53 protein-coding genes (2 of these 53 running past the window's edge) are annotated in these 57,040 nt (G+C 72.8%); 19 read left to right on the top strand and 34 right to left on the bottom strand.

Features of this window, described 5'->3' with window-relative positions:
• The 6 genes from ACFUJ1_RS25090 to ACFUJ1_RS25065 form a co-directional block, all read left to right on the top strand.
• Nucleotides 1–742 carry the 3' portion of an RNA polymerase sigma factor gene (locus tag ACFUJ1_RS25090; RefSeq protein ID WP_378649349.1) on the top strand. 515 nt of this gene lie to the left of the window's left edge, so the window shows 742 of its 1,257 coding nt (coding positions 516–1,257); the start codon falls outside the window, past its left edge; it ends in the stop codon at nt 740–742.
• A 100-nt stretch (nt 743–842) separates the two neighbouring features.
• Nucleotides 843–2,519 carry a polyprenol phosphomannose-dependent alpha 1,6 mannosyltransferase MptB gene (gene mptB, locus ACFUJ1_RS25085; protein ID WP_378649347.1) on the top strand — a complete coding sequence of 559 codons (1,677 nt, stop codon included), beginning with the start codon at nt 843–845 and terminating at the stop codon, nt 2,517–2,519.
• A complete protein-coding gene (locus ACFUJ1_RS25080) occupies nt 2,516–3,448 on the top strand; it encodes an ABC transporter ATP-binding protein (RefSeq protein WP_378649345.1) in 933 nt (310 codons plus the stop codon). The genes mptB and ACFUJ1_RS25080 overlap by 4 nt, the downstream gene beginning before the upstream one ends.
• Nucleotides 3,445–4,230 (top strand): ABC transporter permease, encoded by a 786-nt coding sequence (locus ACFUJ1_RS25075; RefSeq protein ID WP_378649343.1) that lies wholly within the window; start codon nt 3,445–3,447, stop codon nt 4,228–4,230. Before ACFUJ1_RS25080 ends, ACFUJ1_RS25075 begins: the two co-directional genes overlap by 4 nt.
• 41 nt (nt 4,231–4,271) lie before the next feature.
• Nucleotides 4,272–5,240, top strand: coding sequence for a heme A synthase (locus ACFUJ1_RS25070; RefSeq protein ID WP_378649341.1), 969 nt, complete (start codon nt 4,272–4,274; stop codon nt 5,238–5,240).
• Nucleotides 5,241–5,703: 463 nt separating this feature from the next.
• Complete coding sequence (locus tag ACFUJ1_RS25065) at nt 5,704–6,585, top strand: universal stress protein (protein ID WP_378649339.1); 882 nt, start codon at nt 5,704–5,706, stop codon at nt 6,583–6,585.
• Between the two features lie 17 nt (nt 6,586–6,602).
• On the opposite strand, the gene ACFUJ1_RS25060 is transcribed toward ACFUJ1_RS25065, so the two are convergent.
• Complete coding sequence (locus ACFUJ1_RS25060; protein ID WP_378649337.1) at nt 6,603–6,953, bottom strand: hypothetical protein; 351 nt, start codon at nt 6,951–6,953, stop codon at nt 6,603–6,605.
• 62 nt (nt 6,954–7,015) lie between these two features.
• Between ACFUJ1_RS25060 and ACFUJ1_RS25055 the strand changes: the two genes are divergently transcribed.
• Nucleotides 7,016–7,981 carry a quinone oxidoreductase family protein gene (locus ACFUJ1_RS25055; RefSeq protein WP_378649335.1) on the top strand — a complete coding sequence of 322 codons (966 nt, stop codon included), beginning with the start codon at nt 7,016–7,018 and terminating at the stop codon, nt 7,979–7,981.
• Here the strand turns inward: ACFUJ1_RS25055 and ACFUJ1_RS25050 are convergent.
• Nucleotides 7,978–8,865: a heme o synthase gene (locus tag ACFUJ1_RS25050; protein WP_378649386.1), complete on the bottom strand. Its 888-nt coding sequence runs from the start codon at nt 8,863–8,865 to the stop codon at nt 7,978–7,980. The genes ACFUJ1_RS25055 and ACFUJ1_RS25050 overlap by 4 nt on opposite strands.
• A 260-nt stretch (nt 8,866–9,125) precedes the next feature.
• Between ACFUJ1_RS25050 and tkt the strand changes: the two genes are divergently transcribed.
• From tkt to ACFUJ1_RS25015, 7 genes are all read left to right on the top strand, one after another.
• The gene (gene tkt / locus ACFUJ1_RS25045; protein WP_378649333.1) at nt 9,126–11,267 is read left to right on the top strand and encodes a transketolase; all 2,142 of its coding nucleotides are present in this window, start codon (nt 9,126–9,128) and stop codon (nt 11,265–11,267) included.
• 5 nt (nt 11,268–11,272) lie between these two features.
• Complete coding sequence (gene tal, locus ACFUJ1_RS25040) at nt 11,273–12,409, top strand: transaldolase (protein ID WP_378649331.1); 1,137 nt, start codon at nt 11,273–11,275, stop codon at nt 12,407–12,409.
• 4 nt (nt 12,410–12,413) lie between these two features.
• A complete protein-coding gene (zwf, locus tag ACFUJ1_RS25035) occupies nt 12,414–13,970 on the top strand; it encodes a glucose-6-phosphate dehydrogenase (RefSeq protein ID WP_378649329.1) in 1,557 nt (518 codons plus the stop codon).
• Entirely contained in the window at nt 13,967–14,878 is a 912-nt protein-coding gene (gene opcA / locus ACFUJ1_RS25030; protein WP_378649384.1) for a glucose-6-phosphate dehydrogenase assembly protein OpcA, read from the top strand. Before zwf ends, opcA begins: the two co-directional genes overlap by 4 nt.
• Entirely contained in the window at nt 14,868–15,596 is a 729-nt protein-coding gene (gene pgl / locus ACFUJ1_RS25025; protein WP_378649327.1) for a 6-phosphogluconolactonase, read from the top strand. The genes opcA and pgl overlap by 11 nt, the downstream gene beginning before the upstream one ends.
• Before the next feature lie 101 nt (nt 15,597–15,697).
• Nucleotides 15,698–17,770 carry a thiamine pyrophosphate-dependent enzyme gene (locus tag ACFUJ1_RS25020; RefSeq protein WP_378649382.1) on the top strand — a complete coding sequence of 691 codons (2,073 nt, stop codon included), beginning with the start codon at nt 15,698–15,700 and terminating at the stop codon, nt 17,768–17,770.
• A 97-nt stretch (nt 17,771–17,867) separates the two neighbouring features.
• Nucleotides 17,868–18,350, top strand: coding sequence for a hypothetical protein (locus ACFUJ1_RS25015; RefSeq protein WP_378649325.1), 483 nt, complete (start codon nt 17,868–17,870; stop codon nt 18,348–18,350).
• On the opposite strand, the gene ACFUJ1_RS25010 is transcribed toward ACFUJ1_RS25015, so the two are convergent.
• Nucleotides 18,347–19,303: an alpha/beta fold hydrolase gene (locus ACFUJ1_RS25010; RefSeq protein WP_378649323.1), complete on the bottom strand. Its 957-nt coding sequence runs from the start codon at nt 19,301–19,303 to the stop codon at nt 18,347–18,349. The genes ACFUJ1_RS25015 and ACFUJ1_RS25010 overlap by 4 nt on opposite strands.
• Nucleotides 19,304–19,358: 55 nt before the next feature.
• Here ACFUJ1_RS25010 and ACFUJ1_RS25005 point away from each other — a divergent pair, with 55 nt between their 5' ends.
• Nucleotides 19,359–20,195: an SDR family NAD(P)-dependent oxidoreductase gene (locus tag ACFUJ1_RS25005; protein WP_378649321.1), complete on the top strand. Its 837-nt coding sequence runs from the start codon at nt 19,359–19,361 to the stop codon at nt 20,193–20,195.
• A 6-nt stretch (nt 20,196–20,201) separates the two neighbouring features.
• Here the strand turns inward: ACFUJ1_RS25005 and secG are convergent, their stop codons facing one another.
• Together secG and ACFUJ1_RS24995 are read right to left on the bottom strand one after the other, a co-directional pair.
• On the bottom strand, nt 20,202–20,435 hold the full coding sequence (gene secG / locus ACFUJ1_RS25000; protein WP_067657074.1) for a preprotein translocase subunit SecG: 234 nt from the start codon (nt 20,433–20,435) through the stop codon (nt 20,202–20,204).
• Between the two features lie 42 nt (nt 20,436–20,477).
• Entirely contained in the window at nt 20,478–22,076 is a 1,599-nt protein-coding gene (locus ACFUJ1_RS24995; protein WP_378649320.1) for an MFS transporter, read from the bottom strand.
• Nucleotides 22,077–22,156: 80 nt separating this feature from the next.
• On the opposite strand from ACFUJ1_RS24995, the gene ACFUJ1_RS24990 reads away from it, so the two are divergent.
• Nucleotides 22,157–22,942 carry an META domain-containing protein gene (locus tag ACFUJ1_RS24990; protein ID WP_378649318.1) on the top strand — a complete coding sequence of 262 codons (786 nt, stop codon included), beginning with the start codon at nt 22,157–22,159 and terminating at the stop codon, nt 22,940–22,942.
• 51 nt (nt 22,943–22,993) lie between these two features.
• Here the strand turns inward: ACFUJ1_RS24990 and tpiA are convergent, their stop codons facing one another.
• From tpiA to ACFUJ1_RS24950, 8 genes are all read right to left on the bottom strand, one after another.
• Complete coding sequence (gene tpiA / locus ACFUJ1_RS24985) at nt 22,994–23,779, bottom strand: triose-phosphate isomerase (RefSeq protein WP_378649316.1); 786 nt, start codon at nt 23,777–23,779, stop codon at nt 22,994–22,996.
• A 1-nt stretch (nt 23,780) separates the two neighbouring features.
• Nucleotides 23,781–25,034 carry a phosphoglycerate kinase gene (locus tag ACFUJ1_RS24980; RefSeq protein WP_378649314.1) on the bottom strand — a complete coding sequence of 418 codons (1,254 nt, stop codon included), beginning with the start codon at nt 25,032–25,034 and terminating at the stop codon, nt 23,781–23,783.
• A 5-nt stretch (nt 25,035–25,039) separates the two neighbouring features.
• Nucleotides 25,040–26,059: a type I glyceraldehyde-3-phosphate dehydrogenase gene (gene gap / locus ACFUJ1_RS24975; RefSeq protein WP_233019261.1), complete on the bottom strand. Its 1,020-nt coding sequence runs from the start codon at nt 26,057–26,059 to the stop codon at nt 25,040–25,042.
• Nucleotides 26,060–26,226: 167 nt separating this feature from the next.
• Nucleotides 26,227–27,210 (bottom strand): DNA-binding protein WhiA, encoded by a 984-nt coding sequence (gene whiA, locus ACFUJ1_RS24970; protein WP_357024286.1) that lies wholly within the window; start codon nt 27,208–27,210, stop codon nt 26,227–26,229.
• Nucleotides 27,201–28,271, bottom strand: coding sequence for a uridine diphosphate-N-acetylglucosamine-binding protein YvcK (yvcK, locus tag ACFUJ1_RS24965; RefSeq protein ID WP_378649311.1), 1,071 nt, complete (start codon nt 28,269–28,271; stop codon nt 27,201–27,203). The genes whiA and yvcK overlap by 10 nt, the downstream gene beginning before the upstream one ends.
• Nucleotides 28,268–29,218, bottom strand: coding sequence for an RNase adapter RapZ (gene rapZ, locus ACFUJ1_RS24960; RefSeq protein ID WP_233019263.1), 951 nt, complete (start codon nt 29,216–29,218; stop codon nt 28,268–28,270). The genes yvcK and rapZ overlap by 4 nt, the downstream gene beginning before the upstream one ends.
• 143 nt (nt 29,219–29,361) lie before the next feature.
• Complete coding sequence (gene uvrC, locus ACFUJ1_RS24955; protein WP_378649309.1) at nt 29,362–31,461, bottom strand: excinuclease ABC subunit UvrC; 2,100 nt, start codon at nt 31,459–31,461, stop codon at nt 29,362–29,364.
• Between the two features lie 47 nt (nt 31,462–31,508).
• Nucleotides 31,509–32,186, bottom strand: a complete 678-nt coding sequence (locus ACFUJ1_RS24950; protein WP_378649380.1) for an HAD family hydrolase — start codon at nt 32,184–32,186, stop codon at nt 31,509–31,511.
• A gap of 98 nt (nt 32,187–32,284) precedes the next feature.
• On the opposite strand from ACFUJ1_RS24950, the gene ggt reads away from it, so the two are divergent.
• Nucleotides 32,285–34,228, top strand: coding sequence for a gamma-glutamyltransferase (gene ggt / locus ACFUJ1_RS24945; protein ID WP_378649307.1), 1,944 nt, complete (start codon nt 32,285–32,287; stop codon nt 34,226–34,228).
• A 60-nt stretch (nt 34,229–34,288) separates the two neighbouring features.
• Here ggt and ACFUJ1_RS24940 read toward each other — a convergent pair whose 3' ends face one another.
• The 5 genes from ACFUJ1_RS24940 to rpe form a co-directional block, all read right to left on the bottom strand.
• Nucleotides 34,289–34,774: a PH domain-containing protein gene (locus ACFUJ1_RS24940; RefSeq protein ID WP_378649305.1), complete on the bottom strand. Its 486-nt coding sequence runs from the start codon at nt 34,772–34,774 to the stop codon at nt 34,289–34,291.
• Nucleotides 34,775–34,776: 2 nt separating this feature from the next.
• Complete coding sequence (gene ribH / locus ACFUJ1_RS24935; protein WP_378649303.1) at nt 34,777–35,256, bottom strand: 6,7-dimethyl-8-ribityllumazine synthase; 480 nt, start codon at nt 35,254–35,256, stop codon at nt 34,777–34,779.
• Nucleotides 35,257–35,272: 16 nt separating this feature from the next.
• The gene (locus ACFUJ1_RS24930; RefSeq protein ID WP_378649301.1) at nt 35,273–36,517 is read right to left on the bottom strand and encodes a bifunctional 3,4-dihydroxy-2-butanone-4-phosphate synthase/GTP cyclohydrolase II; all 1,245 of its coding nucleotides are present in this window, start codon (nt 36,515–36,517) and stop codon (nt 35,273–35,275) included.
• Nucleotides 36,518–36,607: 90 nt separating this feature from the next.
• Complete coding sequence (locus tag ACFUJ1_RS24925) at nt 36,608–37,219, bottom strand: riboflavin synthase (RefSeq protein WP_378649299.1); 612 nt, start codon at nt 37,217–37,219, stop codon at nt 36,608–36,610.
• A gap of 61 nt (nt 37,220–37,280) precedes the next feature.
• Entirely contained in the window at nt 37,281–37,946 is a 666-nt protein-coding gene (gene rpe, locus ACFUJ1_RS24920; RefSeq protein ID WP_357024557.1) for a ribulose-phosphate 3-epimerase, read from the bottom strand.
• Between the two features lie 111 nt (nt 37,947–38,057).
• On the opposite strand from rpe, the gene ACFUJ1_RS24915 reads away from it, so the two are divergent.
• Nucleotides 38,058–38,480: an ATP-binding protein gene (locus ACFUJ1_RS24915; protein WP_378649297.1), complete on the top strand. Its 423-nt coding sequence runs from the start codon at nt 38,058–38,060 to the stop codon at nt 38,478–38,480.
• 14 nt (nt 38,481–38,494) lie between these two features.
• Nucleotides 38,495–39,430, top strand: coding sequence for an RNA polymerase sigma factor SigF (locus tag ACFUJ1_RS24910; RefSeq protein ID WP_378649295.1), 936 nt, complete (start codon nt 38,495–38,497; stop codon nt 39,428–39,430).
• On the opposite strand, the gene ACFUJ1_RS24905 is transcribed toward ACFUJ1_RS24910, so the two are convergent.
• From ACFUJ1_RS24905 to ACFUJ1_RS24830, 16 genes are all read right to left on the bottom strand, one after another.
• A complete protein-coding gene (locus ACFUJ1_RS24905; RefSeq protein ID WP_378649294.1) occupies nt 39,431–39,772 on the bottom strand; it encodes an MmcQ/YjbR family DNA-binding protein in 342 nt (113 codons plus the stop codon).
• Nucleotides 39,773–39,837: 65 nt separating this feature from the next.
• Nucleotides 39,838–41,439 carry an RsmB/NOP family class I SAM-dependent RNA methyltransferase gene (locus ACFUJ1_RS24900; RefSeq protein ID WP_378649292.1) on the bottom strand — a complete coding sequence of 534 codons (1,602 nt, stop codon included), beginning with the start codon at nt 41,437–41,439 and terminating at the stop codon, nt 39,838–39,840.
• Nucleotides 41,436–42,359: a methionyl-tRNA formyltransferase gene (fmt, locus tag ACFUJ1_RS24895; RefSeq protein WP_378649290.1), complete on the bottom strand. Its 924-nt coding sequence runs from the start codon at nt 42,357–42,359 to the stop codon at nt 41,436–41,438. Before fmt ends, ACFUJ1_RS24900 begins: the two co-directional genes overlap by 4 nt.
• On the bottom strand, nt 42,359–42,904 hold the full coding sequence (gene def / locus ACFUJ1_RS24890; RefSeq protein WP_378649288.1) for a peptide deformylase: 546 nt from the start codon (nt 42,902–42,904) through the stop codon (nt 42,359–42,361). Before def ends, fmt begins: the two co-directional genes overlap by 1 nt.
• Before the next feature lie 60 nt (nt 42,905–42,964).
• Nucleotides 42,965–43,993, bottom strand: coding sequence for an esterase/lipase family protein (locus ACFUJ1_RS24885; protein ID WP_378649286.1), 1,029 nt, complete (start codon nt 43,991–43,993; stop codon nt 42,965–42,967).
• A gap of 198 nt (nt 43,994–44,191) precedes the next feature.
• Nucleotides 44,192–44,863 (bottom strand): PadR family transcriptional regulator, encoded by a 672-nt coding sequence (locus ACFUJ1_RS24880; protein WP_378649284.1) that lies wholly within the window; start codon nt 44,861–44,863, stop codon nt 44,192–44,194.
• Nucleotides 44,864–45,073: 210 nt separating this feature from the next.
• Entirely contained in the window at nt 45,074–47,293 is a 2,220-nt protein-coding gene (locus ACFUJ1_RS24875) for a primosomal protein N' (RefSeq protein WP_378649282.1), read from the bottom strand.
• A gap of 14 nt (nt 47,294–47,307) precedes the next feature.
• Complete coding sequence (gene metK, locus ACFUJ1_RS24870) at nt 47,308–48,528, bottom strand: methionine adenosyltransferase (RefSeq protein WP_378649280.1); 1,221 nt, start codon at nt 48,526–48,528, stop codon at nt 47,308–47,310.
• A 210-nt stretch (nt 48,529–48,738) separates the two neighbouring features.
• A complete protein-coding gene (coaBC, locus tag ACFUJ1_RS24865; RefSeq protein WP_378649278.1) occupies nt 48,739–49,956 on the bottom strand; it encodes a bifunctional phosphopantothenoylcysteine decarboxylase/phosphopantothenate--cysteine ligase CoaBC in 1,218 nt (405 codons plus the stop codon).
• 22 nt (nt 49,957–49,978) lie between these two features.
• Nucleotides 49,979–50,254: a DNA-directed RNA polymerase subunit omega gene (rpoZ, locus tag ACFUJ1_RS24860; RefSeq protein ID WP_378612696.1), complete on the bottom strand. Its 276-nt coding sequence runs from the start codon at nt 50,252–50,254 to the stop codon at nt 49,979–49,981.
• A gap of 135 nt (nt 50,255–50,389) precedes the next feature.
• A complete protein-coding gene (gene gmk / locus ACFUJ1_RS24855; protein WP_378612697.1) occupies nt 50,390–50,974 on the bottom strand; it encodes a guanylate kinase in 585 nt (194 codons plus the stop codon).
• 8 nt (nt 50,975–50,982) lie between these two features.
• Complete coding sequence (gene mihF / locus ACFUJ1_RS24850; RefSeq protein WP_067657004.1) at nt 50,983–51,303, bottom strand: integration host factor, actinobacterial type; 321 nt, start codon at nt 51,301–51,303, stop codon at nt 50,983–50,985.
• Between the two features lie 451 nt (nt 51,304–51,754).
• Nucleotides 51,755–52,573, bottom strand: coding sequence for an orotidine-5'-phosphate decarboxylase (gene pyrF / locus ACFUJ1_RS24845; protein ID WP_378649276.1), 819 nt, complete (start codon nt 52,571–52,573; stop codon nt 51,755–51,757).
• The gene (carB, locus tag ACFUJ1_RS24840) at nt 52,570–55,905 is read right to left on the bottom strand and encodes a carbamoyl-phosphate synthase large subunit (protein WP_378649275.1); all 3,336 of its coding nucleotides are present in this window, start codon (nt 55,903–55,905) and stop codon (nt 52,570–52,572) included. The genes pyrF and carB overlap by 4 nt, the downstream gene beginning before the upstream one ends.
• A 1-nt stretch (nt 55,906) precedes the next feature.
• A complete protein-coding gene (carA, locus tag ACFUJ1_RS24835; protein WP_378649273.1) occupies nt 55,907–57,022 on the bottom strand; it encodes a glutamine-hydrolyzing carbamoyl-phosphate synthase small subunit in 1,116 nt (371 codons plus the stop codon).
• On the bottom strand, nt 57,019–57,040 hold the final stretch of the coding sequence (locus ACFUJ1_RS24830; protein ID WP_378649271.1) for a transporter. Its footprint extends 488 nt past the window's final position; the window shows 22 of its 510 coding nt (coding positions 489–510); its start codon lies beyond the right edge, outside the window; its stop codon occupies nt 57,019–57,021. Before ACFUJ1_RS24830 ends, carA begins: the two co-directional genes overlap by 4 nt.

Here is a 57,040-nt window from a genome sequence, read left to right as displayed (position 1 = left end):
GGCGAAGGTCCCCTTCGAGCTGCCGCCGCGCAGCGAGTTCGGCCGGCGCCTGACCGGCGTCCTCGCCGTCCTCTACCTCATGTTCAACGAGGGCTACGCCGCGAGCCGCGGCACCGACTGGATGCGCCCCGAACTGAGCCGCGAGGCGCTACGCCTGGCCAGGGTGCTGGCCGAGCTGGTCCCCGACGAGCCGGAGGCACACGGCCTGGTCGCCCTCATGGAGCTGACCGCGGCCCGCTTCCCGGCCCGCCTCGACCGCAACGGCGACCCGGTCCTGCTCGCCGACCAGGACCGCACCCGCTGGGAGCGCGGCGGCATCACCCGCGGCCGGACCGCGCTCGCCAGGGGCGACGCCCTCCGCCGCGGCCGCGGCAAGTACGCACTGCAGGCGGCCATCGCCGAGTGCCACGCCGTCGCCGCATCGGTGGAAGACACCGACTGGGAGCGCATAGTCCTGCTCTACGAGGCCCTCGGCCGCATCGCCCCCAACCCGGTCGTCGAACTCAACCGCGCCGCAGCCGTCGCCATGGCCACCGGCCCAGCCGCAGCCCTGCGCATCCTGGACGCGCTCGACGCGGGCGGAAAACTCGACCGCTACCACCTCCTCCCCGCCACCCGCGGCGAGCTGCTCGCCCGACTGGGCCGCTCGACCGAGGCACGGGCCGCCCTGGAATCGGCCGCCGCCATGACCGGCAATGCCCGCGAACGCGAGGTACTCCGCCGCCGCGCTTCGGAAGTGTGACGCGCGCACCCCGAACGACCCGACGCGAAGGCGAAGCCGTTGAAAAATCATCCGAAGCACGCCGCCGGAACGCACCGATCCGCCGACTAGGCTGACCGCCGTGGCGGTACTAACGGGCGCGCGGCGTCGGATTGTGGCATTCGGACGCCGGGCGCTCGGGCTCGACGTGCCCGCCGATCACACCATCGCGGTGCTGCACACCGATGAGAAGGAAGTCCCCGGGCTCGACCGCGAAGAGCTGCGCCAGCTCGACCGCATCCGCCTGCTCGGCGCCACCGGCACCGTGCTCATGGCGATCGCCGCGCTCGGCATCGGCGCCCAGCCGGTCCACCAGAACCCCGTCTCCGGGGTCCGGGTACTCGGCATCTTCGCCCGCGCGCACACCGGCTCGCTCGCCATGTGCATGGTCGGCTCGGCCATCGTGGTCCTGGCCTGGCTGCTGCTCGGCCGCTTCGCCATCGGCAGCCTCGGCGGCTCGCCGAGACACCGCGTCTCCCGCTCGCAGCTGGACCGCACGCTGCTGCTCTGGATCCTGCCGCTGAGCGTGGCCCCGCCGCTCTTCAGCAACGACGTCTACTCGTACCTGGCGCAGAGCGAGATCGCCGGGCGCGGGATCGACCCGTACTCGGAGGGCCCGGTCGCCGGGCTCGGCATCGACAACGTGCTCACCAACAACGTCCCGACCATCTGGCGCGACACCCCGGCCCCGTACGGTCCGCTCTTCCTCTGGGTCGGGCGCGGCATCGCCGAGCTGACCGGGGAGAACATCATCGCCGGGGTGTGGGCGCACCGCGCGCTGGCGCTGGCCGGGGTGGCGCTCATCGTGTGGGCTCTGCCGCGGCTCTCGGTGCGCTGCGGGGTGGCGCCGGTGAGCGCGCTCTGGCTCGGCGCCTGCAACCCGCTGGTCCTGTTCCACCTGGTCGGCGGGGTGCACAACGACGCGCTGATGCTCGGGCTGATGCTGGCCGGGATGGAGTTCTGCCTGCGCGCCATCGAGGACTCGCCGATCTTCGACGCCCGCACCTATGCCCTGCTGATCGGCGGGGTGGTGACGATCACGCTCTCCTCCACCATCAAGTTCACCTCGATCATCGCGCTCGGCTTCGTCGGCATGGCGCTGGCCAGGCGCTGGGGCGCGGGGCCGTGGTCGGTGCTCAAGGCCGCGCTGCTACTGGCCCTGGTCGCTGGGGTGACGACGGTGGCGATCAGCGCCGTGAGCGGGCTCGGCTTCGGCTGGCTCTACACCCTGAACACGGCGAGCGCGGTGCGCAGCTGGATGTCGCTGCCGACCGCGCTCGGCGTGATCACCGGGTTCGGCGGCGTGCTGCTCGGGCTCGGCGACCACACCACCGCGCTGCTCAGCATCACCAGGCCGATCGCCGCGCTCGGCGCCGCCTTCATCGCGCTGCGCATGCTGGTGGCGACCAATACCGGGCGGCTGCACCCGGTCGGCGCGCTCGGTGTCGCGCTCGGCGCCATCGTGCTGCTCTTCCCGGTGGTGCAGCCCTGGTACCTGCTGTGGGCCATCGTGCCGCTGGCGGCGTGGGCCACCCGGCCCGCCTTCCGCGGCCCCGCGGTGGTGGTTCCGGCGATCGTGAGCGTGATCGCCATGCCGCGCGGCGCGGAGTTCGAGGTGTTCCAGATCGTGGGCGCGGCCGTCGCCGGGGTGATCGTCGTCGTGCTGTTCGTCGTGCTCACCAAAAACCAGCTGCCCTGGCGCCGGACGGGGGTGTCGGCTCCGTCACAGCCGGCGGATGCCTACGGTGTGACATCGTGACCGCTGCCTCCGATCTCGCGCTCCGCGTCGACGGCGTCGTCAAGCGCTACGGCGAGACCGTCGCGGTCGACGGGCTGACCTTCGACGTGCGGCGCGCGGAGGTGCTCGCGCTGCTCGGGCCGAACGGCGCGGGCAAGACCAGCACGGTGGAGATCTGCGAGGGCTTCCTGCGCCCGGACGCGGGCAGCGTGCGGGTGCTCGGCCTGGACCCGATCACCGACTCCGAGGCGCTGCGACCGCGGATCGGCGTCATGCTGCAGGGCGGCGGCGCCTACCCGGGTTCCAGGGCGGGCGAGATGCTGGAGCTGATCGCCGCCTACTCGGCGAACCCGCTCGACCCGGAGTGGCTGCTCGGCACGCTCGGGCTGCGCGAGCACCGGCGCACCCCCTACCGCAGGCTCTCCGGCGGGCAGCAGCAGCGGCTGGCGCTGGCCTGCGCGCTGGTCGGGCGGCCGGAGCTGGTCTTCCTGGACGAACCGACCGCGGGGCTGGACGCCCAGGCCAGGCTGATCGTCTGGGAGCTGGTGGCCGCGCTGCGCCGGGACGGCGTGACCGTCGTGCTCACCACGCACCTGATGGACGAGGCCGAGCAGCTGGCCGACCGGCTGGTCATCATCGACCGCGGCCGGATCGTCGCGCAGGGCACGCCCGCCGAGGTCACCGCGCACGGCGCCGCCGGCCAGCTGCGCTTCGCCGCGCCCCCGAAGCTCGACCTCGAACTGCTGGCCAGGGCGCTACCGGAGGGCTTCGCGCCACGCGAGACCGCGCCGGGCGCCTACCTCATCGAGGGCGAGATCGACCCGCAGGTGCTGGCCACCGTGACGGCGTGGTGCGCGCGGCAGAACGTGCTCGCCACCGATATCCGGATCGACCAGCGCCGCCTCGAGGACGTCTTCCTCGAGCTCACCGGACGGGAGCTGCGCGGATGAGCGCCGACTCGGAGAACCGGTTCGCGCCGGGCACCTTCGCCCCGGACCCGCGCCCGGCGGGCCGGGCCGCCATGCTCGCCGCGCAGACCCGGCTGGAGCTGGTGCTGCTGCTGCGCAACGGCGAGCAGCTGCTGCTCACCATGTTCATCCCGATCACCCTGCTGGTCGGGCTCACGCTGCTGCCCTTCGGCGACCTCGGCACCGAGCGGGTGGACACCATCGTGCCCGCCGTGATGATGGTCGCGGTGATGTCGACCGCGTTCACCGGGCAGGCCATCGCGGTCGGCTTCGACCGGCGCTACGGCGCGCTCAAGCGGCTCGGTGCGACGGCGCTGCCGCGCTGGGGCATCATCGCGGGCAAGAGCGGCGCGGTGGTGCTCGTGGTGATCGTGCAGGCGCTGCTGCTCGGTGCGATCGGGCTGGCGCTCGGCTGGCGGCCGGAGCCGGGCGGGCTGCTGCTCGGGGCCGCGGTGATCGCGCTCGGCACCGCCACCTTCGCCGCGCTCGGGCTGCTGCTCGGCGGCACGCTGCGCGCGGAGATCGTGCTTGCCCTGGCCAATATCCTCTGGTTCGTCATGCTCGGTATCGCCAGCGTGCACTTCGCCGCGGGCTCGGTGCCGGACGCGGTGCACACCCTGGTCCGGCTGGTGCCGTCCGGTGCGCTCGCGGTGGCGCTGGAGGAGGCCATGCGCGGGGCGGTGGACTGGCTCGGGCTGGTCGTGCTCGCGGTGTGGGGGCTGGTCGGCGGGGCGGCCGCCGTGCGCTGGTTCCGGTTCCAGTAGCCCTCAACGACGCGGTGTAGTACGCGCGCTACCATCGTCGCGTGGTGTACCGCGCCTTCCTCCGAATCGTCGACCGGCTCCCGCTCCCCTCGCTGCGCGCGCAGCGGCTGATCGCGTTCGCGGTGATCCTCACCCAGGCCGGGATCTCGGTGACCGGGGCGGTCGTCCGGGTCACCGCCTCCGGGCTCGGCTGCCCGACCTGGCCGCAGTGCTTCCCCGGCAGCTTCACCCCGGTCGGGGTCTCCGAGGTGCCGGTGGTGCACCAGGCGGTGGAGTTCGGCAATCGGCTGCTCACCTTCGCGGTGACGCTCTGCGCGGCGCTGGTGGTGCTCGCGGTGGTCAGGGCGCGACGCAGGCGTTCGGTGCTGGTCTACGCGTGGCTGATGCCGGGCGGCACCGTGCTGCAGGCGGTCATCGGCGGGATCACCGTGCTCACCGGGCTGCTCTGGTGGACCGTCGCGGTGCACCTGCTGGTCTCCATGGTGATGGTGTGGCTCGCGACGGTGCTGTACGCCGAGATCGGCGAGCCGGACGACGGGGTCCGGGTGGCGCAGGCGCCGAGACCGCTGCGCCTGCTGACCGTCCTGAGCGGGGTCGTGCTGGCCGGGGTGCTGATCGCGGGCACGCTGGTGACCGGGGCGGGGCCGCACGCGGGCGACAAGAGCATCGAGCGGCCGGTGGAGCGGTTGCAGGTGGAGATCGTGACGCTGGTGCACCTGCACGCGCAGCTGCTCGTCGGGTACCTGGCGCTGCTGGTCGGGCTCGGCTTCGGGCTGTACGCGGTGGGGATCACCCGCGCGGTGCGGACCCGGCTCTTCGTGCTGATCGGGCTGGTCTGCGCGCAGGCGCTGGTCGGGCTGGTGCAGTACCTCACCGACGTGCCCGCCGCACTGGTCGCCGTGCACGTCGGCGGCGCCGCCGCCTGCACCGCCGCGACCGCCGCGCTCTGGGCCGCCCTGCACCGCCGCGAGCTGGTCCCGGCCGAGCACCCCACCCCCGCCGCCGCTTGACCGCCGGGTCCCGGTACCCCCACCGCTGACCGTAGGGGTCCCGCCACCCCACCGCTTGACCGTCGGGGTCCCGCCACTGCTTGACCGTCGGGGTCCCGGTCCCCACCGCTTGACCGTTGGGGTCCCGCCACCGGCGCCCCGCGGGTTCGCCGCTCCCGCCTCGGCGCTCACCCGTGGAGCGGGCCGGGGCCGTCGGCTCCGGCACAAACAAGTCGAACGGCGCTTGCGCCGGGTGATGTACGCGGCAGCGATCGCCTAGGGGCCATTCGAGCTCCGGCGACCAACGGGCGGGCAGGAAGGCACCGCTGCGACCTGCACGGGACCCACCACCGCCGGAGTCGGGCAACCACTCGGCGCACCAGGGACTTTCGGCCCTGCTTCGGGGTCACTCGACCCGATGACGCCGGGACCGCGCGCTGCCAAGGTGGAGCGACCGGTTCGCACGTCCCTGGGGAGGACAACCATGCAGGTGGCTCAGCAGTCGATCGTCGTCGGGATCGACGGCACCGCACCGGCGCTCGCGGCGGCCCGCTGGGCCGCGGCGCTGGCGGCCAGGCGCGGCGCGCCGCTGATCCTGGTGAGCGTCATCGCGGTACCCGACACCAGGATCGTCGCGCCGCGCTGGGCCGACGCCGACCTGCGCGACCTACTCCGCGCCGAGGGCCGGCGCGCGGTGCGCCAGGCGACGGCCGTCGTGCAGGCCGACCGCCCCGGCGTCGAGCCGACCCAGCTGGTGCTCGACGGCGACCCGGCGGCCGAACTGCTGGTCGCGGCGGAATCCGCGCGGCTGCTCGTGGTCGCGGCGGGCGGCGCGAGCCCGCTGCGCACCCTGCTGCTCGGCTCGACCGCGCTGCGGGTGGCGGACAAGGCGCTGTGCCCGGTCGCGGTCTGGCGCGGCGACCCGGACGCCCCGCTGCCCGGCCGCGGCCCGGTGCTGGCCGGGGTGGACGGCAGCCCCTGCGGCGACGTCGCCCTGGAGCACGCCTTCGACCTGGCCTCGCTGCTCGGCACCGACCTGGTCGCGCTGCACGCCTGGAACGACCCCGACCTGCTGCGCTGGTCGGCCGCGCCGGAGGACGAGCTGGCGCTCGCCGAACGCGAGACCGAGCTGCTCGGCGAGCGATTGGCAGGCTGGCCGGAGAAGTACCCGGACGTGGCCGTCACCCGCGTGGTCAGGAAGTCGCCCGCGGCCTCCGCGCTGCTCGCCGAGGCGGAGACGGCGAGCCTGGTCGTCGCCGGAACGCACGGCCGGAATCGGCTGGTGCGCACCATGATCGGCTCCACCAGCCAGAACCTGCTGCACCACGCCCCCTGCCCGGTCGTGCTCTGCAGGCTCCCCGCCTGACCCGGGGCCGCGCGGGCTCAGCGCTCGTTGCGTGCCCTGGGGAACTTGGTCTGCTTCGCGACCCAGCCCGCCATCTTGGCGTAGTGCCCGCGCCGCGGGGTGGCCGCGGAGCTGAGCTCGCGGTTCCACTCCTCGGCGGCGGTCAGCCCGTCGACCCGCTCGACCAGGGCCTCGGCGACGGCCCGGCTGCCGACCACCCGGTCGCCTAGCACCCCGTCGCCGCCGACCAGCGTCACCCGGACACCCTCGGTCCCCAGCGACTGCAGCACCGCTGTGGCCGACCCCCCGTGCTCGGCGACGAACGCCTGCACCGACTTGACGATCTCACCGGGCACCTTCGCCTGGACCTCGGTCGCTTGCGCACTCATGCAGGGGATCTTACCCGCGGGTAGCCCGGTGCCAACTGCCCGCAGGTGTAGAACTGGAACACATGCGTGCCATCCAGGTAATCGAGATCGGCGGTCCCGAGGTCCTGCGGAGTGCCGACCTCCCCGACCCGAAGCCGGGCCCAGGCGATCTGCTGGTGCGGACGGCGGCGATCGGGGTCAACTTCATCGACACCTACATCCGCACCGGCCGCTACCCCGTCGAGCTGCCGTACGTGCCCGGCGCCGAGGGCACCGGCGAGGTCGTCGCGGTTGGCGGTGACGTCACCGAGTTCGCCGAGGGCGACATCGTGGCCTGGGCCGACGCGCCAGGCAGCTACGCCGAGCTGGCCGTGGTCCCGGCGGCCAAGGCGATCGGCGTCCCGGCCGGGGTCGAGCCCGCGGTCGCGGCCTCCGTGCTGCTCAAGGGGATGACCGCGCACTACCTGCTGACCTCGGTGTACGAGCCGAAGGTGGGCGAGACGGTGCTGGTGCACGCCGGTGCGGGCGGCGTCGGGCTGATCCTGACCCAGCTCGCCGCGGCCCGCGGCGTCCGGGTGATCAGCACCGTCTCCACCGACGAGAAGGAGACGCTCGCCCGCGAGGCCGGCGCGACCGACGTGCTGCGCTACGGTGCGGACCTGGCCGAGCGGGTGCGCGGGCTGACCGGCGGCGACGGCGTTGCCGCGGTGTACGACGGGGTCGGCGCGGACACCTTCGAGGCGAGCCTGGCCGCGCTGCGGATCCGCGGCACACTGGCGCTCTTCGGCGCGGCGAGCGGCCCGGTCCCCCCGTTCGACCTGCAGCGGCTGAACCCGGCCGGCTCGCTCTTCGTCACCCGCCCGACGCTGGCGCACTACATCCGCGACCGCAGCGAGCTGATGTGGCGCGCGGGCGATGTGCTGGAGGCGATCGCCGACGGCTCGCTCACGGTCCGGGTCGGCGCGAGCTACCCGCTGGCCGAGGCCGAGCGCGCGCACCGCGACCTGGAGGGCCGCCGGACCACCGGCTCGATCGTGCTGACGCCCTAGAAGAGGCTGCCGATGGTGTCCCAGCCGAGCACGGAGTCCACCGCGAGCCCGCAGAAGACCACCGCGAGATAGTTGTTCGACTGCAGGAAGAGCCGCAGCGGCTTCACCGACTCGCCGCGCCGCACCCCGGCGTACAGCTGGTGCGCCATGAGCAGGAACCAGGCCCCGGCCACCAGCGCCACCGCCGCGTAGATCACGCCGGTGGCCGGGACCAGCGCCAGCGTGGTGAGCACGGTGAGCCAGGTGTAGATGACGATCTGCTTGGTGACGACCCGCTCGGTGGCGACCACCGGCAGCATCGGCACCCCGGCCGCGCGGTAGTCCTCCTTGTAGCGCATGGCCAGCGCCCAGGTGTGCGGCGGCGTCCAGAAGAAGATCACGCCGAAGAGCGCGACCGCGGGCCAGCCGATGCCGCCGGTGACCGCGGACCAGCCGACCAGCGCGGGCATGCAGCCGGCCGCGCCGCCCCACACCACGTTCTGCGAGGTGCGCCGCTTGAGCCCGAGCGTGTAGACGAAGACATAGAACAGGATCGTCGCCACCACCAGCGCGCCGCTGAGCAGGTTGGCCTGCCACCAGAGCCAGGCGAACGAGCCGATGCCGAGCAGCACGCCGAAGACGAAGGCGTTCCTGGTCGGCACCGCGTCCCTGGCCAGCGGCCGCTTGGCGGTGCGCTTCATGACCTTGTCGATATCGGCGTCCGCCACGCAGTTCAGCGTGTTGGCGCTGGCCGCGCCCATCCAGCCGCCGAACAGCGTGACCAGGATGAGCCGGATGTCGACGGCGCCGCGATCGGCGAGCAGCATGGTCGGGATCGTCGCGACCAGCAGCAGCTCGATGACCCGCGGCTTGGTCAGCGCGATGTAGGCGAGCACCCGGCGCATCGCGCGCGAGGCGAAGCCGCTACCGGAGAACCGGTCGACCAGGGTGGTGCCGGAGGAGCCGTGCGCACCAAGGTCGTCCTGTCGTGGATCGATCGGCACTGTTTCTCCTCGCACGCTGTGCATCGCCTCCGGTCGGCTACTACTACAGAGGATGGTAGACCCCCGACACCCCAGGGTTGTCGGGGGCGGTGGGCCCGGGCACCTCTAGGGTGGGCAGCACACCCCGCCGTCGACGAAACCAGTACAGGAGAACCTCCGTCGTGTCAGTGACAGACGACATCCGCGCGCTCACTCAGCCGAATCACCCGGACGACTGGACGGACCTGGACACCAAGGCCGTCGACACCGTCCGCGTCCTCGCCGCCGACGCGGTGCAGAACGCGGGCAACGGCCACCCGGGCACCGCCATGAGCCTGGCGCCGCTCGCCTACACCCTCTTCCAGCGCACCCTGCGGCACGATCCGGCCGACCCCGAGTGGGTGGGGCGCGATCGCTTCGTGCTGTCCTGCGGGCACTCCAGCCTGACCCTCTACATCCAGCTCTACCTGGCCGGGTTCGGCCTGGAGCTGGAAGACCTGAAGAACCTGCGCAAGTGGGGTTCGCTCACCCCCGGCCACCCGGAGTACCGGCACACCAAGGGCGTCGAGATCACCACCGGCCCGCTGGGCCAGGGGCTGGCCTCCGCCGTCGGCATGGCCATGGCCGCCCGCCGCGAGCGCGGCCTGTTCGACCCGGACGCCGCCGCGGGTGCGAGCCCGTTCGACCACCACATCTACGTGATCGCCTCGGACGGCGACATGGAGGAGGGCGTCACCGCGGAGGCGTCGTCGCTCGCGGGCACCCAGCAGCTCGGCAACCTGACGCTGATCTACGACGACAACAAGATCTCCATCGAGGACGACACCACCATCGCCTTCACCGAGGATGTCGCCAAGCGCTACGAGGCGTACGGCTGGCACGTGCAGGAGGTGAACGGCGGCGAGGACATCGTCGCCATCGAGGCCGCGCTGGCGGCGGCGAAGGCCGAGCTCACCCGTCCTTCGATCATCGTGCTGCGCACCATCATCGGCTTCCCCGCCCCGACCAAGCAGAACACCGGCGCCTCGCACGGCGCTGCGCTCGGCGCGGACGAGGTCGCGGGCACCAAGCGCGCGCTCGGCTTCGACCCGGACCAGAGCTTCGAGGTGGCCCCCGAGGTCATCGCGCACACCCGCAAGGCCGCCGAGCGCGGCGCGCGGGCGCACGCCGACTGGACCGTCGAGTTCGACGCCTGGGCGCAGCGCGTGCCCGAAGGCAAGAAGCTCTTCGACCGGCTCTTCAACGGCGAGCTGCCCGACGGCTGGGCCGACGGCCTGCCCACCTGGGAGCCGGACGCCAAGGGGATCGCCACCCGCAAGGCCTCGGCCAAGGTGCTCGCCGCGCTCGGCCCGGTGCTGCCGGAGCTCTGGGGCGGCTCGGCCGACCTGGCCGAATCCAACAACACCACCATCCCGGACTCGGCCAGCTTCGGCCCCGAGGAGATCTCCACCGGGATGTGGAAGGCCAACCCGTACGGCCGCACGCTGCACTTCGGCGTCCGCGAGCACGCCATGGGCGCGATCCTGAACGGCATCGTGCTGCACGGCCCGACCCGCCCGTACGGCGGCACCTTCCTGGTGTTCAGCGACTACATGCGCCCGGCGGTGCGGCTGGCCGCGATCATGCGGGCGCCGACCACCTACGTGTGGACGCACGACTCCATCGGCCTCGGCGAGGACGGCCCGACGCACCAGCCGATCGAGCACCTCGCGGTGCTGCGCGCCATCCCCGGGCTGAACGTGGTGCGCCCCGGCGACGCCAACGAGACCGCCTACGCCTGGCGCTCGGTGCTGGAGAAGCACAGCGGCAAGCACAACTCGCCGTTCGTCTCGCACGAGCGGGCCGGGCTCGGCGGCCCCGCCGCGCTGGCGCTGACCAGGCAGGACCTGCCGATCCAGGAGGGCACCAGCTTCGAGGGTGTCAGCAAGGGCGGGTACATCCTGGCCGAGGCGTCCGGCGGCACCCCGCAGGTGATCCTGATCGCCACCGGCTCGGAGCTCCAGCTCGCCGTCACCGCCCGCACTACGCTGGAGGAGCAGGGCATCGCGACCCGCGTGGTCTCGATGCCGTGTGTGGAGTGGTTCGACGCGCAGGACAAGGCCTACCGTGACGAGGTGCTGCCCCCCGGCGCCACCGCACGGGTGGTCGTCGAGGCCGGCATCGCGATGCCGTGGCACCGGTTCGCCGGCGACGCGGGCGAGATCGTGTCGATCGAGCACTTCGGCGCCTCCGCCGACTACCAGACCCTGTTCCGCGAATTCGGCTTCACCACCGAAGCCGTCGTCGATGCCGCACACCGCACGCTCGAGAACGTGAAGGGATAGCGCTCATGGCACAGAACCAGAATCTCACCGCGCTGAGCGAGGCGGGTGTCTCGGTCTGGCTCGACGACCTCTCCCGGGACCGCATCCGCTCCGGCAACCTGGCCGAGCTGATCGAGACCCGCGGCGTGGTCGGGGTGACCACCAACCCGACCATCTTCCAGCAGGCGCTCAGCAAGGGCGACGCCTACAACGACCAGGTGCGCGAGCTCACCGAGCAGCGCGCCGACGCGGATTCCGCCATCCGCACCATCACCACCGACGACGTGCGCTCCGCGTGCGACGTCTTCGCCCCGGTCTTCGAGGCCTCGGGCGGGGTGAACGGCCGGGTCTCCATCGAGGTCGACCCGCGGCTGGCCTTCGACGCGGACAAGACCGCCGCGCAGGCCGTCGAGCTGTGGAAGATCGTGGACCGGCCCAACCTGTTCATCAAGATCCCGGCCACCGAGGCGGGGCTGCCCGCCATCACCGCGACGATCGGCGAGGGCATCAGCGTCAATGTGACGCTGATCTTCTCGGTGGAGCGGTACCGCGCCGTCATGGGCGCCTACCTGGACGGCCTGCGCCGGGCCCGCACCGCCGGGCACGACCTGGCGAAGATCCACTCGGTCGCCTCGTTCTTCGTGTCCCGGGTGGACAGCGAGATCGACAAGCGGCTGGACGCGGTCGGCACCGACGAGGCGCTGGCGCTGCGCGGCAAGGCCGCCGTCGCCAACGCGCGGCTGGCCTACGCCGAGTACGAGTCGGTGTTCGACGGCGGCAGCCACGGCTCCACCTACGACCAGCTGGCCTCGGCGGGCGCGAACCGGCAGCGGCCGCTCTGGGCCTCCACCGGCGTGAAGAACAAGGACTACCCGGACACCATGTACGTCACCGAACTGGTGGCGCCGAACACGGTGAACACGCTGCCCGAGGCCACCCTGCAGGCGTTCGCGGACCACGGCGAGGTCCGCGGCGACACGGTGAGCGGCACGGCGGCCGAGGCCGCCGCGCTCTTCGAGCAGCTGGCCGCCGCCGGAGTCGACCTGGACGACGTGTTCGCGGCGCTGGAGCGCGAGGGCGTGGACAAGTTCGAGAAGTCGTGGGAGGAGCTGCTCTCCACGACCGCCGCCGAGCTCGGCGCGGCGGAGCACGGGGACCGCTGACCCGATGGCCGGCACAGTGCACGAGTGGACGAACCCGCTGCGTGACGAGCGGGACAAGCGCGTACCCCGGATAGCCGGGCCGTGCAGCATGGTGATCTTCGGCGTGACCGGGGATCTCTCCCGGAAGAAGCTGATGCCGGCCATCTACGACCTGGCGAACCGGGGGCTGCTTCCCCCCGGCTTCGCCCTGGTCGGGTTCGCCAGGCGCGACTACGCCGACGAGGATTTCGCCCAGGTGGTGCTGGAGGCGGTCAAGGCGCACGCCCGCACCCCGTTCCGGCAGGAGGTCTGGGACCACCTCGCCGAGGGCATCCGGTTCGTGCAGGGCACCTTCGAGGAGGACGCCGCCTTCGCCCAGCTCGCCGATACCCTCGCCACGCTGGACAAGGACCGCGGCACCGGCGGCAACCACGCCTTCTACCTCTCCATCCCGCCGAACATGTTCCCGGTGGTGCTGGACAAGCTCTCCGCGCACGACCTGGCGCAGCCGCAGCAGACCGACGCCGAGGGCCGCAAGCCCTGGCGCCGGGTGGTGATCGAGAAGCCCTTCGGGCACGACTCGGAGAGCGCCGTCGAGCTGAACGCCCTGGTGAACCGGGTCTTCCCGGAGGAGACGGTCTTCCGGATCGACCACTACCTCGGCAAGGAGACGGTGCAGAACCTGCTGGCGCTGCGCTTCGCCAACCAGCTCTTCGACCCGATCTGGAACGCCAACTACGTCGACCACGTCCAGATCACGATGGCCGAGGACATCGGGCTCGGCGGCCGGGCCGGGTACTACGACGGCATCGGCGCGGCCCGCGACGTCATCCAGAACCACCTGCTGCAGCTGCTCGCGCTCACCGCCATGGAGGAGCCGATCAGCTTCCAGCCGCGGCAGCTGCAGACCGAGAAGATCAAGGTGCTCTCGGCGACCAAGCTGGTCGAGCCGCTGGACGCGACCACCGCGCGCGGTCAGTACGCCGAGGGCTGGCAGGGCGGCGAGCACGTGGTCGGGCTGCTCGACGAGGAGGGCTTCGACCCGGAGTCGCGCACCGAGACCTACGCCGCCATCACGCTGGAGGTGGACACCCGCCGCTGGGCGGGCGTCCCGTTCTACCTGCGCACCGGCAAGCGGCTCGGGCGCCGCGTCACCGAGATCGCGGTGGTCTTCAAACGCGCCCCGCACCTGCCCTTCGACCAGACCATGACCGAGGAGCTCGGGCAGAACGCGCTGGTCATCCGGGTGCAGCCGGACGAGGGGATCACCATGCGGTTCGGCTCGAAGGTGCCGGGCTCCAGCATGGAGGTGCGCGACGTGAACATGGACTTCAGCTACGGCTCCGCCTTCACCGAGTCCTCCCCCGAGGCATACGAGCGGCTCATCCTGGACGTGCTGCTCGGCGAGCCCTCGCTCTTCCCGGTGAACGCGGAGGTCGAACTGTCCTGGCGCATCCTCGATCCGGTGATCGAGCACTGGGCGGCGCAGGGCAGACCGGAACCGTACGAGTCGGGCACCTGGGGCCCGGCGTCGGCGGACGAGATGCTGGCCCGCACCGGCCGGGAATGGCGGCGGCCGTGATCATCGACATGCCGGAGACAACCACCGGCGACGTGACCAAGCGGCTGGTGAAGCTGCGCGAGTCCAACGGCGTGATCACCCAGGGCCGGGTGCTGACCCTGGTGGTCTGCACCCTGGACAGCTCCGAGGCCGAGGACGCCATCGACGCCGCCAACGACGCCAGCCGGGAGCACCCCTGCCGGGTCGTCGTGCTGGCCCGCGGCGACCGCGAGGCGGAGACCAAACTGGACGCGCAGATCCGGGTCGGCGGCGACGCCGGTGCCGCCGAGGTGATCGTGCTGCGGCTGCAGGGCGATCTGGTGAACCACGAGAGCAGCGTGGTGATCCCGTTCCTGCTGCCGGACACGCCCGTGGTGGCCTGGTGGCCGCGCGGCGCGCCGGAGTTCCCGTCGAAGGATTCGGTCGGGCGGCTCGCCGCCAGGCGGATCACCGACGCCACCTTCGCCCCCGACCCGCTGGAGGCGATCAAGCGGCGGCGCGACTCCTACGCCAGCGGCGATACCGACCTGGCCTGGAGCCGGATCACCTACTGGCGTGCGCTGCTCGCCGCCGAAATGGACGAGCCGCCGCACGAGCCGGTGGAGTCCGTCGTGGTCTCGGGGCTGCGCGCGGAGCCTGCGCTGGACATGCTGGCAGGCTGGCTCGCCGCCAAGCTCGGCTGCCCGGTGCAGCGGAAGACCGGTGACCTGCGGGTCGAGGTGCGCCGCCCGACCGCGTCGATCACCATCGCGCGGCCGCAGACCGGGGTGACCGCGACGCTCACCCGCACCGGCGACCCGGATCAGCGGATCGCGCTGGCCCGCAGGGAGACCAGGGACTGCCTGGCCGAGGAGCTGCGCAGGCTGGACCCGGACGAGATCTACGCCGAGGCGCTGGCCGGTATCGAGAGGGTGAGCTATGACGGATAGCGTGCAGGTCGAGCTCGACGGCGACGCGCTGGTCGCGGCCGGCGCCGCGCACTTCGTGCGAATCGTGGTCGCGGCGCAGCGCGCGCGTGGCTCGGCGTCGGTGGTGCTCACCGGTGGCGGCACCGGGATCGGGCTGCTGAAGCTGGTGCGTGAGTCGCCCGGGGAGATCGACTGGTCTCGGCTCGACGTCTTCTGGGGCGACGAGCGGTTCGTGCCCGTCGGTGATCCGGAGCGCAACGAGCTGCAGGCGCGGGAGGCGCTGCTGGACCACGTGCCGGTGGATCGGGCGCGGGTGCACCCGGTGGCGACCTCGGACGGCGAGTACCCGGACCCGGTCGAGGCGGCCGCCGAGTACGCGGCCGCGGTGCACGCGCACCTCGCCGAGCACGGCGCCTTCGACCTGCACCTGCTCGGGATGGGCGGGGAGGGGCACATCAACTCGCTCTTCCCGCACACCGACGCCGTGCGCGAGCAGCACGACCTGGTCGTCGCGGTGACGGCGTCGCCCAAGCCGCCGCCGGTCCGGGTCACCCTCACCCTGCCCGCCATCCGCCGGGCGCGGCACGTCGTCCTCGTCGTCGGCGGCGCCGCCAAAGCGGATGCCGTCGCCGCCGCGCTCGCCGGCGCCGAGCCGGCCGAGATCCCCGCCGCGGGCGCGATCGGCGCCGAATCCACCCTCTGGTTGCTGGATCGGGACGCAGCCGCGAAGCTCGCCTGATCTCCGTGCCCACCCTCGCCGACCGGCTCCGCGGCGAACTCACCGGGGTGGTGAGGGAAGTGGGTGCTGCGCACCCACACCCGCCGGATGAAAGCGCCGCGATGGGCGGGGTGCTCACGGGGCTGTTCGAGTCACAGGTGACGAGCAGGCAGCTCGACTTCGCGGCCCGGGAGCTGGGGGCAGCGAAGCGGGGGTACTACAGCATCGGGTCGGCGGGGCACGAGGGGAATGCGGCGCTGGCGGAGGCGACGAGGACGACCGATCCGGCGCTGCTGCACTACCGGTCGGGAGCGTTCTACGTGCACCGCTGCCGGAAGGTGCCGGGTCTGGACCCGATCCGGGATGTCCTGCTCGGCGTGGTGGCGGCGCGATCGGAGCCGATGGCAGGCGGCAGGCACAAGGTCTTCGGCCGAGCCGAGGCCGCGATCATCCCGCAGACCTCGACCATCGCCTCGCACCTGCCACGAGCGGTCGGCCTCGCCTTCGCCCTGAACCGCCCTGGCGCGCGACCCGAGTGGCCCACCGACTCGGTGGTCCTGTGCACCTTCGGCGACGCCTCCGCCAACCACTCCACCGCGACCGGCGCGATCAACACCGCGATCCACACCGCCCACCAGGGCATCCCCATGCCGATCCTCTTCGTCTGCGAGGACAACGGCATCGGCCTCAGCGTGCCCACCCCGCCCGACTGGATCAGCACCGCCTATGGCACCCGCCCCGGCCTGCGCTGGTTCGAAGCCGACGGCACCGACCTCCCCGGCACCCTCGCCACCGCGCGCGCCGCCACCGACTGGGTGCGTGCGCACCGCGCACCCGCCTTCCTCCGGCTGCGCACGACGCGGCTGCTCGGCCACGCCGGCTCCGACGTGGAGTCCGCCTACCGCGCCCCCGCCGAGCTCGCCGCCGACGCCGCCCGCGACCCGCTCCTCGCCACCGCCCGCCTCCTTGCCGCCCGCGGCGTCGACGTCCTCGCCCTGCACGACCGCGTCCACGCCGCCGTCACCGAAGCGACCACCGCCGTCCTCACCGAACCGGGGCTGACCTCGGCGGCCGAGGTCATGACCCCGCTCGCCCCGGCCCGCCCGGATCGTGTACGCGCGGCCGTCGAGCGGCCGCACCGTCCGCCCGCCGCGGCTCCGCCGGGCGAGACCCCGGCCCGGGCCGGGCAGCCACGCACCCTCGCGGCAGCGATCAACCACACCCTCGCCGATGCACTCGCCACCGACCCCACCGTCCTGGTGTTCGGCGAGGACGTCGCTCGCAAGGGCGGCGTCTACGGCGTCACCAAGAACCTGCGCACCCGCTTCGGCCCGCGCCGCGTCTTCGACACCCTGCTGGACGAGCAGAGCATCCTCGGCACCGCACTCGGCGCTGCCCTGGCCGGTTTCCTCCCGGTCCCGGAGATCCAGTACCTGGCCTACCTGCACAACGCCATCGACCAGCTGCGCGGCGAGGCCGCCACCCTCCCGTTCTTCTCGCGGGGCCGCTACCGCAACGGAATGGTCGTGCGGATCGCCGGCTACGGCTACCAGAAGGGTTTCGGCGGCCACTTCCACAACGACAACGCGGTGGCCGCGCTGCGCGACATCCCCGGACTTGTCCTCGCCTCCCCCGCCCGCGCCGACGACGCCGCCGCGCTCCTGCGCACCTGCCTGGCAGCGGCCCGCGTGGACGGCCGCGTCTGCGTCTTCCTCGAGCCCATCGCGCTCTACCACACCCGTGACCTGCACGAATCCGGCGACGAGGGCTGGGTGAGCACGCCGGGCACCGAGCACGCGCCGATCGGCAGCGCCCGCGAGTACGGCGCGGGAACCGACCTCACCCTGGTCTGCTTCGCCAACACCGTCCCGATGTGCCTGCGGGTCGCCCGCCGCCTCGCCGCCGATGGCATCACCACCCGGGTGCTCGACCTGCGCTGGCTCACCCCGCTCCCGGAAGCCGACCTGCTGCGCGCCGCCCGCGCCACCGGCCTGGTACTGGTCGCCGACGAGACCAGGCGCAGCGGCGGTGTCTCAGAGTCGGTGCTCACCGCGCTGGTCGACGCCGGCTTCGACGGCCGGATGGCGCGGGTCACCAGCGCCGACAGCTTCGTCCCGCTCGGCCCCGCCGCCGCGCACGTCCTGCTGGACGAGGAGACGATCGAGCGCGCGGCACGCGACCTGCTGCGCCGATAGGCGACGCGCCGTGATCGACAACCCGGAATGCGATTCGGCGGCGACCTCCCGGCAATACAGTTGGGGGAACTCCACGACCGGCGAAAGGGACCCCGACATGGCAACCGCATCGGCAGACACCGCGAACTCGGTACTCGGCGAGGTCCGGCCCGAGCACGGCGTCCCCGCGCGCGACCTGGTGGAGCTGCACTACCAGCGCTCGTTCGCGCAGCCGGTGCTCACCGTCTGGGCGGCCATCACCGAGCCGCAGCGGGTCGCGGCCTGGCTCGGCAGCGTCGAGGACGGGCAGCTGACCCCGTTCGACGGCCCGGTCGACGGCCCGATCGCGGTCCGGGTCGAGCACCGCGAGGCGCCGCACGCGCTGACCGTGCTGCTCGACGGCAGCGCGCTGGAGGTCAGGCTGCGGCACGTCGGCGTGGTCACCACCGTCGAGCTGAGCCGCAGGCACGTGGGGCAGCAGGAGGCGCGCGAGCTCGGCCCGCGCTGGCAGTTCCTGCTGGACCGGCTCCGCGCGCACCTGGAGGAGCGCGAGCTCCCGCGCTGGGAGCCGTACGCCGCGCTCGCCGACGAGTACCGCTAGAGCTCGGCCAGGTAGCGCAGTAGCAGCGCGTTCACCTCGTCGGTGCGCTCCAGCTGCACCAGGTGCCCGGCCCCGGTGACCTCGTCCATCCGGCGCAGCCCCGGCACGTGCTCGCGCATGGTGCCGAACGGGTCACGCCCGCTGAACCCCTCGATATCCGGGTCCCGGTCCCCGTAGAGGAAATAGGTGGGCACGGTGACCGGCCTCCCGGCGAACTCCTCGGTGAGCGCCCAGTTCCGGTCCAGCGCGCGGTACCAGCCGAGCCCGCCGGTGAAGCCGGTGCGGGTGAACTCGGCGGCCAGCGTGTCCAGCTCCTCGGTGGCGAGCCAGCTCCAGGGCAGCGGCGGCGCCGCGGGCAGGACGTCCAGGTAGCCGGTGTTCTCCGGCGGGAAGCGCCAGGTGTCGAAGTAGTGGTAGTCGGCGCTCAGCGCGAAGTACACCCGGGCGAGGAAGTCGCGGGGTGCGCTGTTCAGCTCGGCGTCGGCGGGGCCCTCGCGCTGGAAGTAGTCCAGGTGCAGGAAGTGCTTGCGGGCGGCCCGCGCCCAGAGTTCGCTCGGCGGCTTCGGCGGCCGGGGCTGGAAGACGTTGTTCAGCACGATCAGGCCGCTGATCCGCTCCGGCGCCCGCCAGGCCAGCTCCCAGACCAGCGCGGCGCCGAAATCGAGGCCGGCGAAGACCGCGCGCTCGGCGCCGATGTCGTCCAGCAGCGCCAGCAGGTCCCCGATCACCTCGCGGTTCGCGCAGCCGGACGGCGGGCACGGGGTGCCGCCCGCGCCGCGCAGGTCGGGGGCGAGCGCGTGGTAGCCGGCCGCCGCCAGCGCGCTCAGCTGCCGGTGCCAGATGTAGCCGGTGTGCGGGAAGCCGTGGCAGAAGATCACCGGCGGGCCGGAGCCCGCCTCGGTGACCCGCATGGTGACCTCGCCTGCCGTGAACTCCCGTCGGGTGAGCGCCAACGCCCACTCCCCTCTACTAGAACGTGTTCTCATTCGACGGTAGTGTGCTGCAACCATGAGCGGAACACCCGACTTCATCGCAGTGGTCACCGGCGCGAGCCGTGGCATCGGCAAGGGCGTGGCACTGGAGCTCGGCGCGGCGGGCGCGACCGTCTACCTGACCGGGCGCGGCGGCGGCAGGGGCAGGTTGCCGGGCACGCTGGCGGAGACCGCGGCCGAGATCGACGCACTGGGCGGCACCGGGGTCCCGGTGGTCTGCGACCACCGGGACGACGAGGCGGTGGCCGGGCTCTTCGAGCGGGTCCGCGCCGCGCACGGCAGGCTCGACGTGCTGGTCAACAATGTCTACAACTCCCCAGCCGCGGCCAGGCACCTGGGCAAGCCGTTCTGGGAGGTGCCGCCCGCGGCCTGGGACGAGACCTTCGACGTCGGGGTGCGCTCGCACTACGCGGCCGCGCACTACGCCGCCGACCTGCTGCGGGCCGCGCGCGGGCTGATCGCGCAGATCTCCTCGCCCGGCTCGATCCGGTACCTGCACAACGCCGTCTACGGGGTCGGCAAGACGGCGGTGGACCGGCTCACCGCCGACCTGGCGCACGACCTCACCGGCACCGGGGTGACGGTGGTGTCGCTGTGGCCGGGCATCGTCGACACCGAACTGCTGCAGCTGATTCCGGCCGACGAGCACGGCAGGCGGCTGGTGACGCTGCCCGGCGAGGCGACGGTGGATCTGGCGGAGGCGGAGACGCCACGCTTCGCGGGCCGCGCCGTCGCCGCGCTGGCGAAGGACCCGGCGCGCGACGAACTCACCGGAAAGGCGTGGCGGGTGGCCGATCTGGCCGACCGCTACGGCTTCACCGACGTGGACGGGCGGGTGCCGCGCACCGGGTGAGCGCGGTCAGGAGAACTTGATCTCCAGGCCGATGCCGAGAATGGCGATGAGCCAGATGATCCCGGTGAAGATGGTGATGCGGTCGAGGTTCTTCTCGGCGACGGTCGAGCCGGAGAGACTCGACTGCATGCCGCCACCGAACAGGCTGGACAGGCCTCCACCCTTGGCGCGGTGCAGCAGCACCAGCAGCACCAGCAGCACGCTGGTGACGATCAGGAGGATATCCAGGAACATCCGCATGCCCGTCAGTCTATGGGAGCGTGCGGCATGCTCCGCACCGGGTCAGCGTGGCTCGACCGCGACCAGGTGGGTGATCTGTTCGTCGCCGGTCGCGAAGCGCCTGACCTCGCGCTCGCGCAGCCGGTCCTGCGCGGTCAGCCGGACCTGGTGCTGGTGCATGTGCTCGGCCCAGGAGCGCACCACGAACGCCTCCACGTAGCGGTCGAGCACGCCGACGTCGCGGTAGAGCCGCCACTCCATGGCACCGGTGCGCTGCCGGGAGCGGCCGACGAAGGCCATCGCGGCGAGGAAGTCGTCCAGGTCGGCGGGGTCGACGTCGTAGCTGCTCAGCACCAGGACCGGGCCGTCCTCCGGCTCCGGCTCGACCACCAGCTGCGGCTCCGGCCAGAAGCTGGCCGGGGTGAGGTCGAGCGCCTCGGGGTCGTGCCGGATCGGCAGCCACAGCGTGCTGATCGCGCACAGCCCGAGCAGCGCCGCGACTACCAGCAGCGTCGCGACCACGCCGATCGCCCCGGCGATCAGCCCCCACACCAGCGAGCCGATGGCCTGCCCGCCCATGAACACCAGCATGTAGACGGCGAGCCCGCGGGCCCGCACCCAGGCCGGGAGCAGCAGCTGCATGGTGGCGTTCAGGGTGGACATGGCGAGCAGCCAGGCCAGGCCGCCGAAGACCAGCAGCACCAGGATCGGCCAGAGCACCGGGAGCACCGCGACCCCGGCCGTCGCGATCCCGAACAGCACGGCGGCGACCGCGAGCCGGGCGGTCGGGTCGAGCCAGCGGCGCAGCCTGCCCAGCCCGACCGCGCCTGCGACCGCGCCCAGCCCGAGCGCGCCGAGCATCAGGCCGTAGCCGGAGGAGGTGAGCCCGAGCTGGTCCGCCGCCACGATCGGGAGCAGCGCCCAGAGCGCGCTGGCCGGGGCGACGAAGAGCAGCGAGCGCATGAGCACGCGGCGGATCGCGGGGGCGGCGCGGATGAAGCGGGTGCCCGCGTGCAGCGCGGCCAGCGGGCGCTCGCTCGGCAGCTGCCGGTCGGGGCGCGGGCGGCGCCACAGGAAGAGCACGCCGACGATGCCGATGAAGGAGGCGGCGTTCAGCGCGAACACCAGGGTCGGGCCGGAGGCGGCGACCAGCACGCCCGCCACCGCGGGGCCGACCGCGCGGCCGATGTTCACGCTCATGCTGCCCAGCGCCGCCGCCGACGGGATCTGCTCGCGCGGCACCAGCTCCGGCTGGATCGCCTGCCAGGCGGGCGCCGTCATGGCCTGGCCGCAGCCGAGCAGGAAGAGCAGGGTGAGCAGCACGCCAGGGCTGGTGTGGCCGGTCGCGGTGGCGACGGCGAGCACCGCGGCGAGCAGCGCCATCGCCGACTGCGCCGCCAGCAGCAGGTTGCGCCGGTCCAGTAGGTCGGCCAGGACGCCGGAGGGGATGGAGAGCAGCATCACCGGCAGCGTGATCGCGGTCTGCACCAGCGCGACCAGGGTGGCCGCGTTCGGCTCGGAGACCAGCAGCCACTGGGCGCCCACCGTCTGCATCCAGGTGCCCAGATTCGACACCAGCTGCGCGATCCACAGCGCGCGGTACAGCGGGGAGCGCAGCGGTGCCCAGGTGGACACCGGAGCGGTGGCATCGGCGGTAGTCACTGGGACGACAATAACCAGCAACGCGCGGTCCACACCCCGCCGACGGCTGCAGAGATCAGCACCGTGCGACAATCACCCGCATGCCGGCCACCTTGCTGCGTTTCGGCGCGGTTGTGCTGTTCGCCCTGTGTGCGGCCGTCGCCTGTGCCGACGACGGCGGCTCCGACTCCCCCTCCCCCGACAACACGCCGATGGGCCGCACCTTCCTGTCCACCACCGTCGACGGCACCCCGATCCCCGGCGGTGGTCCGCTGACGCTGCGGTTCGCCGACGGCCGCGTCTCGGCGAACGCCGGGTGCAACACCACCACCGGCCCGGTGACCTTCGACGGCGACGTGCTGCGGGTGGGCGAACTCGCCGGCACGCTCATGGGCTGCCCCGGCGACCGCGCCGACGCCGACCAGTGGGTGGCGCGACTGCTGAACGCCACCCCGACCTGGCAGCTCACCGACGGCACGCTGATCCTGCGCGCCGAGGGCCAGACCGTCGAGCTGCTGGACAAGAAGATCGCGCAGCCGGACCGGCCGGTGCGCGACACCGTCTGGACGGTGACCGAGCTGCTCACCCCGGAGTCGCGGATCCGCGCGGAGGCGATCGACCAGGCCGCCCCGACCCTGCGCATCGCGCAGGACGGCGCGGTCACCGGCTCGGCGGGCTGCAACCAGCTCACCGGCACCGCGGAGGTGGGCGCGGGCTCGGCCACCTTCCGGGTGGCGACCACCAGGATGCTCTGCCCGCCCGCGGTGATGGAGATCGAGCAGTCGGTGCTGCGCGCCCTCGACGGCCACGTCACGCTCAGCGCCGACGCCGACCTGCTCACCCTGCGCAACGACAACGGCAGCGGGCTCACCCTGCGCGCCACCTAGACGCGCGACGGCCCGGTCCGCCGAGGCGAACCGGGCCGCACGAACCTCCGCTCAGAGCAGCGGACCGCCCGCGGCGATCGCCGAGAGCTGGGCGAACTCGTCGCCCTTGAGCGAGGCACCGCCCACGAGCGCGCCGTCCACGTCGGGCTGCGAGACCAGCTCGCCGACGTTCTTGGCGTTCACCGAGCCGCCGTACAGGATGCGCACCTGCCCGGCGACCTCCGGCGAGGCCAGGGTGTTCAGCTCGGTGCGGATGGCGCCGCACACCTCCTGCGCGTCGGCCGGGGTGGCGACCTTACCGGTGCCGATGGCCCACACCGGTTCGTAGGCGATCACCACCCGCGCGATCTCCTCGGCCGTCAGCCCCTTCAGCGAGCCGCGCAGCTGCTCCAGGTTGTACTCGACGTGGGTCTGCGCCTCGCGCACGCCGAGCCCCTCGCCGATGCAGACGATCGGGGTGATCCCGTGCTTCAGCGCCTGCTTGGCCTTGGCGAGCACGGTGGCGTCGTCCTCGCTGTGGTACTGCCGCCGCTCCGAGTGCCCGACCACCGCGTACTTGCAGCCCAGCTTGGCGAGCATGGCACCGCTGATCTCGCCGGTGTAGGCGCCCGAGTCGTGCGTCGACACGTCCTGGGCGCCGTAGGTGACGAGCAGCTTGTCGCCCTCGACCAGGTTCTGCACGCTGCGGATGTCGGTGAACGGCGGGATGACCGCCACGTCCACCCGGTCGAAGTACTTCTCCGGGAGGGCGAAGGCGATCTTCTGCACCAGGCCGATGGCCTCGAGGTGGTTGAGGTTCATCTTCCAGTTGCCCGCGATCAGCGGTTTGCGCGCCATGTCACGCCTCCCCGTCGAGCGCCGGGCCATCGTCGAGCACGGAGATACCGGGGAGTTCCTTGCCCTCCAGGTACTCCAGCGAGGCCCCGCCGCCGGTGGAGATGTGCGAGAAGCCGTCCTCGGGCAGCCCGAGCGCGCGCACGGCCGCGGCCGAGTCGCCGCCGCCGACGACGGTGAAGGCGCCCTTGCCGGTGGCGGTGCGGATCGCCTCGGCGACGCCGCGGGTGCCCGCCTCGAACGCCTCGAACTCGAACACGCCCATCGGGCCGTTCCAGAAGATCGTCCGCGCCTCGGTGAGCAGCGCCGCGAAGCGCCGCGCCGACTCGGGGCCGATATCGAGGCCGCTCCAGCCGTCCGGGATCTGCTCCGCCGGAACGACCTTCGTCTCGGCGTCGGCCGCGAAGCGGTCCGCCACCACGATGTCGCGCGGCAGGTGGATCACGTCGGCGTACCGATCGAGCAGCTCCCTGCAGGTCTCGATCATCTCCTCCTGCAGCAGCGAGGAGCCGACCGGGAAGCCCTGCGCGGCGAGGAAGGTGAAGCACATGCCGCCGCCGATGACCAGGGTGTCCACCTTGGGGGCGAGCGCCTCGATCACGGCCAGCTTGTCCGAGACCTTGGAGCCGCCGAGCACCACCGCGTAGGGGCGGTCGGCGCCGTCGTCGGAGCCCTCGCCGGTGAGCTTGCGCAGCACCTCGACCTCGGCGGCGACCAGGGTGCCCGCGTAGTGCGGAAGCAGCTTGGCCACGTCGTAGACCGACGCCTGCTCGCGGTGCACGACGCCGAAGCCGTCGGAGACGAACGCGCCGTCCTCGCCGACCAGCTCGACCAGCGCGGCGGCCAGCCTGCCGCGCTCGGCGGCGTCCTTGCTGGTCTCGCGCTTGTCGAAGCGGATGTTCTCCAGCAGCAGCACGTCGCCGTCGGTGAGCCCCTCGGAGCGCGCCAGCGCGTCCTGGCCGACGACGTCACCGGCGAGCTGGACGTTGCGGCCCAGCTCCTCGGCGAGCTTCGCGGCGACCGGCGCCAGCGAGAGCGCCGGGTCGGGCTCGCCCTTCGGCCGGCCGAGGTGCGCGGTGACGACGACCTTGGCGCCGGCCTCGACCAGCGCCTTCAGCGTCGGCACGGAGGCGGTGATCCGGCCGGGATCGGTGATCTGCCCGTCCGCGCCGAGCGGCACGTTGAGGTCGGAGCGCACCAGCACGCCCCTGCCCTCGACGCCGTCGGCGAGGAGGTCCTGCAGTGTCCTGACAGCCATGCGGGTCAGAGCGACTTGCCGACGAGGCCGATGAGGTCGGCGAGGCGGTTGGAGTAGCCCCACTCGTTGTCGTACCAGGAGACGACCTTGATCTGGTCGTCGATGGCCTTGGTGAGCGGCGCGTCGAAGATCGACGAGTGCGGGTCGGTGACGATGTCGCTGGAGACGATCGGGTCGGTGTTGTACTTCAGAATGCCCTTCAGCCTGCCCTCGGCGGCTTCCTTCAGCGCGGCGTTGACCTCGTCCACCGAGGCGGGCTTGGCCAGCTGGGCGGTCAGGTCGGTGACCGAGCCGGTCGGGACCGGGACGCGCAGCGCGTAGCCGTCCAGCTTGCCCTGCAGCTCGGGGAGGACCAGGCCGATGGCCTTCGCGGCGCCGGTGCCGGTGGGCACGATGTTCAGCGCGGCGGCGCGGGCGCGGCGCAGGTCGCTGTGCGGCGCGTCCTGCAGGTTCTGGTCCTGCGTGTAGGCGTGGATGGTGGTCATCAGGCCCTTGACGATGCCGAACTCGTCGTGCAGCACCTTGGCCAGCGGGCCGAGGCAGTTGGTGGTGCAGGAGGCGTTGGAGATGATGTTCTGGCTGCCGTCGTACTTGTCGTCGTTGACGCCGAGCACGATGGTGATGTCCTCGCCCTTGGCCGGGGCCGAGATGATGACCTTCTTGGCGCCCGCCGCCAGGTGGCCCTTCGCCTTGGTGGCATCGGTGAAGATGCCGGTGGACTCGACCACCACGTCCACGCCGAGGTCGCCCCACGGCAGCGCCGCCGGGCCCTCCTTGATCGCGAGCGCCTTGATCCGCTGGTCACCGACGACGATGGTGTCCTCGCCGTCGAGCGAGACGTCCTTCGGCAGCCTGCCGAGGATCGAGTCGTACTTCAGCAGCGTGGCCAGGGTCGCGTTGTCGGTGAGGTCGTTGACCGCGACGATCTCGATGTCGGTGGTACCGAGCGCCTTCTGCGCCTCCACCGCACGGAAGAAGTTACGTCCGATACGGCCGAAGCCGTTGATGCCTACCCGGACAGTCACGTTATCGCTCCTCAGCTTTCAGGCGGATACTCCGATGCCCTACTCACCCTAGTGCCCGGCCGTTATCTCACCGACATGCACCTGGCCACGGTGCGCAGGTTACGCATTATCCCCCCGCGACCACGAGCCGCGGCCGAAACCGACCGCGGGCACCTGACCGGTGGCGGTCACGCGTCGTCCAGCAGCTCCGCCGTGACCGCCGACTCGGTGTCCGGGATGCCCAGCTCCTTGGCCCGCCGGTCCGCCATCGAGAGCAGCCGGCGAATCCGGCCGGCCACCGCGTCCTTGGTCATCGGCGGCTCGGCGAGCTGGCCGAGCTCCTCCAGCGACGCCTGGCGGTGCTGCACCCGGAGTTTCCCGGCCGCGGCGAGATGGTCGGGCACCTCGTCGGCGAGGATCTCCAGCGCCCGCTCCACCCTGGCCGCCGCGGCCACCGCGGCGCGCGCCGAGCGGCGCAGGTTGGCGTCGTCGAAGTTGGCCAGCCGGTTGGCAGTGGCCCGCACCTCGCGCCGCATCCGGCGCTCCTCCCAGGTGAGCCTGGTGTCCTGCGCGCCCATCCTGGTGAGCAGCGCGCCGATCGCCTCGCCGTCGCGGACGACCACCCGGTCGGTGCCACGCACCTCGCGGGCCTTGGCCGCGATGCCGAGCCGCCGCGCGGCGCCGACCAGCGCCAGCGCCGCCTCCGGCCCCGGGCAGCTGACCTCCAGCGCCGACGAGCGCCCCGGCTCGGTGAGCGAACCGTGCGCCAGGAACGCCCCGCGCCAGGCGGCCTCCGCGTCCCCGATGCTGCCGCCGACCACCTGGGCGGGCAGCCCGCGCACCGGGCGGCCGCGCACGTCGAGCAGCCCGGTCTGCCTGGCCAGCGCCTCGCCCTCCTTGGAGACCCGGACCACGTAGCGGCTGGTCTTGCGCAGCCCGCCCGCGCCGAGGACGTGCACATCGGAGCCGTAGCCGTACAGCTCGAAGATCTCCCGGCGCAGCCTGCGCGCGATCGAGCCCATGTCGACCTCGGCCTCGACGATCACCCGGCCGCCGACGATGTGCAGCCCGCCCGCGAACCGGAGCAGCGCCGAGAGCTCCGCCTTCCTCGCACTCACCTGCGCCACGCTGAGCCGGCTCAGCTCGTCCTTCACCTCGGCTGTCATCGCCACGAGACGCGCTCCTTTCCACCCAACCCGGTTCGCACATCCGCGCCCATGTGCCGTCCCTCGACTCGAAGCCCTGCCAGTTGCGACCGAGGTTGCCTGATCAGTTGATCCAGTGCGGCGGCGAGCTTTCCGGGGTGATGCCGGTCGGTCCCCGCCTCGGCGACATCGGAGAAGGTTACCCGGGCGCGCAATTGCCCGGCGGCCCTGGCCAGGTGTTCGCGCTCGCGCCCCTCCGGGACCGAGCCGGAGTCGACGAGGATGTCGTCGACCCCGAAATCCGGTGCGTGCTGCGACAATACGTGCAGGTGGCGCTCGGCGGAGAAGCCGGCCGTCTCGCCCGGCTCGGCGGCGAGGTTGAGCACGAGCACCTTGCGCGCCCTGGTGTGCAGCAGCGCCTCGTGCAGCTGCGGGACCAGCACGTGCGGGATGACGCTGGTGAACCAGGAGCCGGGGCCGAGCACAACGACGTCGGCGTGTTCGACGGCCGAGACGGCGGCGGGCGCGGCGGGCGGGTCGGAGGGGATGAGCCGCACCCGGCGCACCGTGCCGGGGGTGGTGGCCACCGCGACCTGGCCGCGGATGCAGCGGCTGACCCGCGGGTCGGCCTCCAGGCCGGAGACGTCGGCCTCGATGTCCAGCGCGATCGGCGCCATCGGCAGCACCCGGCCGACGACGCCGAGCAGCCGGGCCGCCTCGTCCAGCGCGGCCACCGGGTCGCCGAGCACCTCGGTGAGCCCGGCCAGGATCAGGTTGCCGACCGAGTGCCCGGCCAGCGCGCCGGTGCCGCCGAAGCGGTGCTGCACCACCCTGGTCAGCGTGCCGCCCGCGTCCGCGGCGAGCGCGGCCAGCGCCATCCGCAGGTCGCCGGGGGGCAGCATGCCGAGCTCGGAACGCAGCCTGCCGGAGGAGCCGCCGTCGTCGGCGACGGTGACCACCGCGGTCACCCGCTCGGTCAGCCTGCGCACCGCGGAGAGCGTCGCGAACAGGCCGTGCCCGCCGCCGAGCGCGGCCACCGCGAGGTCATCGGGGGCTCGGCCGCCCCCCGGATCGCCGCCCGCCGTCACTCGCGCCCCAGATCCCGATGGACCACGCGCACCGTGTCGACCGCGCCGGACTCCTCCGCGCTGCTGGTCAGCGCGGCGAGCGCCTCCGCGATCGCCACGCTCCGATGCCTGCCTCCGGTGCAGCCGACTGCGACCGTCATGTATCGCTTCCCCTCCTGGCGGTAGCCGTTCGCGGTGAGGTTCACCAGGTGGTGGCAGGTGCGCAGGTAGTCGTCCGCGCCCGGCCGCCCGAGCACGTAGTCGCGCACCATCCGCTCCTGGCCGGTGTGCTCGCGCAGCTCGGGAATCCAGTGCGGATTCGGCAGGAAGCGCACGTCGAGCACCATGTCGGCGTCGAGCGGGACGCCGTGTTTGAAGCCGAAGGACTGCACCGTGAGCTGCAGCGCGGCCGGCGTGCCTCCGCCGTACGCCTCCTCCAGCTTGCGGTGCAGCTGGTGGATGGAGAGCTCGGTGGTGTCGATGACCAGGTCGGCGGCGTCGCGCACGCCGGCCAGCCGGAGCCGCTCGGCGGCGATGCCCGCCGAGAGCGTGCCGTCGGCGCTCTCGCTCTGCAGCGGGTGCCTGCGCCTGGCGAAGCCGAACCGGCGGATCAGGACGTCGTCCGACGCCTCCAGGAAGAGCACGCCGGTGGGGACGCCGAGCGCGTGCAGCGGCTCGGTGACGACGCCGAGGTCACCGGTGAAGAACCGGCTGCGCACATCCATCACCAGCGCCAGCTTGCGGATCGGCGGCTCGGCTGAGGCCCCGAGCTCGACCATCCGGCCGATCAGCTCGGGCGGCAGGTTGTCGGTGACGTACCAGCCCAGGTCCTCCAGGACCCGGGCCGCGGTGCCGCGGCCCGCGCCGGAGAGCCCGGTCACGACCACGACCTCGACCTGCGGACGGGTGGCGCCGGAGCCGCGCTGCGGCACCGGATTCTCGGCATTGGTGTTGTCGACGCGTGTCATGTCCTACCGGTTCGTGTCCGACGCGACCTGCGCGAGGTCGGGTTCGCTTGGCCTCTCCGATCCGCCCGGGCCGCATCCGGCCAGGGGCACAGGGACAACGTACGCGAAACCGGGCACGCATTCCCGCCCGCCGCGCACGGCCGTCACCGCGCGTCCTGCTCGTTCAGCACCGCGAGCACCGCCTTCGCGGTGGCGACGCCGATGCCGGGCACCTCGGTGATCTGCTCCACCGTCGCCTCCCTGAGCTTGGCCACCGAGCCGAAATGGGTGACCAGCGCGGTGCGCCTGGCGTCGCCGAGGCCGCGGATCGAGTCCAGCGCCGATGCCGTCATCCGCCGGGAGCGCTTGCTCCGGTGATAGGTGATGGCGAAGCGGTGTGCCTCGTCACGCACCCGCTGCAGCAGGAACAGCGCCTCGCTGTTGCGCGGCAGGATCACCGGGTCCGGCTCGCCGGGCACCCAGACCTCCTCCAGCCGCTTCGCCAGCCCGATCACCGCGACATCGGTGATGCCGAGGTCGTCGAGCACCTCGGCGGCGGCCGCGACCTGCGGGGCGCCACCGTCGACGACGTACAGGTTGGGCGGGTAGGCGAAGCGGCGCGGCCTGCCGGTGTTCGGGTCGATCCCCGGCCGCACGGTGAGCGCCTCGTCGCCGGGCAGGCCGTTCCGGTCCGTCGTTCCGGAGCCGGGCGCGGGATCCGGCGCGTCGGCGTCCGGCACGGGCTCCGGGGCGTCGGCGTCCGGCACGGGCTCACCGTCCAGTTCGGCGGCGGCCTCCTCGCGGTCCTTGCGCAGCCGGTGGAAGCGGCGGCGGGTGACCTCGGCGATGCTGCCGACGTCGTCCGAGCGACCGTCGCCCGCGGCCTCCCTGATCGCGAAGTGCCGGTACTCGGACTTGCGCGCCAGCCCGTCCTCGAACACCACAAGCGAGGCCACCACGTCGGTGCCCTGCACGTGGCTGATGTCGACGCACTCGATGCGCAGCGGCGCGGAGTCGAGCTCCAGCGCGTCCTGGATGTCCTGCAGCGCGGCGGAGCGGGAGGTGAGGTCGCCCGCGCGCTTGAGCTTGTGCTGGGCCAGCGCCTCGGCCGCGTTCCGCCGCACCGTCTCGGCCAGCGCCTTCTTGTCGCCGCGCTGCGGCACCCTGACCCGCACCGGGCCACCGCGCAGCGCGCCGAGCCACTCCTGCACCTCGTCCACGTCGGTGGGCAGCTCGGGGACGAGCACCTCGCGCGGCACCGCCGAACCGGACTGCCCGTCCGGGGTCTGCCCGGCGACGGCGGCCTCCTCGCCGTAGAACTGGGTGAGGAACTGCTCGACGAGGGCGGCCAGCTCGCCGCCGGTCCCCGCGACGTCCACCGCGTCGCCGGACTTGTCCACCACCCAGCCGCGCTGGCCGCGCACCCGGCCGTCGCGCACGTGGAAGATCTGCACCGCGACCTCGAGTTCGTCGGTGGCGAAGGCGATCACGTCCGCGTCGGTGCCGGTGCCGAGCACCACCGCCTGCTTCTCCATGGCCCGGCGCAGCGCCCGCACGTCGTCGCGGAGCCGGGCGGCCAGCTCGAAGTCCAGGTCGTCGGAGGCGTCGTGCATGCGGCGCTCCAGCTGCTTGACCATCTTGTCGGTACGGCCCGCGAGGAAGTCACAGAAGTCGTCGACGATGTCGCGGTGCTGGCCGGGGGTGACCCGGCCGACGCAGGGCGCCGAGCACTTGTCGATGTAGCCGAGCAGGCAGGGGCGGCCGATCTGGTTGTGCCGCTTGAAGACCCCGTTCGAGCAGGTGCGCGCGGGGAAGACCCGGAGCAGCAGGTCGAGCGTTTCCCTGATCGCCCAGGCGTGCGCGTACGGGCCGAAGTAGCGGACGCCTTTGCGTCGCGCACCGCGGTAGACGAAGAGCCGGGGGAACTCCTCGTCCAGCGTCACCGCGAGCACCGGATAGGACTTGTCGTCCCGGTACCTGACGTTGAAGCGGGGGTCGAACTCCTTGATCCAGTTGTACTCCAGCTGCAGCGCCTCCACCTCGGTGGAGACGACGGTCCACTCCACGCTCGCGGCGGTGGTGACCATCTGCCGGGTCCGCGGGTGCAGCGACGCGATGTCGGCGAAGTACGAGTTGAGCCGGGAGCGCAGGCTCTTGGCCTTGCCGACGTAGACGACCCGGCCGTGGACGTCACGGAACTTGTAGACGCCGGGTTCCACCGGAATGGTGCCCGGCGCCGGCCGGTACGTCGCGGGATCTGCCACGGAACCAGCCTATCGACGGCCTCCGACAGGACGATCCGCGCGTGGCCTCAGCGCGGTGCGGCGATGCCGTGCGCGGCGAGCGCGCCGAGCAGGGCCTCCGGCCGCTCGGCCGTCGGCAGCGGCGGCACCTCGGCGAAGGCGCAGCCGAGCGCCGTGGCGCCGCCGTCGGCCTCCGCGCTGTCGCCCACCATGAGCGCGCGTTCCGGGGCGGCGCCGAGCGCCTTCAGCGCGGCCTCGAAAATGGCCGGCTCCGGCTTCACCGCGCCGACCTCGTAGGAGAGCGTGAAGGCGCGCACCAGCCGGTCCCAGCCCCGCGCGGCGAAGGCGGGGCGCAGGTCGAAGGCGATATTGCTGACCACGGCGACCGGGATGTCCCGCGCGGCGAGCAGTTCGAGCGCGGCGCCGGTGTCGGGGTACGGCTCCCACTCGGCCGGGTCGATCAGCCGCTCGTAGAGCCGGGTCGCCTGCTCGGTGTCGGGCACGCCGCTGGCGAGCAGCACCTTCAGGTACGCCTCGCGGTGCAGCGCCGGGTCCAGGTCGCGGTGCGCCCAGGCGTGCTTGCCCGCCTCGTCCAGGTCGACGGTGCGGCCGACCGGCGCGGTCATCCGGCGCATGATCTCCGCCGTCTCGTGCACGGCGAACCGCCCGCCGTCCGGGCGGACCAGGTCCGCGTACCAGGACTCGTCCTCCTCCAGCCGGAACAGCGTGCCGGAGAAGTCGATCATCACCGCCTCGATCGCCACCCGATCGAGGGTACCGACCCGGCCTCCCCGATAACGGGAACATTCCGCTCGGGCGCACCCACCGGAGTTACAGTTCGGGCATGAGGCGCGTGTGCGGAACCTGGTCCGGCGCCACGGCGGCGCTGCTGCTGACGGTGGGGCTGGCCGTCGGGTGTTCGTCCGGCGACGACGCCGCTGGCGGCACCTGCGTGGCGGGCCCGAACGGGACGCCGGTGCCGGCGGCGGGGCCGGCCGGGGGCGGCGGCGGCGACATCGCCACCAACCCGGAGATCGCGAGCGGCTACCGCGCCGGGATGAGCACGGTGCGGACCTCGACCTACGCCGTCTCGACCGCCAACCCGGTCGCCACCGAGGCCGCCTGCGAGGTGCTGCGCGACGGCGGCACCGCGGCCGACGCCCTGGTCGCGGCGCAGGCGGTGCTCGGGCTGGTGGAGCCGCAGGCCTCCGGGATCGGCGGCGGCGCCTTCCTGCTCTACTACGACAAGGCCAGCAATACCCTGCGGGCCTACGACGGCAGGGAGACGGCGCCGGCGGCGGCAACCGAGAACTACCTGCGCTGGGTCAGCGACACCGAGCGCACCGAGCCCGCGCCGGACGCGAGGGCCAGCGGCCGCTCGATCGGCGTGCCCGGGGTGCTGCGCATGCTGGACCGGGTACACGACGCGCACGGCAGCACCGGCTGGCGCGAGCTCTTCGGCCCGGCGATCACGCTGGCCGACAGCGGCTTCCCGATCAGTGCCAGGCTGGCCGGGCAGATCGCCGAGTCGGCGCCGCAGCTGGCCAGGGACGAGAACGCCCGCGGCTACTTCCTGGAGCCGGACGGCACGCCCAAGCGCGAGGGGACGGTGCTCACCAACCCCGCCTACAGCAAGACGCTGAACACCGTCGCCACCGACGGCGCCGACGCCTTCTACACCGGCGCGCTGGCGGCGAACCTGGTCGACGCGGCGCGGGCGGGCACCGGCGGCCGCACCCCGAGCCTGATCAGCACCGAGGACCTGGCGAAGTACACAGCGGTCGAGCGCGACCCGCTCTGCACGGAGTACCGCGGGCACCGGATCTGCGGCATGCCGGCGCCGTCGTCCGGCGGGATCGCGGTGGCCGCCACGCTCGGCATCCTGTCGAACGTCGACCTCGCGGCGCTCGGCCCGGAGAACATCGACGCGAACGGCGGCAAGCCGCGCGCCGAGGCGGTGCACCTGATCTCGGAGGCCGAGCGGCTCGCCTACGCCGACCGCAACAAGTACGTGGCGGACACCGACTTCGTTCCGCTGCCGGGCAATTCGCCGCAGACGCTGCTGAACCCGGAGTACCTGAAGCAGCGCGCGGGGCTGATCGATCCGGGCCGCAGCATAAGCACCGCGCAGCCGGGCGACTTCGGGCCGGTGCCGCTCGGCACCGGGCCGCAGCCGCCCGAGCACGGCACCAGCCACATCTCGGTCGTCGACCGCGACGGCAACGCCGCCGCCATGACGACGACGGTGGAGTCGGCGTTCGGCTCGTTCCACATGGTCGACGGCTACCTGCTGAACAACCAGCTCACCGACTTCGCCGCCGACCCGCTCGGCACCGACGGTGCGCCGGTGGCGAACCGGCTGGAGCCGGGCAAGCGGCCGCGCAGCTCCATGAGCCCGACCCTGGTGTTCGGCTCGGGCGGGTCGGGCGCGCTGGGCGACCTGCAGCTGGTCACCGGCTCGCCCGGCGGCTCGGTGATCATCCAGTTCGTGGTGAAGACGCTGGTCGGGCTGCTGGACTGGGGGCTCGATCCGCAGCAGGCGGTCTCCGCGGTGTCGTTCGGCGCGGGCAACACCCCGAGTACCGGCGTCGGCGGCGAGCACCCGGCGATCGACGCCGCCGACGACGGGAACCGCGACCCGCTGGTGATCCGGCTGCGCGAGCTCGGGCACCAGGTGTCGGTGGCGCCGCAGAGCAGCGGGCTCAGCGCCATCGTGGTGGACGGCGACGGGCTGACCGGCGGCGCCGATCCGCGCCGCGAGGGCGTGGTCCTGGGCGACACCCGCTGATCCGGGCCGCGCAGGCGGGCGCGCGGGATCGCCGCGTTCCCGCGGCGAGGGACGCCGGGGTCAGGCGACGGCGGTGTACTTCGCGCCCAGCTCGCGGATGCGGTCGAGTGCCGCCACCGCGTGTTGCCCGTCGTTGGCGCGCACCGCGAGCATCGGCACGTACTCGTCGTGCTCGAGTTCGAGGCGGGCCCACGCCTTGCGGTCCGGGAAGGAGACGCCGCGGACGTGCTCCCAGCCGAACCGGCTGTCGCCGAGCACGTTCCGCACCGTGACGCCGCTCGGCCCGACCCGCACCCGCGGCCGGGTGAGCAGCAGCGCGGTGAGCGCGGCGAGCACGCCGATGGCGATCATCGCGAGCTGATCGATCAGCCGGAAGTTCACCCCGGTGAAGGCACTGCGCATGCCGGTACCCGCGATGACGAACAGGATCAGCAGGACGACCGCGACGATCCGCGCGGTGCGCACCGCCTTTCGCGGCCGCACCTCGAGATCCCAGTCCGGCTCGGGCGCCGCCGTGGCCCTGCGGCGAATCCGCACCACGGGCACGGCTACGCCGATCCGCGCAGCGCGCGCAGGGTGAGCGCGGCGTCGAGCGCGGCGGCGGCCGCCTGCTCGCCCTTGTTCTCCGCGGAGCCGGGCAGCCCGGCGCGGTCCAGCGCCTGCTCCTCGGTGTTCGTGGTGAGAACGCCGTTCGCCACCGGGGTGCCCGCGTCCAGCGAGACCCGGGTGAGCCCGGCGGTCACCGCGTCGCAGACGTACTCGAAGTGCGGGGTGCCGCCGCGGATGACGACGCCGAGCGCGACCACCGCGTCGTGCGTGCGGGCCAGCTCCTGCGCCACCACCGGCAGCTCCATCGCGCCCGCGCAGCGGACGATCGTCACCTGCCGCACCCCGGCCTCCTTCGCCACCCGCTCGGCATTCGCCACCAGGGTGTCGCAGATGGCCGTGTGCCAGCGCGAGGCCACGATGCCGAGCCGGAGGTCGGCGGAGTCGGACAGCTCGAAGCTCGGTACGCCGGTGCCACTCATTGTTCGGGGGTCCTTCCTAGTGCGCGGTCTCGCCGAGATCCAGGTCGTCCAGCCCGACCAGGTCGTGGCCCATGCGGTCGCGCTTGGTGCGCAGGTACCGCAGGTTCTCGGCGTTCGGGCGCACCGTCATGGGCACCCGCTCGCTCACGGTCAGGCCGTAGCCGTCCAGCCCGACCCGCTTGGCCGGGTTGTTGGTGAGCAGCCGCATGGACCGGACCCCGAGGTCGACCAGGATCTGCGCGCCGATGCCGTAGTCCCGCGCGTCGGCGGGCAGCCCGAGCTCGATATTGGCGTCGACGGTGTCGTGGCCGGAGTCCTGCAGCTGGTAGGCCTGCAGCTTGTGCATGAGCCCGATGCCGCGGCCCTCGTGGCCGCGCATGTAGAGCACGACGCCGCGCCCCTCGGTGGCCACCAGCTCCAGCGCGGCGTCCAGCTGTGGGCCGCAGTCGCAGCGCAGCGAGCCGAAGACGTCGCCGGTGAGGCACTCCGAGTGCACCCGCACCAGCACGTCGTCGCCGTCGCCGATATCGCCGCGGACCAGCGCGACGTGCTCGACCTCGTCGTAGATGCTCTGGTAGCCGACCGCCTGGAACTGGCCGTGCGCGGTCGGGATGCGCGCCTCGGCGATCCGGACGACCTGCTGCTCGTGCCTACGCCGCCAGGCGATCATCTCGGCGATGGAGATCAGCGCGAGGTCGTGGTCGTCGGCGAAGACCCGCAGCTCCTCGGTGCGGGCCATGTGGCCCTCGTCCTTCTGGGAGACGATCTCGCAGATCACGCCCGCCGGACGCAGCCCGGCCATCCGGGCCAGGTCGACCGCGGCCTCGGTGTGCCCGGGGCGGCGCAGCACGCCGCCCTCCTTGGCGCGCAGCGGGACCACGTGGCCGGGCCTGGTCAGGTCGTCGGCCTTGGCGTTGGGGTCGGCGAGCAGCCGGATGGTGGTGGCGCGGTCGGCCCCGGAGATGCCGGTGGTGATGCCGTCGCGGGCATCGACCGAGACGGTGTAGGCGGTGCCGTGCTTGTCCTGGTTCATCGCGTACATCGGCGGCAGCCCGAGGCGGTCGCAGTCCTCGCCGGTGAGCGGGACGCAGATATAGCCCGAGGTGTAGCGGATCATGAACGCGACCAGCTCGGGCGTCGCCTTCTCCGCGGCGAAGATGAGGTCACCCTCGTTCTCGCGGTCCTCGTCGTCGACCACGACGACGGCCTTGCCCGCCGCCATGTCGGCGACAGCCCGCTCGATAGTGTCGAACCTGGTCACGTCTTTGCGCTCCATCGTGTTCGCCCCACCGGGGGGCACTTTGCCTCACCACACTACGGCCTGCGCGGGGAGGCATTCCGCGCCGCCCGCTCAGCCGCGCTGCTGCAACCGCTCCACGTACTTGGCGATGACGTCGACCTCGAGGTTCACGGTGGTCCCGGCGGGCGCGGAGCCGAGCGTGGTGAGCGCGAGCGTGGTCGGGATGAGCGAGACCTCGAACCAGTCGCCGTCGGCAGCCGAGCCGCCGAGCCCGGAGACGGTGAGCGAGGTGCCGTCGACGGTGATCGAGCCCTTCTCCACCACGTACTTCGCGATCTCGGCGGGCAGCGAGACCCGCACGACCTCCCAGTTCTCCGACGGGGTGCGGGCGAGCACGGCCCCGGTGCCGTCCACGTGGCCCTGCACCAGGTGCCCGCCGAGCCTGCTGTTCAGCGCGGCGGCGCGCTCCAGGTTCACCCGGGAGCCGATGTCGAGCGCCCCGATGCTGGACCGGTTCAGCGTCTCGGCCATCACGTCGACGGTGAAGGAGTCGCCGACGACCACGTCGTCGACGACGGTCAGGCAGACGCCGTTCACCGCGATCGAATCGCCGTGCGCGGCGTCCGAGGTCACCAGCTTGCCGCGGATGGTCAGCCGCGCGGCGTCGGTGAGCCGCTCGACCGCGACGATCTCGCCGAGCTCCTCCACGATCCCTGTGAACATGTGTCTCCCTCCGGGTCTACCGGTGCGAACATCCCGCACCGGGTCGCGCATTCCCCGCCGTTCAGCTCGCGGTGGCGGCCGCCGCCTCGGCCGCGCGGGCGCGCAGCGCGGCCACCGTGGCGGCCGGGTCCGCGGTGCCGTAGACCGCCGACCCCGCGACGAAGCAGTCCACCCCCGCCTCGGCGGCGGCCTCGATGGTGTCGGCGTTGATGCCGCCGTCGATCTCCACCAGCAGCCGCAGCTCGCCGGAGTCGACCAGCCTGCGCACCGCCTTCGCCTTGGCCAGCACCTCGGGGATGAACGACTGGCCGCCGAAGCCCGGCTCGACGCTCATCACCAGCAGCGTGTCGAAATCGCGCAGGATCTCCAGGTACGGCTCGATCGGGGTGCCCGGCTTGACCGAGAGCCCGGCCTTGGCGCCCGCCGCGCGGATGTCCCTGGCGACGGCGACCGGGTCGTCGGTGGCCTCGGCGTGGAAGGTGACGTTGTGCGCCCCCGCCTCCGCGTACGGCGGCGCCCAGCGGCCCGGATCCTCGATCATCAGGTGGCAGTCGAGCGGGATGTCGGTGGCCTTGAGCAGGCTCTGCACGATCGGCAGGCCGAGCGTCAGGTTCGGCACGAAGTGCGCGTCCATCACGTCCACGTGCAGCCAGTCCGCGCCTGCCACCGCCCTGGTCTCGGCGGCCAGGTTGGCGAAGTCGGCGGAGAGGATGGACGGGGCGATCATCGGCCGGTCGGGGCGGGCGAACGTCGGAGTGGACACAGCGCGGAGTGTATCGGCCGCGCGCCGCGCAGGTCCGCGCGGTTGTGCCGCCCCGCGGGTGGGTAACCTCTGAGCGTGATCAACATTTCGGCGGAGAAGGGGATATACAGCACCCCGGTGGAGATCAGGGTGGCAGCCGCGGTCTCGCAGCTGCCCATCGTGCGCGGGCTCGCCGAAACATTGGTGCTGCTCAGCGAATTCACCCTGGACGAGGTGGCCGACGTTCGGCTCGCGGTGGACGAGGTGTGCTCGAACCTGATCGAGGTCGCGGCGCCGGACAGCTACTTGAACTGCCGCTTCGTGGTCGGCGAGACCGACCTGCTCGTGCACGTGAGCGGGCTGGCGGCGACCGAGGGGCTACCCGATCAGCGCAGCTTCGGCTGGCACGTGCTGCGCACCCTGGCCGACTCCGTGGAGGCCGATCAGGCCCCGTACGACGCGACCGCCGCCGGCTACCCGACCTGGGTCGAGTTCCGCCGGGCCCGGGCCGAGGCGTGACGGACGGACGGCCCGTGTTCGAGCCACAGCGCGACGCGGCCGGTGCGGAGGCCGGGCCGGACGCGAGCACGCCGCGGCAGCCCGAACCGGAACCGGCCGCGGCGACCACCGGTGACGCCGCCGTCGACGATCCGGAGGAGGACGCTCTCGGCGGCGAGGACGACGCGGTCGCGGAGTACGGCGCCAAGGGCTCCGTCCCCGGCTACGACGACGTCGCCGCGCTCTTCGGCGACCTGGCCCGCACCGAGCCGGGCACCGCGCGGCACGCCGCGGTGCGCGAGGAGCTGATCAACCGCTGCATCCCGCTCGCCGACCACATCGCGCGCAAGTTCAGCGGCCGCGGCGAGCCGTTCGACGACCTCACCCAGGTGGCGCGGGTCGGGCTGGTGCACGCGGTGGACCGCTTCGACGTCGGCCGCGGCTCCAACTTCCTCTCCTTCGCGGTGCCGACCATCATGGGCGAGGTCAGGCGCTACTTCCGGGACAACACCTGGGCCATGCGGGTGCCGCGCCGGGTCAAGGAGACGCACCTGCGGATCGGTGCGGCGATCGACTCGCTCTCGCAGCGGCTCGGCCGCTCCCCCACCGCCAAGGAGATCGCCGCCGAGCTCGGCGTCGACCCGGACGAGGTCACCCAGGCGGTGATCGCGGGCAACGCCTACCAGCCCAGCTCCATCGACGCCGCCTCGCTCGGCCGCGACACCGAGGCCTCGCTGCTTGACACGCTCGGCGAGGAGGAGTCGCAGTTCGACCGGGTCGAGGAGTACGTGGCGATCCGGCCGCTGCTCGCCGGGCTGCCGGAGCGCGAGCGGCGCATCCTCACCATGCGGTTCTTCGAGTCCATGACGCAGACCCAGATCGCGCAGCGGATGGGGATCTCGCAGATGCACGTCTCCCGGATCCTGGCCAAGACGCTGGCCAGGTTGCGCGAGCAGACCACCCGCGAGTAGCTACCCTTCCCGCTGCTTGCGCAGCTTCGCCGAAGCCGCCTGCCACCACGCGCCGTCGACCAGCTCGGCGAGCTGCGCGCGGTCGACCCGGTCCAGGTCGACCAGGATGCTCGCGTAGCCGTCGTAGTGCGGGGTGGTGAAGAAGGCCGGGTCGCCCGAGGCGAGCAGCGCCTCCTTCTCCGCCATCGGGCAGCGCAGCATGACCGCGCCCTCCGCCTCGGTGCGCAGCCGCGCGAAACCCTTGCCGCCCGCCTTCAGCGACGGGGTGCGGTACCAGGTGCTCTCTTCGACGCCGGGCAGCTCGCGGCCGAGCGCGACGACGTCCTCCCAGGTGCAGGTCATGCTGTCCAGTCTGCGCGCCGCCGCGCGCTCCGGCTTGGACGAATGGAACCCGCCCGCGCGGCGGCTCAGGCGGGTTTGCGCAGGGCGGCCAGGAACATGGCGTCGGTGCCGTGCCGGTGCGGCCAGAGCTGAGCGGACGGGCCGTCGCCCGCGTCGGTGACGCCGGGCAGCAGCGCGGGGGTGTCCAGTTCGAGCGCGCCGGTGCGGCGCACCAGGTCGCCCGCCACGGCCGTGGTCTCGGCCAGGTGCGGGGAGCAGGTCGAATAGAGCACGACGCCGCCGGGGCGGAGCAGGTCGTAGGCGGCGGAGAGGAGTTCGCGCTGCAGGGCGGTGAGCTCGGCGAGATCCTCCGGGCGGCGCCGCCAGCGCGCCTCGGGGCGGCGCCGCAGCGCGCCGAGACCGGTGCACGGGGCGTCGACCAGGATGCGGTCGTAGCCGGGCTCGAGGCCGCTGTCCCTGCCGTCCACGACGTGCACCCGGACCGGGAGGTCCTTCGTGGCGCGGCGGACCAGTTCGGCGCGGTGCTCGGAGTGCTCGACCGCGTCCACGGTGTAGCCGTCGATGGCGGCGAGCGAGCCGAGCAGGTTCGCCTTGCCGCCGGGGCCCGCGCACAGGTCGAGCCAGCGGCCGGTGTCGGGGCCGTCGAGCTCGGCGCGGGTGAGCGCGAGCGCAACCAGCTGGCTGCCCTCGTCCTGCACCGCGGCCATGCCGGCCCGGATCGGCTCCAGGTCGCCCGGGTCGCCGCCCTCGTCCAGGTAGACCGCGTACGGGGACCAGCGGCCCTCGGTGCCGCCGGTGACCAGGGCCAGCTCCTCGGCGGTGATGTCGCCGGGGCGGGCGACCAGGTGCACCGCGGGGCGGGCGTCGTCGGCCTCGAGCGCGGCGGCCAGCTCGCCCGCGCGGGCGCCGAGCGCGTCGGCGAAGGACTGGGCGATCCAGAGCGGGTGCGCGTGCTCGAACGCGAGGTGGGCCACCGGGTCGGCCGGGGCCAGTTCCTCGACCCACTCCGCCAGGGTGCGGTTCGCGGCCTTGCGCAGGACCGCGTTCACGAAGCCCGCCTTGCCCTGGCCGTGCTCGGCACGGACCAGGGCGACCGAGGTGTCCACCGCGGCGTGCGCGCCGATCCTGGTGCGCAGGAGTTGGTAGGTGCCGAGGCGGAGGACGTCGAGGAGGTCGCCGTCGATCTCCGCGATCGGGCGGGCGGCCGCCGCCTCGATCACCGCGTCGAGCTGGCCGCGGGCGCGGCTGGTGCCGTAGGCGAGTTCCGTCGCGAGCGCGGCGTCGCGGCCGGAGAGCTTGTAGCGGCGGAGGAGCGCCGGGAGGGCGAGGTTCGCGTAGGCGTCGCGTTCGCGCACATCGCGCAGCAGATCCCTGGCCGCGAGCCGCGCCCCGTCTTCCGGTGCGCCGGAACGCTTCCCACTCGGGCGGACGTCGGTGCGCCCCTTCTCGGCGCGGCGGTCGTCCCCGCGCCGCCCGCCACCCCGCCGGTCGCGCTCGGCACCGTCGGCGTTCGGGCGACGCACGTCGCCCGAACGGTCGCGCTCGGAAGCGCGCCGACCGCTCGCGTCCCGGCGGTCATCGGCACCCCGGTCGCGGCGACCGATGTCGCCGGAGTCGGCGGCCGCGCCGCGGGGGGTACCGCCGGTGCGGCGGGCATCGCTGTTCATTCGACCACCGTTCCGGTGCCGAGCCGCGCGCCGCGGGCCCAGTCGATGGCGGGCATCATGCGTTTGCCCGGGGGCTGCACCTGGCCGAGGCGGACGGCGGTGGTGGCGGTGCCGATGTAGACCCCGTCCCTGCGCACCTCGACGGCGCCGACCGGCAGCTCCTCCTCGACCAGCTCGACCGGGCCGAGTTTGAGCCGGGCCGAGTCGACGAGGGTCCAGGCGCCGGGGGCCGGGGTGACGGCGCGGATCCGGCGGCCGACGTTGAGCGCGGGCTGATCCCAGCGCACCCGCCCCGCCTCCGGCGCCAGCTTGGGCGCGTAGGAGACCCCGTCCGTGCTCTGCGGCACCGCCTGCAGCGTCCCGTCCTCGACCCCGTCGAGCGTGGTGGCGAGCAGGTGCGCCCCGCTGTGCGAGAGCTTCTCCAGCAGCGTGCCCGCGGTGTCGGTGACCTCGATCTTCTCGGTGATCACACCGAACACCGGCCCGGTGTCCAGCCCGGCCTCGATGCGGAAGGTGGAGGCGCCGGTGATCTCGTCCCCCGCGTCGACGGCGGCCTGCACCGGCGCCGCCCCGCGCCAGGCGGGCAGCAGCGAGAAGTGCAGGTTGATCCAGCCGTGCGGCGGAATGCCGAGGATCCGCTCCGGCAGCAGCGCGCCGTAGGCGACCACCGGGCAGCAGTCCGGCGCCAGCTCGGTGAGCTGCTCGACGAACTCCGGCTCCCCCGGCTTGCCCGGGGTGAAGACCGGGATCCCGTGCTCGTCGGCGAGCAGCGCCACCGGCGACCTGCTCACCTTGCGCCCGCGCCCGGCCACGGCATCGGGCCTGGTGAGAACCCCGATCACGGCATGCCGCGGCGACTCGAGCAGCGTGCGAAGGGCCGGAACGGCGGGGTCGGGGGTTCCCGCGAAGAGCACCCGCATCAGCGACCGCCCCCCGTGCCGAGCCCGCGCGACTCGCGCACCGTGATCCCCGCGCCGAACCAGTCCGACTCGCGGATGGTGCGCATGGCCTCCTTGCGCGAAGCCGGATCCAGCCGGTCCAGGAAGAGCACCCCGTCCAGGTGGTCGGTCTCGTGCTGCACGCACCGGGCGAGCAGCCCGTCCGCCTCGAAGGAGACCGGAGCGCCGGTGACGTCGACCCCGGTGGCCCGCAGCCGCAGCGCGCGGCGCACGTCGTAGCGCACGCCGGGAATGGAGAGGCAGCCTTCCGGGCCGACCTGCTCCTCCTCGCCGAGCACCTCGTAGCTCGGGTTCACCAGGTGCCCGGCCGCGTCGCCGGTGTCGTAGACGAAGACCCGCAGCCCGACCCCGATCTGCGGCGCGGCCATCCCGACCCCGCCGTCGTCGTGCATGGTGTCGGTGAGATCGTCCACCAGCCTGCGCAATTCGGCGTCGAAGGCCGCCGCCTCGGCGGCGCGCGAGCGCAGGATCGGGTCGCCGAAGAGGCGAACGGGCTGGACGGTCACGGCGGACTCCCGGGAAGACGGAACAACGGTCGTCCCATTCTAGAGAGCCCGCCCGGACGGTCAGGAGTTGCCCGCGATCACCACCTGCGGAATGCCGGTGCCGAGCGGGACCGGTGCGCACACCGGCTCCGGCGCGTGCTCCGGATCGAGCACCCCGATCAGCAGATCCTGCACGAACGGGTCGTAGACCATGTGGAAGTGCCCGGTCAGGTCGGCCGCGCAGAGGTCCTGCAGCGCGATGTTGCGCGCGTTCGGGCCGTGCAGGGCGATATTGCCGAACGGCTGGATCATCTCGTCCACCCGGCTGCCGACGGTGATGTACTCCGGGCCGGGCACGGTGTCGCCGCCCGCGTTGAGCTCGGTCATCACCGGCGAGCCCTGCGCCTGCTGCACCGCGGCCAGCGAGGTGACCCGCTCGAAGACCTGCAGCACGCCGGGGATGGCCTGCGCGATCGGCACCAGCCCGTACATGACCCCGCCGTAGCTGGGCGAGGCCAGCCCGACCCAGCGCCCGACGTTCGGCGCGCCGCCGAGCTTGTTGGTGTAGTAGCGGGTCACGTTGGCGCCCTGCGAGAAGCCGACCAGGTCGACCTGTGCGGCGCCGGTGGCGGCGAGCACCTGGTCGACGAAGGCGGCGAGCTGCCGCCCGCTGGCAGGCAGATCCTCGGTGCCGTAGCTCAGCGCCCCCGGCGCGCCGCCGTAGTTCAGGGCGAAGACGCAGAAGCCCGCGGCGGCGAGCCGCGGCGCGATGGCCGAGTAGTCCGAGTAGGCGGAGGAGTCGGTGCCGTGTGCCAGGATCACCGGGCGCGGGCGCTCGGCATCCGGCGTGCAGCCGAAATCGTTGGTGCCGGTCGGCACGACGCGCGGATGCTGCTTCTGGTACCAGGCGGCGGCCAGGTGGTCCGGCTGCGGCGGGCCCTGCTCGGTCGGCACCTCGGCCGCCCGGAAGTCGCTCGGCTGCGCCGACGCCGACCACGGATACATCCCCGCTGCGGTGCCGACCACCGCGCTCGCGACCACCGCCAGAACCGCGGCCCCGCGCCGCAGTTGTGACAATCCCCTACCCCACACCCGAGACGGTTGTTCCATTCAACAATTCTCGCGCTTCCCAGCGCTTTTCGCGGGCCGAGCCGCGTGCTTTCACACCTTCGTTACCGCGCGGTCGCCGCACCGTTGCGCAGCGGCCGGGACGCCGGTCGGGGGCGGTTTGTCATGCCCCGAATTCCGGTGCCGGCGGCGGGGCCGGCGGCCGGGTACACCCGGGCGTGTCCGGCCCCGCGCTCGAGGTCACTTCTCGCTCTCGGCCACTCCGGGCTCGTCGTCGTCGGCGAGGATGCGGTACAGGCTGCGGCGGGCCTCGGTGAGCACCTCGGCCGCCTTCGCCGCCTGCGCGGGGGTGCCCGCGGCGGCGACCTGGCCGACGGCGCCCATGAGCGCCCCGATCAGCTCGCGCAGATCCCGCGCGTGCGGCCCGACATCGCCTGCGACGTCCGCCCAGGGGTCGCCGAGCTCGTCCCGGTGCTCCTCGACGTAGCGCACGCCCTCCTCGGAGAGCTTCGCGGTCTTGCGGCCGGAGACCTTCTCGATAACGATCAGCCCCTCGTCCTCGAGCTGCGCCAGCGCCGGGTAGATCGAGCCGGGGCTCGGCCGCCAGACGTCCTCGGAGCGCTCGCGGATCCGCTGGATCAGCTCGTAGCCGTGCATGGGCCCCTCGGTGAGCAGCAGCAGGACCGCGGCGCGCACGTCGCCGCGCCTGCCGCGCCCGCCCCTGCCGCGGCCACGGCCGAGACCGGGGCCGAAACCCGGGCCGGGGCCGAAACCGCCGGGGCCGAAGCCGGGGCCGAACTCCGGTCCGGGACCGAAGCCGTGCCTGCCGCCGCGGCGGAAGTGCCCGCGGCCCCGCTCGAACGGGGGGCGGGGGCCACGCGGGCCGAATTCTCCGTGCAGTGGGTGTTCCATGATTGCCTCCTCAGGCTCTCGTGTTCGTTTCACAGTATCGACGATATATCGACAATAGATCGAACGCAAGGAGTCCGTGCGTTGTTCCCGGCGGGCGAAGGTGGGTGGTGGCGCGACCGGAGTACCGGCGCAGGCCGAAGCACGTTCGACGGGGCCGAGTCGGTGCGGACCGGCTCGGTGCGGCGGCGCGTGCTGCGCCGGGTCTCGGGGTCAGCCGATGTCGACGGGGTCGATCTGGACGCGCAGCGGGGCGTCCGAGCGCTGCGTGCTGCGCACGGCCTGGGCGGCGGTGAGGGCGCGGGCGAGCGCGGCGCCGTCGGAGCGCGGGACGCGGAGCAGGATGCGTTCGACCGGAGCGCTGCTGTCCGCGGCGAAGGGCGGGCGGGCGCTCTCCGGCAGCGGGACCGGGCCGAGCACCTGCACCCCGTCGGGAAGCGTTGTCGCGGCGAGGAAGTCGGCCACCGAGGCGCCGGTGCCGTCGACGGCGGCGAGCCGGACGGCGGGCGGGAAGCCGACCTCGGTGCGCCCCGCCAGCTCGGCGCGCGCGTGCCCGACCGGGTCCCAGCGCACCAGCGCCTGCACCGTCGGCACCGCCGGGTCGGCCATCACGATCACCCGGCCGTGCGGCCGGACCAGCGCGGCCGCCGCGGTCCAGCGGCGCAGCGTGTCCTCGGTGGCGCGCAGGTCGGCGCGGGTGAGCAGGGCCCAGCCGTCGAGCAGCAGCCCGACGCCGTAGCCGCCGCGCACCCGCGGCTCGGCGCCGACGGTGGCGACGACGACCTGCGGGCCCGGCTCGACGGTGTCCAGCACCGTTCCACCGCCGGAGCCGCGGATCGGCACGTCCGGGAAGGCGCGGCCGAGCTCCTCCGCGGTGCGCGCGGCGCCGATCACCACGGCGCGCAGCGCGCGGGAGGCACAGACCGGGCAGCGGAAGGCCGCCTCGGTGCTGCCGCACCACCGGCAGGCCGGGCTGTGCGCGCCGTCGCCCGCGTGCTCGGGCAGCGCGAGCGGGCCGTTGCAGCGGCGGCAGCGGGCCGGGTTGCGGCAGCGCGCACAGGCCAGCGCCGGGACGTAGCCGCGGCGCGGGACCTGCACCAGCACCGGCGCGCCCTCCTTCAGCGCGGCGCGGGCCGCGGCGAAGGCGACGCCGGGGATGCGGACGGCTCTGGCCACGGGGTCGCGCTCCAGGGCGATGTCGGTGTCGCCCGGCGCGCTGATGTGCGGGGCGCGCTCGCGGACGACAGCCCGGTCGGCCACCAGGTCGTGTGCCCAGCCGGAGTCGACGACGGCCTGGATCTCCGCGGTGCGGGCGAAGCCGGCGGCGACGAAGGCGGCGCCGGTCTCGTGCACGCGGAGCATGGCGACCTCGCGGGCGTGCGGGTAGGGGGCGCGGGGTTCGGCGAAGGTGTCGTCGCCGTCGTCCCAGATGGCGATCAGGCCGAGGTCGCGGACCGGGGCGAAGACGGCGCTCCGCGTGCCGACCACGACCGTCGCGGTGCCGCGGAGGGCCGCCAGCCAGCGGCGGTATCGGGCCGAGGGGCCCAGCCCCGCGGCCAGGCCGACCACGCGGTCGCCGACCAGGTCTTCGCATTCCGCCAGGACGCGGTCGAGGTCGCGTTGGTCGGGGACGAGGATGAGGGTGCCGTGGCCGGTGGCATCGGTGGTGGCGGCCAGTTCCGCCAGGCGGCGGGGCCAGTCCTCGCCAGGGAGGGCCTGCCAGGCGGCGCGGGGGCCGCGTTGTTCACGCAGGGCCGTGCGGAAGGTTCGGCCGTGGGTGTAGCGGGACCATGCGGTGACGTCGATCGGCGGATTCGACTGCTGCGCACCGGGTTCGTGCGCGTTCGTCTCGTCCGCGCCGTCGCCTGCCTCGCCCGGTTCCCGCTCGGCTGATTGCGCGGTTCGCGACAGATCATGCGGCCGCGGGGACGAACTCTGCTGCGCTGCGGTCGATGCGCCGTCGGCCGGAACCGGCTGCGCGGCAGTCGGCGCGTCTGCGGCGGAATCGAGGTGCGTGGTTGCCGGTTTTCCCTCGGTGCGCGCGTGGCGGGGCGGGATGGCCAGGCGGAGGACGTCGGCGCGGGTGCCCGCGTAGCGCGCGGCGACGGCGCGGACCAAACGTTCGATCTCGGGGGTGAGGACCTGCTCGGGCGAGACGACGCGCTCGAGCGGACGCAGGGTTCCCTCGTGTGCGCTGCGGTCGAGGCGGGCCAGCAGGTAGCCGTCGACGAGACGGCCGGCGAAGCGGATCCGCACCCGGACGCCCGGCTGCGCGACGGCGTCGTACTCGGGCGGAATCAGGTAATCGAAGTCGCGGTCCAGGTGGGCGGGGGTGAGCAGGGGCAGCACCCGCGCGACCGGGCCCGCACCGGGGTGCCCCGGGCGCGGACCGTCCGCCGTGGCGGCGGCACGGTCCGCGTCGGGTTCGTCCACTCCGCTCGGCGGGGCTACAGCCCGGCGGCGGCGCGCAGCTTGTCCGCGCGGTCGGTGTGCTCCCAGGGCAGATCGATGTCGGTGCGGCCGAAGTGGCCGTACGCGGCGGTCTGCGCGTAGATCGGGCGCAGCAGGTCCAGGTCGCGGATGATGGCGCCCGGACGCAGGTCGAAGGTCTCGTTGATCGCCGCGGTGATCTTCGCCGGGTCGGTCTTCTCGGTGCCGAAGGTCTCCACGAAGAGCCCGACCGGGGCCGCCTTGCCGATGGCGTAGGCGACCTGGACCTCGATCTTGTCGGCCAGCCCGGCCGCGACGACGTTCTTCGCGACCCAGCGCATGGCGTACGCGGCCGAGCGGTCCACCTTCGACGGATCCTTGCCGGAGAAGGCGCCGCCGCCGTGCCTGGCGAAGCCGCCGTAGGTGTCGACGATGATCTTCCGGCCGGTCAGCCCGGCATCGCCCATCGGGCCGCCGAGCACGAAGCGGCCGGTGGGGTTGACCAGCAGCCGGACATTCGAGATGTCCAGGGTGGGCAGCGCCAGGTCGGCGAGCACGGCGTCGACGACCTTCTCCCGGATATCCGGCGCGAGCAGGTTGTCCAGGTCGATGTCGGCGGCGTGCTGGGTGGAGACCACCACGGTGTCCAGCCGGACCGCGCGGTCACCCTCGTACTCGATGGTGACCTGGGTCTTGCCGTCGGGGCGCAGGTAGGGCAGCACGCCGGTCTTGCGGACCTCGGTGAGCCTGCGGGAGAGCCGGTGCGCCAGCGCGATCGGCAGCGGGAGCAGCTCGGGGGTGTCGGTGTTCGCGTAGCCGAACATCAGCCCCTGGTCGCCCGCGCCCTGCCTGGCGATCTCGTCCTCGGTGGTCTCGCCGCCGCCGGTGCGGACCTCGTGCGAGGTGTCGACGCCCTGCGCGATCTCCGGCGACTGCGCGCCGATGGCGATGTTCACGCCGCACGAGTTGCCGTCGAAACCCTTTGCGGAGGAGTCGTATCCGATCTCCAGGACCTTCTCCCGGACGATCTTCGGGATGTCCGCGTACGCGGAGGTGGTCACCTCACCGGCCACGTGCACCTGGCCGGTGGTGACCAGGGTCTCCACCGCGACCCGGCTGCGCGGATCCTCGGTGAGCAGCGCGTCGAGGATGGAATCGCTGATGGCGTCACAGATTTTGTCCGGATGACCCTCGGTCACGGACTCACTGGTGAACAGGCGGCTGCCAGACGTCGGCACAGTTATTCCCTTCCCCTCACGGGTTGCTCGGTCGGTCTGCGACAGTAGCGGTGTCCCGCCGGAGCGCAAGCCTTCTACTCAGACTATTCCAAAGGGGCGACACCGCGAGGACACCCGGGCCCGCTCCGGCACCCCTCCAGCGGAGGCGGGGGCGGCCCGGAAATCTCCCGGAGTTCCGGAGCCGCGCCCGCAGTCGTTCCGGTGCGGAAATCAGCGCAGCAGCGGGCCGAGTGCGTCCAGCACCCGGCTGGCCAGCAGCGCCTTGGAGCCGTGGTCCAGCGACTGTTCGGTACCGTCGGCGCCGAGCAGCCAGCCGTCGTTGGTGTCGACCTCGAAGGCCTTACCCTCGCCGACGGCGTTCACAACGAGAAGATCGCAGCCCTTCCGCGCGAGCTTGGCGCGGGCATGGGTGAGCACGTCACCGTGTTCGTCACCGGTCTCGGCGGCGAAGCCGACGATGACGGTACCGGGGAGCTGGCCGTCGCCGCGGGACTGCACCAGCCCGGCCAGGATGTCCTCGTTCTTGGTCAGCGGGATGACGTCCGGCTCGTCGGCGCCCTTCTTGATCTTGGTGGCGGCGACGCTGGTCGGCCGGAAGTCGGCGACCGCGGCGGCCATGATCACCGCGTCGGCGCCGACCGAGTGCTTCTCCACGGCGGTCTTCAGCTGGTCGGCGGTGGTGATGTGCACCAGGTCGACGGCGGCGGGCGGGGCCATCTCGATGGTGTTGCCCGCGATCAGCGTGACCAGGGCGCCGCGCTGCGCGGCGACCCGGGCCAGTGCGTAGCCCTGCTTGCCGGAGCTGCGGTTGCCGAGGAAGCGCACCGGGTCGAGCGGCTCCCTGGTGCCGCCCGCCGTGATCACCACGCGGCGGCCCTCCAGGTCGCGCGGGACGGCGTCGGTGCGCTCGAGCAGCAGGGTGGCGAGGCCGAAGATCTCCTCCGGCTCGGGCAGCCTGCCCGGGCCGGTGTCGGTGCCGGTGAGCCGACCGGCGGCGGGCTCCATCACGACGGCGCCGCGGCTGCGCAGCGTCGCCACGTTCGCGACGGTGGCCGGGTGCTGCCACATCTCGGTGTGCATGGCCGGCGCGAACAGCACCGGACATCGGGCGGTGAGCAGGGTCGCGGTGAGCAGGTCGTCGGCGCGACCGGAGGCGGTGCGCGCCATCAGGTCGGCGGTGGCGGGGGCGATCACCACCAGCTCGGCCTCCTGGCCGAGCCGCACGTGCGGCACCTCGGGCACGTCGGCGAAGACACCGGTGTGCACCGGGTTGCCGGACAGCGCCTCGAAGGTGGCCTTCCCGACGAACTGCAGCGCCGCTTCGGTGGGGATGACCCGCACCGAATGGCCGGTCTCGGTGAACCGCCGGACGAGTGCGCAGGCCTTGTAGGCCGCGATCCCCCCGCCGACGCCGACGACGATCCGCATGGTTACTCCGCTCCCGCCGGGTTCACTCGCCTTCGGAGTGCTCGAGCAGGTCCGAGTGGATCTCGCGCATGGCCACGGAGAGCGGCTTCTCCTGCAGGCCGGGCTCGACCAGCGGGCCGACGTACTCGAGGATGCCGTCGCCGAGCTGGTTGTAGTAGTCGTTGATCTGACGCGCGCGCTTCGCCGCGTAGATGACCAGCGCGTACTTCGACGAGGTGCGCTCGAGCAGCTCGTCGATCGGGGGGTTGGTCAGGCCGATCGGGGTGTCGTAGGCGGGCGCGGCGGTGGTGTCGGTCACTCGGGAGACTCCTGCGTTCTCGGTGGGCGGAAACGTCCGGTTCGCGAGAACCGGACGGAGATGAGCTGCGGGTCGGCGGGCCACCGGGGTTCTCGCGCCGTACGGCGCGAGAACCGGGTCACCGACCGGCTCGGGTCACGAGCTGGAATTCGTGCTGACGAACAACGATACCAACTGCTCACAGGCACTGGTCAGATCGTCGTTCACGATCACGATGTCGAACTCGTCACAAGCGGCGAGTTCGATCCGCGCGGTTTCGAGCCTGCGCTCGATCACCTCGGGGGATTCCGTCCCGCGCGACCGGAGCCGGGAGACGAGTACGTCCCAGCTCGGCGGGGCGAGGAAGACCAGCAGTGCGTCCGGAATGGCCCGGCGCACCGAGCGGGCGCCCTCCAGGTCGACCTCGACCAGGACCGGGTGGCCGGCGGCCAGTGCGTCCCGCACCGGCCCGGCCGGGGTGCCCGAACGTTGGAGCCCGCCGTGGATGTCCGCCCACTCGAGCAGGTCGCCCGCCGCGATCATCGCGTCGAACTCCGCCCTGGCGACGAACCGGTAGTCGCGCCCGTCGATCTCACCGGGCCTGGGGGCCCGGGTCGTCGCCGAGACGCTGAACACCAGCTCCGGCAGCTGCTCCCGCACGCAACGTACGACCGTCGACTTCCCGACGGCCGAGGGGCCGACCAGTACTACCAGCCGACCCTTCCGCGTGTGTCCGACCACCCTCGTCGTCAGGCGTCGAAGTCGAAGCGAGCGAGCAGCGCCTTGCGCTGCCGGTCGCCGAGACCCCTGAGCCTGCGGGTGGGGGCGATCTCGAGCTCGCTCATGATCTCCGCCGCCTTGACCTTGCCGACCTTCGGCAGGGCCTCCAGCAGCGCCGACACCTTCATCTTGCCGAGAATCTCATCGTTCTCGGCGTCCGCGAGGACCTTCTTCAGGTCGGTCCCACCACGCTTCAGGCGCTCCTTGAGCTCTGCCCGAGCGCGGCGAGCGGCAGCCGCCTTCTCCAGAGCAGCGGCACGCTGCTCATCGGTCAGCTGGGGAAGGGCCACGGTTCCTCCGTCTCATCGTTCATTGCAACAACGACTGCCGGTAACCCGACAGTCCCAGCGACCGTACCCACGACGCCCGCCGATTGCGAACCCGCCCCCCAGGTCAGCGCATGATTCCGCGGGTCCGCAGAGGGACGCGGGAGAGTGTCGCGCGCTCCTCACCGAGGGTACGCCGCCACCGCTGTGACCTCGCCGAACCCGCGCCGACCTGGGGCTTTGGTGCGATGTCCGGAATTTGCGTGGAAGTAGCGATGCCCGGAGCGCGATGGGTACCGACCGGCACCCGCGCGACCTGCAATTTTCTCGAAAATCTCGGCGTGTCCAGCCAAGACCTTCGGCGTGTCGCGAATTTTTTCCCGATTGTGAACTTCATACCCGGCCGTGGAAAAAGTCGTGCCCGAGCGCGGAGAAATCCGCGCTCGGGCAGCGAGAGGGGCCGTATCGATGTGGTTCAGCCGAGGAAGGCGAAGGCGTCCTGCAGCTCGCTCAGGCGCGTGCGGAGCGCCCGCGGGGACGGCCCGGCGCGCAGCAGTTCCCGGGAGACCGCGGGGACCACAGCGGGCAGCACGGCGGCAGGCAGCAGCGCGCGCACCGACTCCGGGCCGCCGCCCTGGGCGCCGATGCCAGGCATCAGGATCGGGCCGTTCAGCGCGCCCAGCTCGGGCGCCCGTTCGAGGGTCGCGCCGACGACAACACCGACCGACCCCGCCGCGGCGCCGACGTTGCGCGCCGCCGCCTCGTCCACCACGGCCTGCGCGACCGTCCGCTCCCCCGCCAGCGCCTGCTGCACCTGCGGCCCCTCCGGGTTGGAGGTGGCGGCCAGCACGAACACGCCGCGGCCGTTCGCCGCGGCCAGCTCGAGGGCCGGCTCCAGCGAGCCGAAGCCGAGGTAGGGCGAGACGGTCACCGCGTCGCTGCCGAGCGGGCCGTCGGCCAGCCAGGCCTGCGCGTAGGCGTCCATGGTGGAGCCGATGTCACCGCGCTTGGCGTCGGCGAGCACCAGCGTGCCCGCCGCCCTGAGCTCGGCGACGGCGCGCTCCAGCACCGCGAGCCCGGCCGAGCCGTAGGTCTCGAAGAAGGCGACCTGCGGCTTCACCAGCGCGACGTTCCCGCGGTACACCTCGATGCAGGTCTCGGTGAAGGCGGCGAGCCCGGCCGGGTCCGCCGTCAGCCCCCACTCCGCGAGCAGCCCGGGGTGCGGGTCGATGCCCGCACACACCGGCCCGTATTTGCGCTGTGCCTGCCGGAGCCGCTCGCCGAACGCCGTCATCCGCGCAGCGCCGAGTGCAGTTCCTGCAGCGAGCGCACCCCGATGCCGCCGTTGATGACGGCCTCGATGCCCTGCACCGCCGCGGCGGCGCCCTGCACGGTGGTGATGCACGGGATGTTCACCCCGACCGCCGCGCTGCGGATCTCGTAGCCGTCCACCCGCGGCCCGGAGTTGCCGTACGGGGTGTTGAACACCATGTCGACCTCGCCGTCCCGGATCAGGTCCACGATCGACGGACCGTCCGCCTCGGCACTGTCCTCCGAGTGCTTGCGCACCCGGTCGCAGGGAATGCCGTTGCGGCGCAACATCTCCGCGGTGCCCTCGGTGGCCAGGATGCGGAACTTCAGGTCGTGCAGCCGCTTGACCGGGAAGACCATGGCCCGCTTGTCCCGGTTGGCGATCGAGACGAAGACCGTGCCCGAGGTCGGCAGCGAGCCGTAGGCGGCGGCCTGGCTCTTGGCGAAGGCGGTGCCGAAGTCGGCGTCGATCCCCATCACCTCGCCGGTGGACTTCATCTCCGGCGAGAGCAGCGAGTCGACCCCGCTGCCGTCGGCGCGGCGGAACCGGTTGAACGGGAGCACCGCCTCCTTCACCGCGACCGGCGCGTCCAGCGGGACGTGCCCGCCGTCGCCGTCCGGCGGCAGCATGCCCTCCTTGCGCAGCCCGGCGATCGTGGCGCCCATGGCGATCCTGGCCGCCGCCTTGGCCAGCGGCACCGCGGTGGCCTTGGAGACGAAGGGCACCGTGCGGCTGGCGCGCGGGTTGGCCTCCAGCACGTAGAGCACGTCGTCCTTGAGCGCGTACTGCACGTTCAGCAGCCCGCGCACCCCGATGCCCTTGGCCAGCGCGATCGTCGAGCGCCGCACGGCCTCGATGTCGCTGCGGCCGAGCGTGATCGGCGGCAGCGCGCAGGCCGAGTCGCCGGAGTGGATCCCGGCCTCCTCGATGTGCTCCATGACGCCGCCGAGGTAGACCTCCTCGCCGTCGCAGAGCGCGTCGACGTCGATCTCGATGGCGTCTTCCAGGAAGCGGTCGACCAGCACCGGGTGGTCCGGGTTCAGCTCGGTGGCGCGGGTGATGTACCCCTCCAGCGCCTGCTCGTCGTAGACGATCTCCATGCCGCGCCCGCCGAGCACGTAGGAGGGGCGGACCAGCACCGGGTAGCCGATCCCCGCCGCGATCCGCTTGGCCTGCTCGACGGTGGTGGCGGTGCCGTACTTGGGCGCGGGCAGCCCGGCCGCGACCAGCACGTCGCCGAACTCGCCGCGGTCCTCGGCCAGGTCGATGGCGGCGGCGCTGGTGCCGACCACAGGGACCCCCGCGTCGGTGAGGCGCTGCGCCAGCCCGAGCGGGGTCTGCCCGCCGAGCTGCACGATCACCCCGGCCACGGTGCCGGAGGCGGCCTCGGAGGCGTACACCTCGAGGACGTCCTCGAAGGTGAGCGGCTCGAAGTAGAGCCGGTCGGCGGTGTCGTAGTCGGTGGAGACGGTCTCCGGGTTGCAGTTGACCATCACCGTCTCGTACCCGGCGGCCGAGAGCGTCTGCGCGGCGTGCACGCAGGAGTAGTCGAACTCGATGCCCTGGCCGATCCGGTTCGGGCCGGAGCCCAGGATGATGACCTTCTCCCGCTCGCGCTGCGGCGCCACCTCGGACTCCGCGGCGGGGTCCAGCTCGTAGGTGGAGTAGTGGTACGGCGTCTTCGCCTCGAACTCGGCGGCGCAGGTGTCGACGGTCTTGAAGACCGGGCGCACGCCGAGCCGGTGCCGCAGCACCCGGACGCCGGTCTCGCCTGCCAGCTCGGGGCGCAGCGCGGCCAGCTGGCCGTCGGAGAGGCCGTAGTGCTTGGCCCGGCGCAGCAGCGGCTCGTCCAGCACCGGGGCGTCGAGCAGCTCGGCGCGCAGCTCGACCAGCCCGGCCACCTCGGCGACGAACCACGGGTCGATCCCGGACGCCTCCGCCACCTCCTCGATACCGGCACCGAACCGCAGCGCCCGCTCGACCTGGTAGATCCGGCCCTCGGTCGGCACCCGCAGGTCGGCCAGGATCTCCTCGATGGTGGGCCTGGCATCGTCGCCGGCCGGGGCCCAGCGGCCGTCGTCGGTGGTCCAGAAGCCGGCGGCCTTGGTCTCCAGCGAGCGCAGCACCTTGCCGAGCGCCTCGCTGAAGTTGCGGCCCAGCGACATCGCCTCGCCCACCGACTTCATCGTGGTGGTGAGCGTCGGGTCGGCGCCGGGGAACTTCTCGAAGGCGAAGCGCGGCGCCTTGACCACCACGTAGTCCAGCGTCGGCTCGAAGCAGGCCGGCGTCTCGCCGGTGATGTCGTTGACGATCTCGTCCAGGGTGTAGCCGATGGCCAGCTTGGCGGCGATCTTGGCGATCGGGAAGCCGGTCGCCTTGGAGGCCAGCGCCGACGACCGGGAGACCCGCGGGTTCATCTCGATCACGATGAGCCTGCCGTCGGCCGGGTCCACCGCGAACTGGATATTGCAGCCGCCGGTGTCGACGCCGACCTCGCGCAGGATGGCGATGCCGAGGTCGCGCAGCTTCTGGTACTCGCGGTCGGTGAGCGTCATGGCCGGCGCGACGGTCATCGAGTCGCCGGTGTGCACGCCCATCGGGTCGACGTTCTCGATCGAGCAGACCACGACGACGTTGTCCCTGCCGTCGCGCATGAGCTCGAGCTCGAACTCCTTCCAGCCGAGGATGGACTCCTCGATCAGGACGTTCGCGGTGGGCGAGGCGGCGAGCCCGCCGCCGGCGATGCGGTCCAGGTCGGCGTGGTCGTAGGCCATGCCGGAGCCGAGCCCGCCCATGGTGAACGAGGGCCGGACCACGACCGGGAAGCCGAGCTCGGCGACGGTGTCGCGGACCTCGTCCATGGTGTAGCAGACCCGGGAGCGGGCGCTCTCGCCGCCGACCTTGGCGACGATGTCCTTGAACTTCTGCCGGTCCTCGCCGCGCTGGATGGCGTCGAAGTCGGCGCCGATCAGCTCGACGTTGTACTTCTCCAGCACCCCGCGCTCGTGCAGCGCGACCGCGGTGTTCAGCGCGGTCTGCCCGCCGAGGGTGGCCAGGATGGCGTCCGGGCGCTCCTTGGCGATGACCTTCTCGACGAACTCGGCGGTGATCGGCTCCACGTAGGTGGCGTCGGCGAACTCGGGGTCGGTCATGATGGTCGCCGGGTTGGAGTTCACCAGCGAGACGCGCAGCCCCTCGGCGCGCAGCACCCGGCACGCCTGGGTCCCGGAGTAGTCGAACTCGCAGGCCTGGCCGATGACGATCGGGCCGGAGCCGATGACCAGGATGTGCCGCAGATCCTCGCGACGAGGCATATCAGGCTCCTTCCAGGAGACCGGAGAACCGATCGAAGAGATACGCGGCGTCGTGCGGGCCTGCGGCGGCCTCGGGGTGGTACTGCACCGAGAAGGCGCGGCCGTTGACCAGCCGGACGCCCTCGACCGCGCCGTCGTTGGCGCAGACGTGGCTGACCTCGGCGCGGCCGAACGGGGTGTCGAACTGCTCGCCGCGCTCCCCCTCCAGCGCGAAGCCGTGGTTCTGCGCGGTGATCGAGACGCGCCCGGTCTCGTGCTCGAGCACCGGGATGTTGATGCCGCGGTGGCCGAACTTCATCTTGTAGGTGCCGCGGCCGAGGGCCCGGCCGAGGATCTGGTTGCCGAAGCAGATGCCGAAGAGCGGGAGCCCGCGCTCCAGCACGCCCTGGGTGAGCGCGACCGCGCCGTCCTGGGTGGCCGGGTCGCCGGGGCCGTTGGAGAGGAAGACCCCGTCCGGGCTCAGCTCCAGGATCTGCTCCAGCGAGGTGGTCGCCGGCACCACGTGCACCCGGATGCCGCGCTCGGCGAACATCCGCGGGGTGTTGGTCTTGATGCCGAGGTCGACCGCGACCACGGTGTGCTTGTGCCCGCCCACCGGCTCGATGGTGTAGACGGCGTCGGTGCTGACCTCGGCGGCCAGGTCGGCGCCGAGCATCGAGCCCTGGCCGGTGACCCTGGCCACCAGCTCGTCGACGCCCGCGAGCGCGGGGCCGGAGAAGATGCCCGCCTTCATGGAGCCGCGCGTGCGCAGGTGCCTGACCAGCGCGCGGGTGTCGATGCCCGCGATGCCGACCACGTCCTGCTTTTCCAGCTCGTCCGGGAGCGTGGTGGTGGCGCGCCAGTTGGAGGCGCGGCGTGCGGGGTCGCGCACGGCGTAGCCGGCGACCCAGATCTTCCCGGACTCGTCGTCCTCGTCGTTCCAGCCGGTGTTGCCGATCTGCGGGGCGGTCGCCACCACGATCTGGCGGTGGTAGCTGGGGTCGGTGAGGGTCTCCTGGTACCCGGTCATGGCGGTGCAGAAGACCGCCTCGCCGAGCGTCTGGCCGACGGCGCCGTAGGCGGTGCCGCGGAAAATCCGGCCGTCCTCCAGCACCAGCGCCGCTTGCTGTCCTGTCATCCCTCGTCGTCTCCTGTC

The organism is Nocardia sp. NPDC057227 (assembly GCF_042669725.1).
Taxonomy (GTDB): domain Bacteria; phylum Actinomycetota; class Actinomycetes; order Mycobacteriales; family Mycobacteriaceae; genus Nocardia; species Nocardia asteroides_A.
The sequence above is the reverse complement of the archived record's forward strand: the minus strand, read 5'-3'. Positions and strand labels throughout refer to the sequence as shown.

Coding starts and splice junctions, on each gene's coding strand:
- ACFUJ1_RS25075 (WP_378649343.1), top strand. CDS start 3,445: ATGAGCGCCGACTCGGAGAACCGGTTCGCGCCGGGCACCTTCGCCCCG.
- ACFUJ1_RS25065 (WP_378649339.1), top strand. CDS start 5,704: ATGCAGGTGGCTCAGCAGTCGATCGTCGTCGGGATCGACGGCACCGCA.
- ACFUJ1_RS25060 (WP_378649337.1), bottom strand. CDS start 6,953: ATGAGTGCGCAAGCGACCGAGGTCCAGGCGAAGGTGCCCGGTGAGATC.
- ACFUJ1_RS25055 (WP_378649335.1), top strand. CDS start 7,016: ATGCGTGCCATCCAGGTAATCGAGATCGGCGGTCCCGAGGTCCTGCGG.
- ACFUJ1_RS25050 (WP_378649386.1), bottom strand. CDS start 8,865: ATGCGCCGGGTGCTCGCCTACATCGCGCTGACCAAGCCGCGGGTCATC.
- tal (WP_378649331.1), top strand. CDS start 11,273: ATGGCACAGAACCAGAATCTCACCGCGCTGAGCGAGGCGGGTGTCTCG.
- zwf (WP_378649329.1), top strand. CDS start 12,414: ATGGCCGGCACAGTGCACGAGTGGACGAACCCGCTGCGTGACGAGCGG.
- pgl (WP_378649327.1), top strand. CDS start 14,868: ATGACGGATAGCGTGCAGGTCGAGCTCGACGGCGACGCGCTGGTCGCG.
- ACFUJ1_RS25020 (WP_378649382.1), top strand. CDS start 15,698: ATGGGCGGGGTGCTCACGGGGCTGTTCGAGTCACAGGTGACGAGCAGG.
- ACFUJ1_RS25015 (WP_378649325.1), top strand. CDS start 17,868: ATGGCAACCGCATCGGCAGACACCGCGAACTCGGTACTCGGCGAGGTC.
- ACFUJ1_RS25005 (WP_378649321.1), top strand. CDS start 19,359: ATGAGCGGAACACCCGACTTCATCGCAGTGGTCACCGGCGCGAGCCGT.
- secG (WP_067657074.1), bottom strand. CDS start 20,435: ATGCGGATGTTCCTGGATATCCTCCTGATCGTCACCAGCGTGCTGCTG.
- ACFUJ1_RS24990 (WP_378649318.1), top strand. CDS start 22,157: ATGCCGGCCACCTTGCTGCGTTTCGGCGCGGTTGTGCTGTTCGCCCTG.
- tpiA (WP_378649316.1), bottom strand. CDS start 23,779: ATGGCGCGCAAACCGCTGATCGCGGGCAACTGGAAGATGAACCTCAAC.
- ACFUJ1_RS24980 (WP_378649314.1), bottom strand. CDS start 25,034: ATGGCTGTCAGGACACTGCAGGACCTCCTCGCCGACGGCGTCGAGGGC.
- rapZ (WP_233019263.1), bottom strand. CDS start 29,218: ATGACACGCGTCGACAACACCAATGCCGAGAATCCGGTGCCGCAGCGC.
- ACFUJ1_RS24950 (WP_378649380.1), bottom strand. CDS start 32,186: ATGATCGACTTCTCCGGCACGCTGTTCCGGCTGGAGGAGGACGAGTCC.
- ggt (WP_378649307.1), top strand. CDS start 32,285: ATGAGGCGCGTGTGCGGAACCTGGTCCGGCGCCACGGCGGCGCTGCTG.
- ribH (WP_378649303.1), bottom strand. CDS start 35,256: ATGAGTGGCACCGGCGTACCGAGCTTCGAGCTGTCCGACTCCGCCGAC.
- ACFUJ1_RS24925 (WP_378649299.1), bottom strand. CDS start 37,219: ATGTTCACAGGGATCGTGGAGGAGCTCGGCGAGATCGTCGCGGTCGAG.
- rpe (WP_357024557.1), bottom strand. CDS start 37,946: ATGATCGCCCCGTCCATCCTCTCCGCCGACTTCGCCAACCTGGCCGCC.
- ACFUJ1_RS24905 (WP_378649294.1), bottom strand. CDS start 39,772: ATGACCTGCACCTGGGAGGACGTCGTCGCGCTCGGCCGCGAGCTGCCC.
- ACFUJ1_RS24900 (WP_378649292.1), bottom strand. CDS start 41,439: ATGAACAGCGATGCCCGCCGCACCGGCGGTACCCCCCGCGGCGCGGCC.
- fmt (WP_378649290.1), bottom strand. CDS start 42,359: ATGCGGGTGCTCTTCGCGGGAACCCCCGACCCCGCCGTTCCGGCCCTT.
- ACFUJ1_RS24885 (WP_378649286.1), bottom strand. CDS start 43,993: ATGGAACAACCGTCTCGGGTGTGGGGTAGGGGATTGTCACAACTGCGG.
- ACFUJ1_RS24880 (WP_378649284.1), bottom strand. CDS start 44,863: ATGGAACACCCACTGCACGGAGAATTCGGCCCGCGTGGCCCCCGCCCC.
- coaBC (WP_378649278.1), bottom strand. CDS start 49,956: ATGCGGATCGTCGTCGGCGTCGGCGGGGGGATCGCGGCCTACAAGGCC.
- pyrF (WP_378649276.1), bottom strand. CDS start 52,573: ATGACGGCGTTCGGCGAGCGGCTCCGGCAGGCACAGCGCAAATACGGG.
- carB (WP_378649275.1), bottom strand. CDS start 55,905: ATGCCTCGTCGCGAGGATCTGCGGCACATCCTGGTCATCGGCTCCGGC.
- carA (WP_378649273.1), bottom strand. CDS start 57,022: ATGACAGGACAGCAAGCGGCGCTGGTGCTGGAGGACGGCCGGATTTTC.